The 57,369-nt window shown below is 71.6% G+C and carries 48 protein-coding genes and 1 tRNA gene (2 of these 49 only partly in view); 28 read left to right on the top strand and 21 right to left on the bottom strand.

Annotation, left to right across the window (positions count from 1 at the left end):
* The 5 genes from AB0927_RS01260 to AB0927_RS01240 form a co-directional block, all read left to right on the top strand.
* Window positions 1-163, top strand: the 3' portion of a protein-coding gene (locus AB0927_RS01260; RefSeq protein WP_366665370.1) for a DUF397 domain-containing protein. 62 nt of this gene lie to the left of the window's left edge; only the last 163 of its 225 coding nucleotides appear in the window; its start codon lies beyond the left edge, outside the window; its stop codon occupies window positions 161-163.
* Window positions 156-368, top strand: coding sequence for a DUF397 domain-containing protein (locus AB0927_RS01255; RefSeq protein WP_366665369.1), 213 nt, complete (start codon window positions 156-158; stop codon window positions 366-368). Before AB0927_RS01260 ends, AB0927_RS01255 begins: the two co-directional genes overlap by 8 nt.
* A 105-nt stretch (window positions 369-473) precedes the next feature.
* The gene (locus tag AB0927_RS01250; RefSeq protein ID WP_366665368.1) at window positions 474-1,226 is read left to right on the top strand and encodes an MBL fold metallo-hydrolase; all 753 of its coding nucleotides are present in this window, start codon (window positions 474-476) and stop codon (window positions 1,224-1,226) included.
* A gap of 135 nt (window positions 1,227-1,361) precedes the next feature.
* Window positions 1,362-2,408: a LacI family DNA-binding transcriptional regulator gene (locus tag AB0927_RS01245; protein WP_366665367.1), complete on the top strand. Its 1,047-nt coding sequence runs from the start codon at window positions 1,362-1,364 to the stop codon at window positions 2,406-2,408.
* Window positions 2,409-2,436: 28 nt separating this feature from the next.
* Window positions 2,437-3,246, top strand: a complete 810-nt coding sequence (locus tag AB0927_RS01240; RefSeq protein ID WP_366665366.1) for a sugar phosphate isomerase/epimerase family protein — start codon at window positions 2,437-2,439, stop codon at window positions 3,244-3,246.
* A 28-nt stretch (window positions 3,247-3,274) separates the two neighbouring features.
* On the opposite strand, the gene AB0927_RS01235 is transcribed toward AB0927_RS01240, so the two are convergent.
* The 5 genes from AB0927_RS01235 to AB0927_RS01215 form a co-directional block, all read right to left on the bottom strand.
* Complete coding sequence (locus tag AB0927_RS01235) at window positions 3,275-5,065, bottom strand: glycoside hydrolase family 3 protein (protein ID WP_366665531.1); 1,791 nt, start codon at window positions 5,063-5,065, stop codon at window positions 3,275-3,277.
* Window positions 5,066-5,262: 197 nt separating this feature from the next.
* A complete protein-coding gene (locus tag AB0927_RS01230; protein WP_366665365.1) occupies window positions 5,263-5,658 on the bottom strand; it encodes a hypothetical protein in 396 nt (131 codons plus the stop codon).
* A 124-nt stretch (window positions 5,659-5,782) separates the two neighbouring features.
* The gene (locus AB0927_RS01225) at window positions 5,783-9,502 is read right to left on the bottom strand and encodes an ABC transporter ATP-binding protein (protein WP_366665364.1); all 3,720 of its coding nucleotides are present in this window, start codon (window positions 9,500-9,502) and stop codon (window positions 5,783-5,785) included.
* Between the two features lie 84 nt (window positions 9,503-9,586).
* A complete protein-coding gene (locus tag AB0927_RS01220; RefSeq protein WP_366665363.1) occupies window positions 9,587-10,624 on the bottom strand; it encodes an esterase-like activity of phytase family protein in 1,038 nt (345 codons plus the stop codon).
* 71 nt (window positions 10,625-10,695) lie between these two features.
* Window positions 10,696-11,619 carry a serine hydrolase gene (locus AB0927_RS01215; protein ID WP_366665362.1) on the bottom strand — a complete coding sequence of 308 codons (924 nt, stop codon included), beginning with the start codon at window positions 11,617-11,619 and terminating at the stop codon, window positions 10,696-10,698.
* Window positions 11,620-11,757: 138 nt separating this feature from the next.
* On the opposite strand from AB0927_RS01215, the gene AB0927_RS01210 reads away from it, so the two are divergent.
* Entirely contained in the window at window positions 11,758-12,123 is a 366-nt protein-coding gene (locus tag AB0927_RS01210; protein ID WP_366665361.1) for a hypothetical protein, read from the top strand.
* A 42-nt stretch (window positions 12,124-12,165) separates the two neighbouring features.
* A complete protein-coding gene (locus tag AB0927_RS01205) occupies window positions 12,166-15,228 on the top strand; it encodes an NACHT domain-containing protein (protein WP_366665360.1) in 3,063 nt (1,020 codons plus the stop codon).
* 107 nt (window positions 15,229-15,335) lie between these two features.
* Here AB0927_RS01205 and AB0927_RS01200 read toward each other — a convergent pair whose 3' ends face one another.
* Both AB0927_RS01200 and speB read right to left on the bottom strand, forming a co-directional pair.
* Entirely contained in the window at window positions 15,336-15,752 is a 417-nt protein-coding gene (locus tag AB0927_RS01200; protein WP_366665359.1) for a hypothetical protein, read from the bottom strand.
* A gap of 323 nt (window positions 15,753-16,075) precedes the next feature.
* On the bottom strand, window positions 16,076-17,056 hold the full coding sequence (speB, locus tag AB0927_RS01195) for an agmatinase (RefSeq protein ID WP_366665358.1): 981 nt from the start codon (window positions 17,054-17,056) through the stop codon (window positions 16,076-16,078).
* A gap of 167 nt (window positions 17,057-17,223) precedes the next feature.
* Between speB and AB0927_RS01190 the strand changes: the two genes are divergently transcribed.
* On the top strand, window positions 17,224-18,729 hold the full coding sequence (locus AB0927_RS01190; protein ID WP_366665357.1) for a PucR family transcriptional regulator: 1,506 nt from the start codon (window positions 17,224-17,226) through the stop codon (window positions 18,727-18,729).
* Between the two features lie 77 nt (window positions 18,730-18,806).
* A complete protein-coding gene (locus tag AB0927_RS01185; protein WP_366665356.1) occupies window positions 18,807-19,598 on the top strand; it encodes a phosphatase in 792 nt (263 codons plus the stop codon).
* Window positions 19,599-19,714: 116 nt separating this feature from the next.
* On the opposite strand, the gene AB0927_RS01180 is transcribed toward AB0927_RS01185, so the two are convergent.
* The 4 genes from AB0927_RS01180 to AB0927_RS01165 all read right to left on the bottom strand — a co-directional run bounded on the left by AB0927_RS01180 (window position 19,715) and on the right by AB0927_RS01165 (window position 23,334).
* Window positions 19,715-20,005, bottom strand: coding sequence for a hypothetical protein (locus AB0927_RS01180; RefSeq protein ID WP_366665355.1), 291 nt, complete (start codon window positions 20,003-20,005; stop codon window positions 19,715-19,717).
* A gap of 485 nt (window positions 20,006-20,490) precedes the next feature.
* Window positions 20,491-21,357: an acyl-CoA thioesterase II gene (locus AB0927_RS01175; protein ID WP_366665354.1), complete on the bottom strand. Its 867-nt coding sequence runs from the start codon at window positions 21,355-21,357 to the stop codon at window positions 20,491-20,493.
* Window positions 21,358-21,393: 36 nt separating this feature from the next.
* A complete protein-coding gene (locus tag AB0927_RS01170) occupies window positions 21,394-22,551 on the bottom strand; it encodes an acyl-CoA dehydrogenase family protein (RefSeq protein ID WP_010046948.1) in 1,158 nt (385 codons plus the stop codon).
* A gap of 186 nt (window positions 22,552-22,737) precedes the next feature.
* Window positions 22,738-23,334 (bottom strand): TetR/AcrR family transcriptional regulator, encoded by a 597-nt coding sequence (locus tag AB0927_RS01165; protein ID WP_366665353.1) that lies wholly within the window; start codon window positions 23,332-23,334, stop codon window positions 22,738-22,740.
* A gap of 157 nt (window positions 23,335-23,491) precedes the next feature.
* Between AB0927_RS01165 and AB0927_RS01160 the strand changes: the two genes are divergently transcribed.
* From AB0927_RS01160 to AB0927_RS01145, 4 genes are read left to right on the top strand one after another with little or no spacing between them, the layout of a single operon-like run.
* Entirely contained in the window at window positions 23,492-25,084 is a 1,593-nt protein-coding gene (locus AB0927_RS01160) for a carboxyl transferase domain-containing protein (protein WP_366665352.1), read from the top strand.
* Window positions 25,085-25,095: 11 nt separating this feature from the next.
* The gene (locus AB0927_RS01155; protein ID WP_366665351.1) at window positions 25,096-27,009 is read left to right on the top strand and encodes a biotin carboxylase N-terminal domain-containing protein; all 1,914 of its coding nucleotides are present in this window, start codon (window positions 25,096-25,098) and stop codon (window positions 27,007-27,009) included.
* Complete coding sequence (locus AB0927_RS01150; protein WP_366665350.1) at window positions 27,006-27,950, top strand: hydroxymethylglutaryl-CoA lyase; 945 nt, start codon at window positions 27,006-27,008, stop codon at window positions 27,948-27,950. The genes AB0927_RS01155 and AB0927_RS01150 overlap by 4 nt, the downstream gene beginning before the upstream one ends.
* 5 nt (window positions 27,951-27,955) lie before the next feature.
* Window positions 27,956-29,116 carry an acyl-CoA dehydrogenase family protein gene (locus tag AB0927_RS01145; protein WP_366665349.1) on the top strand — a complete coding sequence of 387 codons (1,161 nt, stop codon included), beginning with the start codon at window positions 27,956-27,958 and terminating at the stop codon, window positions 29,114-29,116.
* A gap of 73 nt (window positions 29,117-29,189) precedes the next feature.
* Here the strand turns inward: AB0927_RS01145 and AB0927_RS01140 are convergent, their stop codons facing one another.
* Together AB0927_RS01140 and AB0927_RS01135 are read right to left on the bottom strand one after the other, a co-directional pair.
* Entirely contained in the window at window positions 29,190-29,633 is a 444-nt protein-coding gene (locus AB0927_RS01140) for an NUDIX domain-containing protein (RefSeq protein ID WP_366665348.1), read from the bottom strand.
* Between the two features lie 40 nt (window positions 29,634-29,673).
* Entirely contained in the window at window positions 29,674-30,960 is a 1,287-nt protein-coding gene (locus AB0927_RS01135; protein WP_366665347.1) for an XRE family transcriptional regulator, read from the bottom strand.
* A 207-nt stretch (window positions 30,961-31,167) separates the two neighbouring features.
* Between AB0927_RS01135 and AB0927_RS01130 the strand changes: the two genes are divergently transcribed.
* The 7 genes from AB0927_RS01130 to AB0927_RS01100 all read left to right on the top strand — a co-directional run bounded on the left by AB0927_RS01130 (window position 31,168) and on the right by AB0927_RS01100 (window position 38,807).
* On the top strand, window positions 31,168-31,614 hold the full coding sequence (locus AB0927_RS01130; RefSeq protein WP_366665346.1) for an ATP-binding protein: 447 nt from the start codon (window positions 31,168-31,170) through the stop codon (window positions 31,612-31,614).
* Window positions 31,615-31,736: 122 nt separating this feature from the next.
* Window positions 31,737-32,786: an ABC transporter substrate-binding protein gene (locus AB0927_RS01125; RefSeq protein WP_366665345.1), complete on the top strand. Its 1,050-nt coding sequence runs from the start codon at window positions 31,737-31,739 to the stop codon at window positions 32,784-32,786.
* A gap of 33 nt (window positions 32,787-32,819) precedes the next feature.
* The gene (locus AB0927_RS01120) at window positions 32,820-33,662 is read left to right on the top strand and encodes a siderophore-interacting protein (RefSeq protein ID WP_366665343.1); all 843 of its coding nucleotides are present in this window, start codon (window positions 32,820-32,822) and stop codon (window positions 33,660-33,662) included.
* 127 nt (window positions 33,663-33,789) lie between these two features.
* Window positions 33,790-35,232: an aspartate aminotransferase family protein gene (locus AB0927_RS01115; RefSeq protein WP_366665342.1), complete on the top strand. Its 1,443-nt coding sequence runs from the start codon at window positions 33,790-33,792 to the stop codon at window positions 35,230-35,232.
* Entirely contained in the window at window positions 35,216-36,511 is a 1,296-nt protein-coding gene (locus AB0927_RS01110) for a lysine N(6)-hydroxylase/L-ornithine N(5)-oxygenase family protein (RefSeq protein ID WP_366665341.1), read from the top strand. Before AB0927_RS01115 ends, AB0927_RS01110 begins: the two co-directional genes overlap by 17 nt.
* A complete protein-coding gene (locus AB0927_RS01105; protein WP_366665340.1) occupies window positions 36,508-37,041 on the top strand; it encodes a GNAT family N-acetyltransferase in 534 nt (177 codons plus the stop codon). The genes AB0927_RS01110 and AB0927_RS01105 overlap by 4 nt, the downstream gene beginning before the upstream one ends.
* Window positions 37,038-38,807 carry an IucA/IucC family siderophore biosynthesis protein gene (locus AB0927_RS01100; RefSeq protein WP_366665339.1) on the top strand — a complete coding sequence of 590 codons (1,770 nt, stop codon included), beginning with the start codon at window positions 37,038-37,040 and terminating at the stop codon, window positions 38,805-38,807. Before AB0927_RS01105 ends, AB0927_RS01100 begins: the two co-directional genes overlap by 4 nt.
* Window positions 38,808-38,856: 49 nt before the next feature.
* Here AB0927_RS01100 and AB0927_RS01095 read toward each other — a convergent pair whose 3' ends face one another.
* The gene (locus AB0927_RS01095; protein ID WP_366665338.1) at window positions 38,857-40,467 is read right to left on the bottom strand and encodes a beta-N-acetylhexosaminidase; all 1,611 of its coding nucleotides are present in this window, start codon (window positions 40,465-40,467) and stop codon (window positions 38,857-38,859) included.
* 233 nt (window positions 40,468-40,700) lie between these two features.
* On the opposite strand from AB0927_RS01095, the gene AB0927_RS01090 reads away from it, so the two are divergent.
* Both AB0927_RS01090 and glmS read left to right on the top strand, forming a co-directional pair.
* Window positions 40,701-40,958, top strand: coding sequence for a hypothetical protein (locus AB0927_RS01090; RefSeq protein WP_366665337.1), 258 nt, complete (start codon window positions 40,701-40,703; stop codon window positions 40,956-40,958).
* Window positions 40,959-40,970: 12 nt separating this feature from the next.
* Entirely contained in the window at window positions 40,971-42,788 is a 1,818-nt protein-coding gene (gene glmS, locus AB0927_RS01085) for a glutamine--fructose-6-phosphate transaminase (isomerizing) (RefSeq protein ID WP_366665336.1), read from the top strand.
* 58 nt (window positions 42,789-42,846) lie between these two features.
* Here glmS and AB0927_RS01080 read toward each other — a convergent pair whose 3' ends face one another.
* Window positions 42,847-43,374 (bottom strand): universal stress protein, encoded by a 528-nt coding sequence (locus AB0927_RS01080; RefSeq protein WP_366665335.1) that lies wholly within the window; start codon window positions 43,372-43,374, stop codon window positions 42,847-42,849.
* Between the two features lie 343 nt (window positions 43,375-43,717).
* On the opposite strand from AB0927_RS01080, the gene AB0927_RS01075 reads away from it, so the two are divergent.
* The 4 genes from AB0927_RS01075 (at window position 43,718) to AB0927_RS01060 (ending at window position 46,622) form a co-directional block, all read left to right on the top strand.
* Window positions 43,718-44,101 carry a hypothetical protein gene (locus AB0927_RS01075; protein WP_366665334.1) on the top strand — a complete coding sequence of 128 codons (384 nt, stop codon included), beginning with the start codon at window positions 43,718-43,720 and terminating at the stop codon, window positions 44,099-44,101.
* 379 nt (window positions 44,102-44,480) lie between these two features.
* Entirely contained in the window at window positions 44,481-45,710 is a 1,230-nt protein-coding gene (locus AB0927_RS01070) for a helix-turn-helix domain-containing protein (RefSeq protein ID WP_366665333.1), read from the top strand.
* A 117-nt stretch (window positions 45,711-45,827) separates the two neighbouring features.
* The gene (gene orn, locus AB0927_RS01065; protein ID WP_366665332.1) at window positions 45,828-46,433 is read left to right on the top strand and encodes an oligoribonuclease; all 606 of its coding nucleotides are present in this window, start codon (window positions 45,828-45,830) and stop codon (window positions 46,431-46,433) included.
* A 116-nt stretch (window positions 46,434-46,549) separates the two neighbouring features.
* Window positions 46,550-46,622, top strand: a tRNA-His gene (locus tag AB0927_RS01060).
* A gap of 88 nt (window positions 46,623-46,710) precedes the next feature.
* On the opposite strand, the gene AB0927_RS01055 is transcribed toward AB0927_RS01060, so the two are convergent.
* The 5 genes from AB0927_RS01055 to AB0927_RS01035 form a co-directional block, all read right to left on the bottom strand.
* Window positions 46,711-47,766: a LacI family DNA-binding transcriptional regulator gene (locus tag AB0927_RS01055; protein WP_366665331.1), complete on the bottom strand. Its 1,056-nt coding sequence runs from the start codon at window positions 47,764-47,766 to the stop codon at window positions 46,711-46,713.
* 132 nt (window positions 47,767-47,898) lie between these two features.
* Window positions 47,899-49,347: a GH1 family beta-glucosidase gene (locus AB0927_RS01050; protein WP_366665330.1), complete on the bottom strand. Its 1,449-nt coding sequence runs from the start codon at window positions 49,345-49,347 to the stop codon at window positions 47,899-47,901.
* 242 nt (window positions 49,348-49,589) lie between these two features.
* Window positions 49,590-50,498, bottom strand: a complete 909-nt coding sequence (locus AB0927_RS01045) for a carbohydrate ABC transporter permease (protein WP_366665329.1) — start codon at window positions 50,496-50,498, stop codon at window positions 49,590-49,592.
* Between the two features lie 14 nt (window positions 50,499-50,512).
* On the bottom strand, window positions 50,513-51,505 hold the full coding sequence (locus tag AB0927_RS01040; protein ID WP_366665328.1) for a sugar ABC transporter permease: 993 nt from the start codon (window positions 51,503-51,505) through the stop codon (window positions 50,513-50,515).
* Between the two features lie 424 nt (window positions 51,506-51,929).
* Complete coding sequence (locus tag AB0927_RS01035; protein ID WP_366665327.1) at window positions 51,930-53,243, bottom strand: ABC transporter substrate-binding protein; 1,314 nt, start codon at window positions 53,241-53,243, stop codon at window positions 51,930-51,932.
* A 494-nt stretch (window positions 53,244-53,737) separates the two neighbouring features.
* Here AB0927_RS01035 and AB0927_RS01030 point away from each other — a divergent pair, with 494 nt between their 5' ends.
* Window positions 53,738-54,787, top strand: a complete 1,050-nt coding sequence (locus AB0927_RS01030; RefSeq protein WP_366665326.1) for a LacI family DNA-binding transcriptional regulator — start codon at window positions 53,738-53,740, stop codon at window positions 54,785-54,787.
* A 146-nt stretch (window positions 54,788-54,933) separates the two neighbouring features.
* Entirely contained in the window at window positions 54,934-56,358 is a 1,425-nt protein-coding gene (locus AB0927_RS01025; RefSeq protein WP_366665325.1) for a GH1 family beta-glucosidase, read from the top strand.
* A gap of 223 nt (window positions 56,359-56,581) precedes the next feature.
* Here the strand turns inward: AB0927_RS01025 and AB0927_RS01020 are convergent, their stop codons facing one another.
* Window positions 56,582-57,369 carry the 3' portion of a fused MFS/spermidine synthase gene (locus AB0927_RS01020; protein ID WP_366665324.1) on the bottom strand. It continues 82 nt past the right edge of the window, so the window shows 788 of its 870 coding nt (coding positions 83-870); its start codon lies beyond the right edge, outside the window — the gene reads right to left on this strand; it ends in the stop codon at window positions 56,582-56,584.

Raw genomic sequence — 57,369 nt, 5'->3', positions numbered from 1 at the left:
CTACAGCGGCGGCAACCACGACAACTGCGTGGAGATCGCCTCCGGCCACGCCCTCGTCCCCGTCCGCGACAGCAAGAACAGCTCCGGCCCGGCACTGCTCTTCTCCGTGAACGGCTGGACCTCCTTCGTCGGCGCCGTCAAGAACGGACACCTCTATGGCTGACCGCTCCGACGCGTCCACCCTCACCGGGTGGTACAAGTCCAGCTACAGCGGCGGCACCAACGACAACTGCGTGGAGATCGCTTCCGGCCACGCCACCGTCCCCGTCCGCGACAGCAAGGACGCCTCCGGCCCGGCGCTGCTCTTCTCCACCGACGGCTGGACCTCCTTCATCGGTGCCGTCAAGGATGGGTACCTCAAGGGCTGACGGCGAGGACACCTCCGGCCCGGCCCTCCTCTTCGTGGACGGCTGGGCCCGCCTCATGCCAGGAGCCGGTGGAATACCCGGGTAACACGGCGAGTTCGGGATCGTATGACGACCATCCGCTACCTCGGTGGCCCCACGGCCCTCATCGAGTTCGGCGTGACCCGCCTGCTCACGGACCCCACCTTCGACGCGCCCGGCGACTACCCCATCGGCACCCGCACCCTGGTGAAGACCGCCGGCCCCTCCCTCGCCGCCGCCGAGGTCGGCGCGGTGGACGCGGTGCTGCTTTCGCACGACCAGCACCCCGACAACCTGGACGCGGCGGGGCGGGCATACGCGCTCGGCGCCCCGCTCGTCCTGTCCACGGCCTCCGCCCGCGAGCGGCTCGGCGATCCGGTTCGGACACTGGCGAACTGGGACTCGTACGACCTCGAAGGCGGCGTGCGCATCACGGGGGTGCCCGCGCAGCACGGTCCCGACGGCAGCGAGCACCTCGTCGGCGAGGTCACCGGCTTCGTCATCGAGGGCGAGGGCCGACCGACCGTCTACGTCAGCGGGGACAACGCCTCACTCGACGTCGTGCGCCGGGTGGCGAACCACTTCGGCCCGGTCGACATCGCCGTCTTGTTCGCAGGCGCGGCCCGAACGCCGTTGGTCGGCGACGCCTACCTCACCCTGACCAGCGACGGCGCGGCCGAGGCGGCCCGGATCCTGGGCGCTCGCCATGTCGTCCCGCTGCACTTCGAGCACTGGGCGCACTTCACACAGGGCCCCGACACGCTCGAAACGGCCTTCGCCCGGGCAGGGCTCACGGACCGGCTGCATCTGCTCAAGCCCGGCGAGCGGGTCGAACTCTAGCCGATCGCCTCTTTTGTGGCGCTGTGCCGCGTTGTCTGTACTGCGACAATGATCATAGCAAGCGCTTTCTGGCGGGGAGGAAGCGGAAGCTACCCTCAGGACGACGACGAGATGCGCGACCTGAGGAGAGACGAGATGACCGTGACCCTGGCGGACGTGGCCGCCCGTGCCCAGGTCTCCCCCGCGACGGTGTCGCGCGTGCTGAACGGCAACTACCCGGTGGCCACGCCGACCCGCGAGCGGGTGCTGCGCGCGGTGGACGAGCTGGACTACGTCCTCAACGGCCCCGCCAGCTCGCTCGCCGCCGCCACCTCCGACCTGGTCGGCATCCTCGTCCACTGCATCGCCGACCCCTTCTTCGGGATCATGGCGAGCGCGATCCAGGCGGAGATCGGGGGCACCGGGGGCCGGGCCGGGGGCGAACGGCTCGCGGTCGTCTGCAACACCGACGGCTCGCCCGAGCAGGAACTGAAGTACCTGACGCTGCTGCAACGGCAGCGCGCCGCGGCCGTCGTGCTGACCGGCGGCGCGGTGGTGGACGCGCCGCACGCGGCGGCCCTCGCGGCGAAGCTGCGCAAGCTCGGGGAGGCCGGGACGCGGGTGGTGCTGTGCGGGCGGCCCCCGGTGCCGGACACCGGAGCGGTCGCGCTCACCTTCGACAACGCCGGCGGGGCGCGTGCCGTGACCGAGCATCTGCTCGGGCTCGGGCACCGGCGGCTCGGCTACCTCGGCGGGCCGGAGGAGCGGACCACGACGCGGCAGCGGCTCGCGGGTCACCGGGCCGCGCTCGCCGCGGCGGGCATCGAGGAGGACCCCCGGTGGACCGTGTGCGGGCGGTTCGACCGGCAGTCCGGGTACGACGGGGCACGGGAACTGCTGCGGCGGGACCCGTCACTGACGGCCCTGGTCGCCGCGAACGACTCCCTCGCCCTGGGGGCGTGCGCGGCGCTGCGCGACGCGGGGCTGCGCATACCGCAGGACGTGTCGGTCGCCGGTTTCGACGACCTCCCCTTCAGCGCGGACGCGGTACCCGCGCTGACCTCTCTCCGACTGCCCCTCGCCGAGGCGGGCGCGCGTGCCGGACGCATCGCCATGGGCCGCGAACAGACGCCGGCCGGGGGCATCGGCGCGGTGCGGGGGGAGTTGGTGGTGCGGGGGTCGACGGGCGTGCCGCGGGTGTAGCCCCCGGAGGGGCGTAAGGTCGTTGTGCATGAAGCTGGCGTTCTCCACTCTCGGTGTCCCCGGCCTGTCCGTCCCGGACGTTCTGGCGCTCGCGTCCGCGCACGGCTATCACGGTGTCGAGCTGCGTGCCCATCCCGAGGAACCGGTGCATCCCGGCCTCTCCCCCGCCGAACGCGCCGAGACCGCCGCGTTGTTCGCGAGCGCCGGTGTCGAGCCGCTGTGTGTCGCCGGGTATGCCCGGGTCGCCGCGCCCGGTGACGACTCGGCCGTACTCGACGAGCTGCGGGGGCTGCTGCGGCTCGCCCACGATCTCGGCGCGCCCTTCGTCCGCGTCTTCCCCGGCGGGGAGACCGGCCGCGGGGAGTCCGCCCGCGCGGAGGCCGACGCGATCGCCGCCCGGCGGCTCGGCACCGCCGCCGAGGACGCGGCCGCGCTCGGGGTGCGGATCCTGCTGGAGACCCACGACTCGCACCGCACCGGCGCCGACGCCATCCGGGTGCTCGGGCCCGTGGGGCATCGCCGGGTCGGGGCGGTGTGGGACGTGATGCACACCTGGCTGGGGGGCGAGCAGCCCGCGCAGAGCTACGCGGCGCTCGCCCCTCACCTGGGATACGTGCAGGTCAAGGACATCGCCTCGGCCGAGGACACCACCCCGCTGCCGCTCGGCGCGGGCGTGCTGCCGCTCACCGAGTGCGTGGACGTGCTGTGCCGGAACGGCTGGGACGGCTGGCTGTGCTGGGAGTACGAGAAGCGGTGGTACGAGCAGGCCGCCCCGCTGCCCGGCCTGCTCGCCGCGGGCCACGACCACCTCGTACGACTGCTCAGCGAGGCGGCGTAGCCCGTACGCCCCGGTGCTCCGGCCGGCCTCAGTACGTCAGGCCGTGGCCGATCGGGTACAGCACCTGCGTCGGGTCGTCGGCCCGCTGCACCGGCACCGGGAGCTTGCCGCGCGGCTTGACCCGGCCCGCGATCACCCGTGCGGCGGCGCGGAGTTCGACGTCGGTCCAGCAGTACGACGCCAGGCAGGCCCGGGCCGAGGGGAGCTGGGCCACGTCGTACGGGTTGCGCACGGCGAGCGCCACCACCGGCTTGCCCGTCGCCGACAGCCTGCTGACCAGGGTGGTCTGGGAGCTGCCCGCCGTCACGTTGTAGGTGGCGACCACCACCGCGTCCGCGTCGCCAGCGGCGGCCACCGCCTGGTCGATGACCGCGGCGGAGGGGCTCGTGCCGGTCGGCAGGGCGGTGGCGGTGAAGCCCAGCTCCGTGAAGGCGGCGGCCAGCACGCCCGTCGGCGGGCCCGTGGTGCCGGACGGGGAGGCCGGGTCGGCGCCGACGACCAGCAGCCGGGGCCGGCTGCGGCGGTCCAGGGGCAGCGTGCCGTCCTCGTTGACCAGCAGGGTGGTGGTGCGTTCGGCGATGCGGTCGGCCGCGGCCAGATGGGCCGGGCTGCCGACCAGGTGGTCCACGGCCGCCCGGCTCACGTGCGTCCGGTCGAACAGGCCGAGCCGGGCCTTCATCCGCAGGATGCGCAGGATCGATTCGTCGAGGCGGGCCTCGGTCAGCTCGCCGTCCTGGACGGCCTTCAGGACCGCGTGCCAGGCCGTGTCGATGGACGGCGGGTTGAGCAACTGATCCACGCCGGCCTTCAGCGCGAGCACCGGCACCCGGTCGTCGCCGTACTTGGTGCGCACGCCCTCCATGCCGAGGGAGTCGGTGATCACCACGCCGTCGTAGCCGAGTTCGCCGCGCAGGATGCCGGTGAGGATGGGCGCGGAGAGGGTGGCCGGGTCACCGGAGTCGTCCAGGGCCGGGAACTGGATGTGCGCGGTCATGATCGAGTCGATGCCCGCCGCGATCGCCGACCGGAACGGCACCGCGTCCAGTCGCTCCCACAGCTCCCGGCTGTGGGTGATGACCGGGAAGCCGTAGTGGCTGTCGACGGCGGTGTCGCCGTGGCCCGGGAAGTGCTTGGCGGTGGCGGCGACGCGGGACGACTGGTAGCCCTTCACCTCGGCGGCGACCAGCTCCGCGACCGCCGCCGGGTCGGCGCCGAAGGAGCGCACGCCGATCACCGGGTTGGCCGGATTGACGTTCACGTCGGCGTCCGGCGAGTAGTCCTGGTTGATGCCGAGGGCGCGCAGTTCGGCGCCGGAGATCCGGCCGACGGTGCGGGCGGCGGTGACGGAGCCGCCCGCGCCGATGGCCATGGCGCCGGGGAGGAGGGTGGCGGGCTTGCCCACCCGGCACACCGCGCCGTGCTCCTGGTCGGTGGCGATCAGCATCGGCAGGCCGCGCGGCTGGTCCAGGGAGGCCTGCTGGATGCCGTTGGACAGGTCCGCGATCTGTCGCGGGTTCTGGGTGTTGTGGGCCCAGGTGAAGTAGATGATCCCGCCGACCCGGTACTTCGCGATCAGCTCGGCCGCGGTGCGCACGCCCAGTTCGCTCAGGTTGGCGTCGATGTCGGCCTGGTCGGGGGCGGTGGCGGAGGCGCCGTAGACCCGCATCACGAAGAGCTGGCCGACCTTCTCCTCCAGCGACATCCCGGAGATCAGGGCCTTGAGGCCGCGGTCGTCGGGGGTGGCGGCGCGGGCGGTGGCCGGTACGGTCAGCGCGGCGGTGAGTCCGGCGCCGGCGGCGAGGACGGTACGACGGGACAGCCGGGCGCCGCCGCCCCCGCCCCCGGTGTTTCCAGTGCCTCTCTTGCTGGCGTCGCTTCCCGTGCTGGTGTCGGGCACGTGCGCTCCTTCCCAGAGGAGAACTGCTGAAGGAAACTTCCAAGGAGTCACCAATATCCGGGAAGTTTCTTTCCGTCAAGGGAACGCACAGGGCGCAGCGTGTCGGTGGGACCCGCGGTTCAGCAGAGGATCCAGCCCGAGCTGACGCTGCTGTGGCCCACCGCGCCGCGGATCAGGACGCAGCGGTGCCCGGCGTGCACGGTCACCGGCCCGGCGTGGTGCACGTAGCGCCCGCTGTCCCGCGCCGGGCGGCTGCCGCGGGCCTGGACGCTGACCGACATCGTGCGGACGGTGCCGGGCCGGCGGGCGAAGGTCATGGCGCAGACGTAGTCGCCGTGCCGGTAGACGCGGGTGACGCCGGAGGCGAAGGAGAGGCTTCTGACCTGGTGGCCCGCGCAGGTGCTCGGCGCGGCCCGGGCGGTGCCGGACGCGAAGGCCAGCAGGCCGGCCACCGCCAGCAGGACCGGCCCGAGTGCGCGGCCCCGGCGTATCGCACTCCTCGCCCCACTGTCCACCTGTTGTCCTCCCCGGAACGCGGCCAGGCCGTCCCCCGGCGGCCGTACGGATGTACGACGCGTCGGGTGTGACGGATGGTTGCACGGCCGCCGGGCCCCCGTCCCGGCGGGGGCCCGGCGGTGTTCAGCGGGCCGCGCCGACCGACTCCTCCGGCTCGGCGCGCCCGGCGAAGGTCCGCCACAGCTCGGCGTACCGGCCGCCCAGCGCGAGGAGTTCCTCGTGGGTGCCGTCCTCGGCGACCCGGCCGTGGTCCATCACCACCACCCGGTCCGCGCGGGCGGCCGTGGTCAGCCGGTGCGCGACCACCAGCGTGGTGCGACGGCCCGCGAGCCGGTCGGTGGCCTGGTTGACCTGGGCCTCCGTGGCCAGGTCGAGGGCGGCCGTGGCCTCGTCCAGGAGCAGCACGTCGGGGTCGACCAGTTCGGCGCGGGCGAGCGCGATGAGCTGGCGCTGGCCCGCGGAGAGGTTGCGGCCGCGCTCGGCGACCTCGTGCAGGTAGCCGCCGTCGAGGGTGGCGATCATCTCGTGCGCGCCGACCGCCCGCGCGGCCGCCTCCACCTCGGCGTCGGTGGCGGCCGGGCGGCCGTAGGCGATGGCGTCGCGGACGGTGCCCGGGAAGAGGTACGCCTCCTGCGGGACGACGCCGAGCCGGTGCCGGTACGCGGTGAGGTCGAGGGCGCGCAGGTCGGTGCCGTCGGCCGTGACCCGCCCGGCGGTGGGGTCGTAGAACCGGGCCACCAGCTTGACCAGCGTGGACTTGCCGGCGCCGGTCTCGCCGACGAAGGCGACCGTCTGGCCCGCGGGGATCGTCAGGTCGATGTCGGCGAGGGCCGCTTCGCCGTCGCCGTACGCGAAGCGCACGCCCTCGAAGGCGATGTCGCCGCGCAGCGACCGCACGTCCCGCGGCTGCTCGGCCGCCTCGGTGGAGGTGGGCTCGCGCAGCAGTTCCTGGATGCGGCCCAGGGAGACGGTGGCCTGCTGGTAGCCGTCGAAGACCTGGGAGAGCTGCTGGACGGGGGCGAAGAAGAGGTCGATGTAGAGGAGGTAGGCGACCAGGGCGCCGGTGGTGAGGGTGGCGGCCTGGACCCGGTGCGCGCCCGCGATCAGCACGGCGGCCGCGGCGACGGAGGACAGTAGCTGCACGAAGGGGAAGTAGACCGATATCAGCCGCTGGCCGCGCAGCCGGGCGGCGCGGTAGCTGTCGCTGCGCTCGGCGAACCGCCGCCCGCCGTCCCGCTCGCGGCGGAAGGCCTGCACGATCCGCAGCCCGGACACCGACTCCTGGAGGTCGGCGTTGACCGCCGAGACGCGCTCGCGGGCGAGCTCGTACGCCTTCACGCTCGCCCGGCGGAAGAAGAAGGTGGCGACGATCAGCGGGGGCAGTGTGGTGAAGACGACGAGGGCGAGCCGGATGTCGATCACCAGCAGGGCGCCCATGATGCCGAAGAAGGTGACGACCGAGACGAACGCGGTGACCAGGCCGGTCTGGAGGAAGGTGCTCAGGGCGTCGACGTCGGTGGTCATCCGGGTCATGATCCGGCCAGTCAGCTCGCGCTCGTAGTGGTCGAGGCCGAGCCGCTGGAGGTGCGCGAAGATCTTCAGCCGGAGCGTGTAGAGGACGCGTTCGCCGGTACGGCCGGTCATCCGGGTCTCGCCGATCTGCGCGGCCCACTGGGCCAGCACCACCAGCAGGGCGAGCAGCGAGGCCGACCAGACGGCGCCGATGGCCAGCTTGGTGACGCCCGCGTCGATGCCGTGCCGGATCAGCACCGGCAGCACCAGGCTCGCGCCCGCGTCCACGGCGACCAGGAGCAGGCTGGCCAGCAGGGGCAGCCCGAAGCCGCGCAGCAGACGGCGCAGGCCGTAGGAGTCCTCCGGCCGCACCGCCTCGTCCTCGTCGATGCCGGGGGTGTCGGTGGCCGGGGGCAGCGCGGCCACCTGGGCGAGGAGCGCGGGGGTGGCCGGGGTGCCGGCCAGCGCCTGGTCCTTGGGGGTGCGGTCGCCGGTCCACAGCCGGGGGGTGAGGCCGCGCTCGGCGTCGTACTCGGCGTCCAGCTCGGCCCGGAGGGTGTCGTCCTCGCGCGGCTCGTCCGGGAGCGTGTGGCCCGGGGAGACGCCGCCCAGCTCGTCCGGGTCGGTCAGCAGCTTGCGGTAGAGGGCGGAGCGCCGCTGGAGCTCCTCGTGGGTGCCGAGGTCGGCGAGCCGGCCGCGGTCGAGCACGGCGATGCGGTCGGCGAGGTTCAGGGTGGAGCGGCGGTGGGCGATCAGCAGCGTCGTACGCCCCCGCATCACGTGCCGGAGGGCCTCGTGGATCTCGTGCTCCACGCGGGCGTCCACGGCGGAGGTGGCGTCGTCCAGGACCAGCAGGCGGGGGTCGGTGAGGATGGCGCGGGCGAGCGCGACGCGCTGGCGCTGGCCGCCGGAGAGGGTGAGGCCGTGCTCGCCGACCGTGGTGTCGTAACCCTCGGGCAGTTCCCGGATGAAACGGTCCGCCTGGGCGGCGCGGGCGGCGGCCTCGATCTCCTCCTGGGTGGCGTCCGGGCGGCCGTAGGCGATGTTGGAGCGGACGGTGTCGGAGAAGAGGAAGGAGTCCTCCGGGACCAGTCCGATCGCGGCGCGCAGCGAGGACTGGGTCAGCTCGCGGACGTCGTGGCCGCCGATCAGGACGGCGCCGTGGGTGACGTCGTAGAAGCGCGGCAGGAGCAGGGAGAGGGTGGACTTGCCGGAGCCGGAGGAGCCGACGACGGCCAACGTCTCGCCCTGGCGGATCTCGAAGCTGAGCCCGTCGAGGACCTTGGCGTCGCTGTCGTAGCCGAAGGACACGTCTTCGAACTCGACGGTCGCGGGCGCGTCCGCGGGCAGCTCCAGGGTGCCGTCCTTCATGGTCGGCTCGGTGTCGATCAGCTCCAGGACGCGCTCGGTGCCGGCGCGGGCCTGCTGGCCGACGGTGAGGACCATGGCGAGCATGCGGACCGGCCCGACCAGCTGGGCGAGGTAGGTGGAGAAGGCGACGAAGGTGCCGAGGGTGATGTGCCCGCGCACCGCGAGCCAGCCGCCGAGGGCGAGCATGGCGACCTGGCCGAGCGCCGGGACGGACTGGAGGGCGGGGGTGTACTTGCTGTTCAGGCGGATGGTGCGCAGCCGGCCCGCGTACAGCTTGCGGCCGACGGCACGCAGCTTGCCGGTCTCCTGCGCCTCCTGCCCGAAGCCCTTCACCACGCGTACGCCGCTCACCGCGCCGTCGACCACGCCCGCGACGGCGGCGGCCTGGGCCTGGGCGTACCAGGTGGCGGGGTGCAGCTTGCTGCGGCTGCGCTTGGCGATCCAGCCGAGCGCGGGGGCGACGGCGAGGGCGACGAGGGTCAGCGGCAGCGACAGCGACGCCATGATCACCAGGGAGACCAGGAAGAGCAGGACGTTCCCGATGGTCATCGGGAGCATGAAGAGCAGGCCCTGGATGAGCTGGAGGTCGCTGGTGGCGCGGCCCACGACCTGCCCGGTCGACAGCTCGTCCTGCTGGCGGCCGTCGAGGCGGGTGATCGTGTCGTACATCTCCGTCCGCAGGTCGTGCTGGACGTCGAGGGCGAGCCGGCCGCCGTAGAAGCGGCGGACGAAGGTGAGGGCGTAGACGAGGACGGCGGCGACGACGAGGGCGGCGGCCCAAGGGGTCATGGAGCGGGTGTGGGCGCCGATCACGTCATCGATGATCACCTTGGTGATCAGGGGGACGACGGCGGTGAGGGCCATGCCGGCGAGCGAGGAGCCGAGGGCCAGGACGACGTCCTTCGGATACCGCCAGGCGTAGCCCGCGAGCCGTCGTGCCCATCCCCGTTGTGGTTCCACGCCGGTGCCTCCCGATCGTCGTACTTATCCGGAAGGCACCAACACGGCGGGAAGCGGATTTCATCCCTCCGCAACAATCGGTCGTCAGACGCGCACCCGCAGGTAGTAGAACCGGGTCGTCTGCACCGGGTTCTGGTTGTCGTCGCTGACCAGGACGACCTTCAGGCGGCCGGTGCGGTCGCGGCCCGTGATGGTCATGCCCTCGATGTTGTCCAGGAGGGGGTTGGGCTGGGGCTGCTTGGCGGTGGCGCCGAGGGAGGGGCAGGCGGCGATGTCGGTGAGCAGGGTCTTCTTGACCAGCCGGACGCCGGACTCGTCGGTGAGGTTCTCGATGCCGCTGGTGTCCGTGGCGTGGCGCGGGTCGGCCAGGTAGAGGCGGACGGTGTTGCCGACGCCCGCGGTGAAGCCGCGCTCCAGGACGAGGAGCCGGCCGTCGGGCGTGGCCTGCACCTCGGGGACGCCGAGCCCGGCGTCGATGCGGTAGGCGTACTGGGCGGCGAGCCGGAAGTGGCCGTCCCCGGTCCGGGTCCAGGTCTGGAAGCGGACGAGGTCGGCGGAGTCGCCCGCGATCGGGTCCTCCATGGACGCGAGGAGGGTGTGCCCGCCGGGCAGCAGGGTCAGGCCCTCGAAGGTCTGGTTGGAGGTGGCGCGGCCGGCCGGGGCGACGAGGAGGGAGGACGGCACGGGGAGCCGGTCGAGGATCTCGCCGGCCGGGGAGTAGCGCCGGATGGAGGGCTCGACCTCGGAGGTGATCAGCCGGGTGCCGTCGCGATCGATGACGAGGCCCTCGGAGTCGAGGTCGCGGCCGTTCTCGTCGGCGAGGTGGACGGCGGACTTCGGCGCGAGGGTCTTCGCGTCCAGGTCGAAGAGGGAGGACCGGTCCGCCAGGGCGGCGAGCGATCCGTCGCGGTCGACGGCGAGGGCGGAGAAGTTGCCGACGAAGGTGCCGTCGTACGTCGTCTTGTCGAGCGCGTCGGAGAAGCGGTCGAGGGAGACGATGCTCGAACAGGCGTGATCCGCCGGGGAGTCGGCGGACCGGGCCACGGCGGGCCCGGCGGCGGTCAGCGTGGTGGCCGCCGCCAGGCCGGCGGTGAGGGTCGCAAGTACGTGTCTGAGTCGCATGGTTGATCACCGTACGGGGCGCCGGTGACGCGCGGGAGACCCCGTGACCTCGTATCGGAACGTCCCCCGGCTCAGCCCTGGGGCGGCGTGGCGACGAACGCCTCGCTCGGCTCGCTGGTCGGGACGTAGCGCGCCGTCTTGGCAGTGGTCGGCACGAGGTCCTTGTGGATGACCCTGGCGACGTTCTGGATGGTCGTGACGCCGTAGTCCATGGTGCTGTCGTCCTGGGTCAGCACGGACATCATGTAGTCGTGGCCGCCGCCGTTGAAGGTGCCGAGGCTGTGCACGCGCCAGCCGTGCGTGGAGCGCTGGAGCCAGCCGTTCTTGACGTGCACGGAGACGGTGGACGGCGCCCCGGCGGGCGTACCCCAGCGCTGCGACGACACGACCTTGCCCATCAACTTCTGGATGTACGCGCGGGAGTTGTCGCTGAGCACGCTGTTCTTGGCGGTGACCAGCTGGAGGAGCTTCTGTTCGTCGGTGACGTTCTCCTGGGTCAGGCCCCAGTAACCGCCCGTGCCGGGCACGGTCCTGGTCATCTTGGCGGCGGCCAGGAAGCCCTTGATCTTCGTCAGGCCGAGCTGCTTCCAGAGCTTGCTGGTGGCGTCGTTGTCCGACCGGGTGATCATGGCCGTGGCGAGCGAGGACTCGGTACCGGTCAGGTACCGGTTGTGCTTCTTGGCGTCCCAGAGCAGCGTGGCGAGCACGGTGACCTTGACGGTGCTGGCCGAGTCGTAGGCGCTGGTGGCCCGCAGGGTGCAGGTGGTCCTGGTGGTGCGGTCGTACAGGCCGACGGCGACGGTGCCCTTGCGGTTCGCGAGCGCCGCGGTGATGTCCTTCGTCAGCTTGGCGGCCAGGCCGGCCTTGCCCGACGTGCAGCTCACGGTGGGCGTGGCCGCGGCGGCCGGGGTGGCCGCCGCGACGGTGGGTATGAGCAGCGCGGCGCCGAGCGCCGCCGACGTCACCTTGGCGCGCCGGCCGATGCGGTGGGTCATGGAAGGGTCCCCCCTGGGAACGGACATGCGGGCGCACCGTCTGCGCCCGTTGCCTTGACGCGTGGCGGTGGCCGGAAGTTGCACGCATGCCCTCGGGGCGGGGGTTCCAACTGGCGGGCGAGCGGCAATGCTTCGCTCATGCCGGATCCGAAGGAAACCCCCTACACCAGGTCGGGCCGCCTCTACGCCGCCCTCGCGGTCCTCCGCCTGACGGCCGGCGCGGACACCCGGCTGCGCACCCCGGACGACCACGCCCCCAAGACCCACCCCCAGGGCCGCATAGACACCCTCCTCAGGCGGGACCTGTACGACCTCCTCGCCAAGTCCCGCACGGGGAACCACTGGCCGGCGGCGGCGGAGGCCTTCCGCCACGTCCCGGACCTGCTGACCGAGGGCCCGATCCCCCAGGGCCCCATGCCGGAACAGGGACTCGCGGAACACAGGGCGGGGTATGACGCGCAACTGGCGGGGTTCCGGGAGAAGTTCCCGGACTTGCCGAGTTGAACGCATCCGTCACCAGCGATCTTGTGTAACCATGAGGCGGTTATGGGGGTACAAGACGATCGCGGTCCGCAGCACTCGCCGGTGACCACACATAATGATGCCAGCGGCATATTTTATGGCCCGGTATTGCAGGCAGGCTCGATCAACGGCGGTGTCGTCTTCACCGACGGTCGCGGCAAATCAGACATCGACGATCGCACTGAGGCCCTGGCCGGAAGCGTGCAGACATTCTGGCAACATGAAATGGCCAATCGCCGGGAGCACGACCCGGTCACGATGCCGGTGCGCTGGCACCTTGCCACTGCCAAGCTATCCGATCAGCCGGCCAATATCCGCCGTGTCCGGGCCGGCGCACCCGCCGAACCTCTGGACCTGGATGGGCGCATCGAGCAAGTGGCGGAGACGTATCAGCGTGTCCCTTCCCGCCGACTGGTCATCCTCGGCCCGGCCGGCGCCGGGAAGACCACGCTGGCCGGCCGCCTGGCCCTGGACCTGCTGGAAGCCCGCCGACCGGGTGAGCGGGTACCGGTCATCGTCAGTGTCGGCTCCTGGAACCCTGAGACCACAGGCCTGAACGTCTGGCTGGCCGAACAACTCATCCGTGACCACCCCGGTCTGGCAGCCCGTGTCCACAAGGGTGGGCCGACCTGGGCCACCGCGCTGATCGAGGGTGGCCGGGTCCTGCCCATTCTGGACGGCTTCGACGAAATCGCTTCCGGCTTCCATCACCGCGCGCTGCGAAAACTCAACAACACGCCCGTTCCCATGGTGATCACCAGCCGGGTGGACGAGTACGACACCGCAGTGCGCGGCGCGGATGTGCTGACCGCTGCCGCCGTCGTAGAACTCGACGACCTGACCTTGAAAGACCTGGAGGACTACCTGCCCCGCACCGCGGCGGGAAGCCTCACCGGGATCTGGGATCCCGTCCTGGAACGAATGCGCACCGAGCCGCACGAGCCGGGGCCGGCCGTGCTGCGCCGGGTTCTGACCAACCCGTTGATGCTGTTCCTGGCCCGCACTATCTATAGTGACGCCCCCGGCCATGACCCCATACGATTACTGGACACCGACCGTTTCCCCACCGAATCGGCCGTTCAGGATCATCTACTGTCCGAGTTCGTGCCCGCCGTTTACCAGGCCGACCGACCAGACCACCCGCGACTCCGGTCCGCCAAGCACGCTCAGCGTCATCTGACCTACCTCGCCGGGCATCTCCAGAGTGCGGGTACGCATGATCTGGCCTGGTGGCAACTCCGCGACACCATTCCCCGATGGCAGCGCGCCCTCGTTTTCGCCGTCGTGGACGGGCTCCTCACCGCGCTCGCGTACGGGCTCACGGCCGGGCCGACGAAAAGGTTCTTCCTGGGTGAGCCACCGTACGGGCTCACGACGCCGAACGCGCCAGCGGTCGGACTCACTGTCGCGCTGGCGAGCGCGCTCACCGTCGCGCTGGCGAGCGGGCTCACGGCCGCGCTCACCAGACGGGTCCGCAGGAGGCGACGGCGTGACAAGTCGCCATTGTTCGCCGGCAGGTTCACCCCCGCGATCGGGGCCGGTCTCGGAACCGGCCTGGTGTGGGGGCTCGCGATCGGTCCTGTGATCGGGCTCAAATACGAGCTCCTGTTGTTCGTGCCCGCGAGCGGGCTCATGTTCATGCTGTTGACCGGGCTCGCACTCATGTCGAGGGTCGCCCTCACCAAATGGGTCCGCAGGAGAAGACGCTCCGGCAAGGCGCATCCGTTTTCCCGCAGACTCACCATCGCACTCGGGACTGGTGCCCTCTACGGAGTCGTGGTCGGGCTCATGGCCGGACTCACATTCGGGTTCACAGTCAGGCCCTCGTACGGGCTCACGTTCGGGCTCGCGCTCGGGGTCGAGTTGATGCTGTTGGCCTGGCTCGCATTCATGTCGAGGGTCGCGCTCACCAGATGGGTCCGCAGGAGAAGACGCCGCGGCAAGGCGCATCCGTTTTCCCGCAGGCTCACCATCGCACTCGGGGCCCGCCTCGTCTGCGGACTCGTGTACGGGCTCGTGTACGGGCTCATCTACGGGCTCGCGAACGGGCTCAAGTACAGACTCGTGTTCTTCGTGCCCCTGACGGGACTCGTGTTCATGCTGGTGTACGGGCTCGCGTTCATTTTGAGGGTTCGGCTTACCCGACGGGTCCGCAGGAATCGCCTGCGTGGTAAGTCACGTTTGTTTTCCGGCGAGTTCATCATTGTCTTCGGGGTTGGTCTCGGAACCGGACTTGCAGTCGGGACCGTCGTCGGGATCGCGGTCTGGCTCGTGTACGGGTCCACGGCCGGGCTCGCAACCGGAGTTGTGCTCGGCCTCGCGGCCGGGCTTGCGGCCGGGCTCATCGGGCCCCGTGGTGCAGGCCCTCAACCAACCCGTACACGCCGTACAGGCCGCGGCGGGAACCGATTCATCGCCGGCAGGTTCGCGGTCGGGGCCAAGGTCGGGTTCACGGCCGGCTTTGTGGTCGGGGTCGTGGTCGGGGTGGTGGCCACGTTCGACAGTGGGTCCCTGTCCGACTTGGTGGCCATGGTCGTGGTCGGGCCCGTGGTCGGGTTGGCGTTCGGGATCGTGCTCGCGCTCGTGACCGGGTTCGCGGCTGTACTCGCGTTCGGGCTTGAAGCGCCCGCGGATACGGCGGATGTCGCCAGAGCCGTGGAATCACGGGCCCTGGACCGGGGAAACACCATCCGCAAGATGTTCATGGTCGGGGTGCCGTTCGGGATCCTGAATGTGCTTGCGGACGCGCTCGGGTATGCGCCCTCGCACGTGCCCGTGGACGTGCTCGAGTATGGCCTCGCAGCCGCGGTCGTCGGGGGATTCGCGAGCATGCGTGCTACCAGTGCGTGGATCTACTGGCTGGTCTTGGTCCGGGGATGGTTGCCGCTCACCGGCCGTCTGCCCTGGCGGGTCCAGGCATTCCTCACCGACGCCCACAAACGAGGTGCGCTGCGACAAACCGGGGCGGTCTACCAATTCCGCCATGCCCGGCTGCAACACCACCTGATCGCCGACTCGTCCACTGCTGCTTCGGTACCCGAAGCGCCGGATTGCCATGACGCCGAACCCGACTCCTCGTCGGCGTAGCAGCCGCCGAAGTCCTGCCTTCCGGAGCTCCAGCCCCGGGGGCTCACGCGCAGGGCTCACCGCGACGCAACTCGTCCCCGCCGGCGAGGACATCGACGGGACACGCGTCAGCCGAAGTGGAGGTCGCCCTTGATGGTGCCGGTCTGAATGACGGGGCCTCGGATGTCGCCTCCGCTGATGGTGTTGTGCACGGTGGTGCCCTCCTCCACGGAGTGCCCTCCCGCCGCCATCAGTGCGCGCAGCTCGCCCTCCGCCGCCGGGTCCTCGCGAAGCAGGAGCAGCAGCCGTGCCCGCCATCGGGACTCGGTCTCGGCGATGGCCGCTCGGTCACCGCCGTTCACGGCGGCAACGAGCGCGGCCCGAGCGGCTTCCAACTCCTCTTCCGCCGCCTCTGTCTCCCCCGGCCGTCCGCGCCCGAACAACGCCGTCGCCCGGCTCTTGACCGCGGCCCATGCGTCGCCCGCCATCAGCTGTACCAGAGACGTCGCCCCGGACACGGCCAACGCGGTCAGTTCAGCATCCACCCGGTGCCCCTCCCCTTCTGCCACTCGCTGCCGTCCCCTCGAACCACCGGCGATGCCAGACTACTTGGAGCACCTTGCGACACAGGGGATGAACAAAGGAAGGAACGCGGACGGCTCGCCCGACTCATGGCGGCCCGCAGCTCCGCCGCGATGCGCTGGTACTTGGGCTGCCGCCCCGTCTCCCGGCTGCTCATCCAGACCCCTCTTCCAGCACGCCCGGAAGCCGCTCGGTCGGCAGATCGGGGTGCGCGTCGCCCGGTACGACGGCCGGCTGCGCGTGGAGGTCGCCGACGCCGGCCGTGCGCGGCCAGCATGACGGTTCGTCACTTCATGGGCGAGGCCTTACGGGCCGCCGCGATCTGCCGGGTCATGATGGTGGTCAGTTCGTAGGCCGTGTGGGAAGCCGCCACGGACGTGATCTCGGCGTGGTCGTAGGCCGGGGCCACCTCGACCACGTCCGCCGAGACCAGGTTGCAGGACGCCAGCCCGCGCAGGATCTCCAGCAGCTCGCGCGACGTCATGCCGCCCGCCTCCGGCGTGCCCGTGCCCGGGGCGTGCGCCGGGTCGAGGCAGTCGATGTCGATGGAGATGTACAGCGGGCGGTCGCCGATGCGCTGGCGGAGCTGGTCGGCCACCTCGTCGGCGCCCCGGCGGTAGACGTCCGCGGAGGTGACGATGCCGAAGCCCATCTTCTCGTCGTCCGTCAGGTCCTGCTTGCCGTACAGCGGGCCGCGCGTGCCCACGTGCGAGAGGGCGGAGGTGTCGAGGATGCCCTCCTCCACCGCGCGCCGGAACGGCGTGCCGTGGGTGTACTCGGCGCCGAAGTACGTGTCCCAGGTGTCCAGGTGGGCGTCGAAGTGCAGCAGCGCGACCGGGCCGTGCTTCTTCGCCACCGAGCGCAGGAGGGGCAGGGCGATCGTGTGGTCGCCGCCCAGGGTCATCAGGCGGGCGCCGGTACCCAGCAGCTCGTCCGCGGCGGCCTCGATCGTCTCGACGGCCTCGTGGATGTCGAACGGGTTCACCGCGATGTCGCCGCCGTCCGCGACCTGCGCGAGCGCGAAGGGGGAGGCGTCCTGCGCCGGGTTGTAGGGGCGCAGCAGCCGGGACGCCTCGCGGATGGCGTTGCCGCCGAAGCGGGCGCCGGGCCGGTACGAGACGCCGGAGTCGAAGGGCACGCCCACCACGGCGACGTCGGTGGTGCCGACCTCGTCCAGGCGGGGCAGCCGGGCGAAGGTCGCGGGGCCGGCGTACCGCGGGACGCGGGAGGAGTCGACGGGGCCGCGGGGCGTCTCGTTGCTGCTCATTGCGTGTGCCTTCTTTCCTGCGTCCTGGCCGCGTCCTGGCGCGCTTTCGTCTCGCCTGCATCGCGCTTCGTCGCGGTTTCCTGGGATCGACATTAGGTGGCCCGGCAGCCGCGCCGAAGTGTACGTTTTATCCATTCAGGAGGTGTGGAATGGAGGAAACGCACATCATGGCGGATTCGAATGCCCAGGTCCCCCCGACCCCGCCCGTCCCCCTCTCCGCCCTCCTCGCCCGCGAGGACCTCGCGCTGCGCCGGCTCGCGGGTCCCGTCGGCCCGGACGTCGTCATCCACTGGGCGCACGCCTCGGAGATGGCCGACCCCTTCCCCTACCTGCTGGGCGGTGAGCTGCTGCTGACCGCGGGGGTGCAGATCCCCGACGCGTCGGCGCCGGACGCCTTCTTCGACGCGTACGTCGCCCGGATCGTCGCGGCGGGCGGCGCCGCCCTCGGCTTCGGGCTCGCCCCGGTGCACGAGACGGTGCCGGCCGCCCTGGTGGCCGCCTGCGACGCCCATGGGCTGCCCCTGCTGGAGGTCCCGCCGGGGACCACCTTCTCGGGCGTGGCGCGCGCGGTGTGGGAGCTGATGGCGCAGGCCAGGCTCGCCGAGCTGCGCCGGGTCACCGAGGCCCAGCAGAGCCTCGCCGCGGCGGCCGCCCGCCCCGACCCGGTCCCCTCCGTGCTGCGCCGGCTCGCCCGGTGGCTGTCCGGCCACGCGGTCCTGTACGGCCCCGACGGCACCCGGATCGCGGCGGCGGGGCGGGAGCCGGCCGCGGCCGTCGCGCAGGCGCTGCGCGACCTGACCGAGGTGGTACGCCCGACCGGCCCGGCCACGCCCGCCTCCGCCGCCGACACCGTCGACGGCATCCATCTGTCCGCCTACGCCCTGGGCTCCGGCGGGGGATTCGTGCTCGGCGTCGCCGCCGGACGGCGTGCGGGCGGGGACCACACCATCGCCTCGGTGGGCGCGGTCCTGCTGTCGCTGCTGACCGGCGAGCACCACAGCGGGGCGGGAGCGGCCCGCTCCTCCGCGCTGGTACGGCTGCTGCTCGGGGCCCCGGCGGACGCGGTCGCGCCGCTGCTCACGGCCGGCGACGGCGACGGCGACGGCGACGGCGACGGCGACGGCGACCGGATCGTCGTACACGCGCGGCCCGAGCGGCAGGCGCCGGACGCCGTGGCCGCCGCCGCCCTCGGCACCGCCCTGGGCTCGCCCCTGGTCGACCTCGGCGACGAGGTCGTACGGGTCCTCGCGCCCGCCGACCGGGAACCCGCCCCGGTGCCCGGCTGGACCCTCGGGGTCAGCGCGCCCGCGGCTCCCGGCGACTGGGCCGCCGCCGACGCCCAGGCGGCCCGCGCGCTGGCCCGCGCCCGCGCCATCCGCGCCCCGCTGGTCCGGCACGGCGCGCGGCCCGGACTGTCCGCCCTGGTGCCCGAGGCGGAGGCGCGGGCTCACGCCCGTGCCCTGCTCGCGCCGCTCGCCGCGCGCCCCGCCCTCGTGGACACCCTGCGCACCTGGCTTTCCCTGCACGGCAGTTGGGACCGCACCGCGGTGGCCCTGGGGGTGCACCGCAACACCGTGCGCCAACGCGTCGCGCGCAGCGCGCTGCTGCTGGACGCCGACCTGGACGACCCGGACGTGCGCATGGAGTTGTGGTTCGCGCTGCGGCACCACTGACCCTCCCGGCGGTGACGCCCGTCCCACCGGGCGAAACCCCGGGGACGCCCGCGCCCGGCTGCCCCACAATGGGTGCCATGCCGATACCCGGGACACCCAGCCGCGCCCAGCTCGTCGACCACCTGGTGAGGACCCGTATCGCGGGGGACGTCGCCACGCCCCGCGAGAACAACCTCTCCCACTACCGACGGCTGGCCAACGGCGACCGCAACTTCTGGTTCGGTCTGGAGCTGGGCGACCGCTGGGCGGACGAGCAGGACGTGCTCGCGGTGATGGCCGAGCGGGTGGGGGTCAACGACGACCCGGAGTACCGGTACGGCCAGGACACCATCGACCCGGAGCTGACCGTGGACGGGCTCGACCGGCTCGCGGCGCGGCTGCGCAAGGCGGCCGAGGGACGCGAGCGGGTGCTGTTCGCGACCGGTCACCCGGGTGGCCTGCTGGATGTGCACCGGGCCACGGCCGCCGCTTTGCGCGCCGCGGGCTGCGAGATCGTCGTCATCCCGGACGGGCTGCGGACGGACGAGGGGTACGTCATGCAGTTCGCGGACGTGGCCGTCCTGGAACACGGGGCCACGCTGTGGCACACCCACTCGGGCGAACCGATGCGGGCCATTCTCACGGGACTTGAGCACGCCGGGCAGCCGCTGCCGGACCTGGTGGTCGCCGACCACGGCTGGGCCGGGTACGCCGCGCAGCACGGCCTGGACTCGGTCGGATACGCCGACTCCAACGACCCCGCGCTGTTCCTCGCCGAGTCGGAGGGCACCCTCCAGGTCGCCGTGCCGCTGGACGACCATGTGGTCAGCCCGCGTTACTACGACCCCATGACCGCGTACCTGCTGGCCGCGGCAGGTCTGGACGGGTAAGGGCAAGCGCGGGGGGCAACCGGCCCTGGTCACAAGGACGTACGGCGACACAGGGATGTGCGGCCCCGCGGGCGGGACCGCACATCGTGTTCCATCGGGCGTCACGACTCAGGGCGTCAGGGCTCAGCGGCCTCCGCCGCCACCACCGTGGCCTCCGCCGCCACCGCCGTGGCCGCCACCACCGTGACCGCCACCACCGTGACCGCCACCACCGTGACCGCCACCACCGTGACCGCCGCCACCGTGGCCTCCGCCACCATGGCCTCCACCGTGGTCGCCGCCACCGCGTCCGCCGTGGTCGCCGCCACCGCGTCCGCCGTGGTCGCCACCGTATCCACCATGGTCGCCGCCACGTCCACCGTGGTCGTAGCCGCCACGTCCACCGTGGTCACCACGTCCGTAGCCACCGCAGTCGTCGTTCCACCAGCCGCCGCAGTAGTCCCTGCTGTAGGAGCTGTGGTCCTGGTGGCTGTACGTCGTCGCCGAGGCGGTGCCCGCGGCGCCGAGGGCGGCTCCACCGGCCAGCATCATGCCGGCGGCGGACAGGGCGAAGAGACGCCTCGTGCGTTGTGCTCGCATAGGAGATACCTTCCGTTCCATCTTCTCTCGCGGCTCCCTTTCGGGAGAACGCGAGGTGGATGGCCGCCGCCGCACGCAAAGTGAGAAGTGCGGCACGGTCTTCGGATGTCACCGCTGGTCATGTGCGGCACGCGGACGCGTCCGACGCCTGCGGTCCACCCGGACGCTGGCGCGCCATCAGGTACCGCGGCTGAGGTCAGGGGGTCTCCCGGGGCCTCGTCGGCCGCGCATGCCGTGCACGTGCGGCTTTCACTCATTGAGCCTAGTACCGCACCCGCCACTTGGCACCTTCAGGAAAGCTGTCCAGGTAGGGCTAGCGCGGGACGCGGACGACGCCCTCCTGGATGACGGTGATGGCGAGCCGCCCGTCCTGGGTGTATATCCGGGCCTGACCGAGGCCGCGGCCGCCGTGCGCGGACGGCGACTCCTGGTCGTAGAGCAGCCATTCGTCGGCGCGGAAGGGGCGGTGGAACCACATCGCGTGGTCCAGGGAGGCGCCCACCACGTCGCCGACCGCCCAGCCGCCGCGGCCGTGCGCGAGCAGCACGGAGTCGAGCAGCGTCATGTCGGAGACGTAGGTGGCGAGGACGACGTGCAGCATCGGGTCGTCGTCCAGCTTGCCGTTGGTGCGGAACCACACCTGGCTGTGCGGCTCGCGCGGCTCGCCGAACCGGCCGTACGGCGGCTCGTCCACGTATCGCAGGTCGACCGCCTCGCGGGCCTCCAGGAAGCGTTCCACCACGTCGGGCGCGAGATGGCCGTAGCCGCCCATCCGCTCCTGGGAGGTCGGCAGGGCCGCCGGGTCGGGCGCGGGCGGCATCGGCGCCTGGTGGTCGAGGCCCTCCTCGTACGTCTGGAAGGACGCCGAGAGGTGGAAGATCGGCTTGCCGTGCTGGACGGCGACCACGCGGCGGGTGGTGAAGGACCGGCCGTCGCGGATGCGGTCGACGGTGTAGACGATCGGCGCGCCGGGGTCGCCGGGGCGCAGGAAGTACGCGTGCAGGGAGTGGGCGGGCCGGTCCGCGGGGACCGTGCGCCCGGCGGCGACCAGCGCCTGCGCCGCGACCTGCCCGCCGAAGACACGGGGTACGACGGCGGAGCGGGACCGGCCGCGGAAGATGTCCTCCTCGATCTGCTCCAGGTCGAGCAGATCGAGGAGTTCCTGGAGTGCCTGGCTCATGACGTGTGGTGGTACCCGCCGGTGATCGCGGGGACCTTACAGGCCCATGTCCTTGGCGATGATCGTCTTCATGATCTCGCTGGTGCCGCCGTAGATGCGGTTGACGCGGTTGTCCGCGTACAGGCGGGCGATCGGGTACTCGTTCATGTACCCGTAGCCACCGTGGAGCTGGAGGCAGCGGTCGATGACGCGGTGGGCGACCTCGGTGCAGAACAGCTTGGCGGAGGCGGCCTCGGCGGGGGTCAGCTCGCCGGCGTCCAGGGCCTCGGTCGCGCGGTCGGCGACGGCCTCGGCGGCGTCCACCTCGGCCTGGCAGGCGGCCAGCTCGAACTTGGTGTTCTGGAAGTGGGCGACCGGCTTGCCGAAGACGGTGCGCTCCTGCACGTACTGCTTGGCGAACCGGACGGCGGCCTTGGCCTGCGCGTAGGCGCCGAAGGCGATGCCCCAGCGCTCGGAGGCCAGGTTGTGGCCGAGGTAGTAGAAGCCCTTGTTCTCCTCGCCCAGCAGGTCCTCGACGGGGACCTTGACGTCCACGAAGGCCAGCTCGGCGGTGTCGGAGGTCTTCAGGCCGAGCTTGTCCAGCTTGCGGCCGACGGAGTAGCCCTCGGACTTGGTGTCCACCGCGAACAGGGAGATGCCGTGGCGGCGGTCCTCGGCGGTGGGCGCGGCGGTGCGGGCGCACACGATCACGCGGTCGGCGTGGACGCCGCCGGTGATGAAGGTCTTGGCGCCGTTGAGGACGTAGTGCGTGCCGTCCTCGCTGAGCTTGGCGGTGGACTTCATGCCCGCGAGGTCGGAACCGGTGCCCGGCTCCGTCATCGCGATGGCCCACATCTCCTCGCCGGTGACGAACTTCGGCAGGTAACGCTTCTTCTGCTCGTCCGTGGCCAGCATCTTGATGTACGGCAGGGCGAGCAGCACGTGCACGCCGGAGCCGCCGAACTGGACGCCCGCGCGGGCGGTCTCCTCGTACAGGACGGCCTCGAACTTGTGGCTGTCCAGGCCCGCGCCGCCGAACTCCTCGGGGACGTTGATACCGAAGATGCCCAGCTCGCCGAGCTTGTAGTAGAAGTCGCGGGGCGCCTGGCCCGCCGCGAACCACTCGTCGTACACCGGTACGACCTCGGCCTCGATGAAGGCGCGCAGGGTCTCCCGGAACGCCTCGTGATCCTCGTTGAACACCGTACGGCGCACGCCGCCACCTCCACTGACCTCGGCATGCCGGAAAAGGACATGTCTAAGCGCTTGCTCATACGAGCGTACCGGCGGGTAGGGAAGGCGTCCAGGGGTGGACGGTCGTAACCCTCGTCACGCCGGGGGCGAGCGGCGCGGAACGGGGCGCGCGGGACCGGCGGTACGGGGCGAGGCGGACGGAACGGGCTATTCGGACCCGGCGGCGGCGAACGCCCCCCGCGCCATCCGGTGCAGCAGCGCCGCCGTGGCCCCCCGGCCCGGCAGGGTGCCCGCGCGGCCCAGGTGGGGGGTGGAGTTGAGCAGGCCGAAGACGGAGTGGACGGCCGAGCGGGCGGTGGGCTCGGTCAGGGCCGGGTAGACCTCGCGGACCACCCCCACCCACAGCTCGACGTACTGCCGCTGGAGCTGGCGCACCAGCTTGCGGTCGCTGTCGCGCAGCCGGTCCAGCTCGCGGTCGTGCAGGGTGATCAGCGGCCGGTCGTCCAGGGCGAAGTCGATGTGGCCCTCGATGAGGGAGTCCAGGACCGCCGTGGCGCGGGCGTCCCCGTCCGCCTCCGCGAGCCGCCGCCTGGCCCCGGTGAGCAGCTGACCGCTGATCCCCACCAGCAGTTCGGCGAGCATCGCGTCCTTGCCCGGGAAGTGCCGGTAGAGGCCGGGGCCGCTGATGCCGACCGCCGCCCCTATCTCGTCCACGCCGACGCCGTGGAAGCCGTGCTCGGCGAAGAGCCGCGCGGCCTCCTTGAGGATCTGCTCGCGGCGGGTCGGGGCGTCGGTTCTGGCCATGAAGACAATTCTAGACAGCGAGGTTAGCGGTCGTTAACCTGAAGGAAATGGTTAACGCTCATTAACCGGTTCGAGCACCGGGTGAGGGGACCGCAGGATGCAGGAGGCACCGGAACTCCGGAGCGGTGGGGGCGCCCCCGCGCAAGTTCTTTCGAGCGTGGGGGAAGATCCCGCGTCGGAGGCCTGGCGGGCCAATGAACAGGCCCATCTCGCGCTCGTCGAGGAGCTGCGCGGCAAGCTGGCCGCGGCGGCGCTCGGCGGTGGGGAGCGGGCGCGGGCCCGGCACACCGCGCGCGGCAAGCTGCTGCCGAGGGACAGGGTCGACACACTCCTCGATCCGGGCTCGCCCTTCCTGGAGCTGGCCCCGCTCGCGGCGGACGGGCTGTACGACGGGCAGGCGCCGGCCGCCGGCGTGATCGCCGGGATCGGCCGGATCAGCGGGCGCGAGTGCGTGATCGTGGCGAACGACGCGACCGTCAAGGGCGGCACGTACTACCCGATGACGGTGAAGAAACACCTGCGCGCCCAGGAGGTGGCCCTCGACAACCGGCTGCCCTGCGTCTACCTGGTCGACTCGGGCGGCGCCTTCCTGCCGATGCAGGACGAGGTGTTCCCCGACCGCGAGCACTTCGGGCGGATCTTCTACAACCAGGCCCGGATGTCCGGCGCGGGCATCCCGCAGATCGCGGCCGTGCTCGGCTCGTGCACCGCGGGCGGCGCGTACGTCCCGGCGATGAGCGACGAGGCCGTCATCGTCCGCAACCAGGGCACCATCTTCCTGGGCGGCCCCCCGCTGGTGAAGGCGGCCACCGGCGAGGTGGTCACGGCGGAGGAGCTGGGCGGCGGCGAGGTCCACTCCCGGATCTCCGGCGTCACCGACCACCTCGCGGAGGACGACGCGCACGCCCTGCGCATCGTCCGCAACATCGTCTCCACCCTGCCGGCCCGGCGGTCCCTGCCCTGGGAGGTCACCCCGGCCGTCGAGCCGAAGGTGGACCCCGCGGGGCTGTACGGCGCGGTGCCGGTCGACTCCCGCACCCCGTACGACGTCCGCGAGATCATCGCGCGCGTGGTCGACGGCTCCCGGTTCGCCGAGTTCAAGAGCGAGTACGGCCAGACGCTGATCACCGGTTTCGCGCGCATCCACGGGCACCCGGTCGGCATCGTGGCCAACAACGGCATCCTCTTCGCCGAGTCCGCCCAGAAGGGCGCGCACTTCATCGAGCTGTGCGACCAGCGCGGCATCCCGCTGGTGTTCCTCCAGAACATCTCCGGCTTCATGGTCGGCAAGGACTACGAGGCGGGCGGCATCGCCAAGCACGGCGCCAAGATGGTGACCGCGGTGGCCTGCACCCGCGTGCCCAAGCTGACCGTCGTCGTCGGCGGCTCGTACGGCGCGGGCAACTACTCGATGTGCGGCCGGGCCTACTCCCCCCGCTTCCTGTGGATGTGGCCCAACGCCAAGATCTCGGTCATGGGCGGCGAGCAGGCCGCCAGCGTCCTCGCCACGGTCAAGCGCGACCAGCTTGAGGGCCGGGGCGAGTCCTGGTCCGCCGAGGACGAGGAGACCTTCAAGGCGCCGATCCGCGCGCAGTACGAGACCCAGGGCAACGCCTACTACGCGACCGCCCGCCTGTGGGACGACGGCGTGATCGACCCGATGGAGACCCGTCAGGTGCTCGGACTCGCCCTGACGGCCTGTGCCAACGCGCCACTGGGAGAGCCCCAGTTCGGCGTCTTCCGGATGTGAGGAGGGGAATCGTGTTCGACACAGTGCTGGTCGCCAACCGGGGCGAGATCGCCGTACGCGTCATCCGTACGCTCCGCCGGCTCGGCGTGCGCTCGGTGGCGGTCTTCTCCGACGCCGACGCGGGAGCGCGGCATGTCCGGGAGGCCGACACGGCGGTACGGATCGGTCCGGCGCCCGCGGCGGAGAGCTACCTGTCGGTGGAGCGGCTGCTGGCCGCCGCCGCCCGCACGGGCGCGCAGGCCGTCCACCCGGGCTACGGCTTCCTCGCCGAGAACGCCGCCTTCGCGCGCGCCTGCGAGGAGGCGGGCCTGGCCTTCATCGGCCCCTCGGCCGACGCCATCGCGCTGATGGGCGACAAGATCCGCGCCAAGGAGACGGTGGCGGCGGCCGGGGTGCCGGTGGTGCCCGGCGGCCGTGACCCGGAGCTGGCCGACGCGGCCCGCGAGCTGGGCCCGCCCGTGCTGCTGAAGCCGTCGGCCGGCGGTGGCGGCAAGGGCATGCGCCTGGTGCGGGACCTCGCGGTCCTGGACGAGGAGATCGCCGCCGCCCGCCGCGAGGCCCGCGCATCCTTCGGCGACGACACCCTGCTGGTGGAGCGGTGGATCGACCGCCCCCGGCACATCGAGATCCAGGTGCTGGCCGACGGCCACGGCAACGTGGTGCACCTCGGCGAGCGCGAGTGCTCGCTCCAGCGGCGCCACCAGAAGATCATCGAGGAGGCGCCGAGCGTCCTCCTCGACGAGGCCACGCGCGCGGCGATGGGCGAGGCGGCCGTGCAGGCGGCGCGCTCGTGCGGGTACCGGGGCGCGGGCACGGTGGAGTTCATCGTGCCGGGCAGCGACCCCTCCCAGTACTACTTCATGGAGATGAACACCCGTCTCCAGGTGGAGCACCCCGTCACCGAGCTGGTGACCGGGCTCGACCTGGTCGAGTGGCAGCTGCGGGTGGCGGCCGGGGAGCCGCTGGGCTTCGCGCAGGACGACGTGCGGCTGACTGGGCACGCGGTCGAGGCCCGCATCTGCGCCGAGGATCCGGCGCGCGGCTTCCTGCCCTCCGGCGGCACCGTCCTGCTGCTGGACGAGCCGGAGGCCGACGGCGTCCGCACCGACTCCGGACTCAGCGAGGGCACCGAGGTCGGCAGCCTGTACGACCCGATGCTGTCCAAGGTGATCGCGTACGGCCCCGACCGCGCGACCGCGCTGCGCAAGCTCCGGGCGGCGCTCGCCGACACGGTCACGCTGGGCGTGCAGACGAACGCGGGCTTCCTGCGCCGGCTGCTCGGCCATCCGGCCGTGGTGGCGGGCGAGCTGGACACGGGCCTGGTGGAGCGGGTCGTGGCCGACCTGGTCACCACGGACGTGCCGGAGGAGGTGTACGAGGCGGCGGCGGCCGTGCGCCTGGAGGAACTGAAGCCCGCCGGCGACGGCTGGACCGACCCCTTCTCGGTGCCGAGCGGCTGGCGCCTGGGCGGTACCCCGAAGCCCCCCGTCTTCCCGCTGCGGGTGCAGGACCCGGTGGCGTACACCCCGCGCGGCACCGCCACCGTCACCGGCGACACCGTGGCCGTCACCCTGGACGGCGTCCGGCACACCTTCCGCCGCGCCGGTGACTGGCTCGGCCGGGACGGCGACGCCTGGCAGGTGCGGGACCACGACCCGGTGGCCGACTCGCTGTCCCAGGCGGCGCACGCGGGTGCCGACTCGCTGACCGCGCCGATGCCCGGCACGGTGACCGTCGTCAAGGTCGCCGTCGGGGACGAGGTCACCGCCGGCCAGAGCCTGCTGGTGGTGGAGGCGATGAAGATGGAGCACGTCATCTCCGCCCCGCACGCGGGCACCGTCGCCGAGCTGGACGTGACGCCCGGCAGCACGGTCGCCATGGACCAGGTGCTGGCCGTCATCGCGCCGAAGGAGGAGGCGGAATGAGCGCCGAGCAACTGCCCATGGTCGTACCGGCCCCCGGTCTGCCCGCCCGGGTGCGGATCCACGAGGTCGGCGCGCGCGACGGGCTGCAGAACGAGAAGAGCGCCGTACCGACCGAGGTGAAGGCGGAGTTCATCCGCCGCCTGGCCGACGCGGGCCTGACGACCGTCGAGGCGACGAGCTTCGTGCACCCCAAGTGGGTGCCCCAACTCGCCGACGCCGAGGAGCTGTTCCCGCAGGTGCGGGATCTCGCCGGGGTCGCGCTGCCGGTGCTGGTGCCCAACCAGCGCGGTCTGGACCGGGCGTTGGCCCTCGGCGCCGACCGGATCGCGGTGTTCGCCAGCGCCACCGAGTCCTTCGCCAAGGCCAACCTCAACCGCACGGTGGACGAGTCCCTCGCGGTGTTCGAGCCGGTGGTGCGCCAGGCCAAGGACGCGGGCGCGCACGTGCGCGGCTATGTCTCCATGTGCTTCGGCGACCCGTGGGAAGGCGGGGTCCCGCCGCACCAGGTGGCCCGTGTCTGCACCGCCCTGCGCGACATGGGCTGCGACGAGCTGAGCCTCGGCGACACGATCGGCGTGGCGACCCCCGGGCATGTCCGGGAACTCCTGAACCTGCTCAACGGGGAGGGCGTGCCGACCGACGAGATCGGCGTGCACTTCCACGACACCTACGGCCAGGCGCTCGCGAACACCTACGCGGCCCTGGAGCACGGCGTGACGACGGTCGACGCGTCCGCCGGCGGGCTCGGCGGCTGCCCCTACGCCAAGTCCGCCACCGGCAACCTCGCCACCGAGGACCTGGTCTGGATGCTGCACGGCCTCGGCATCGAGACCGGGGTCGACCTCGGCCGGCTGACCGCCACCAGCGTGTGGATGGCCGCCCATCTGGACCGGCCCAGCCCCTCCCGTACCGTCCGCGCTCTCTCCCACAAGGACCAGTGATCAGCATGGACCACCGCCTCAGCCCCGAGCTGGAGGAACTCCGCCGTACGGTGGAGGAGTTCGCGCACGACGTCGTGGCGCCGAAGATCGGCGACTTCTACGAGCGGCACGAGTTCCCGTACGAGATCGTCCGCGAGATGGGCCGCATGGGTCTGTTCGGGCTGCCGTTCCCGGAGGAGTACGGCGGCATGGGCGGCGACTACCTGGCGCTCGGCATCGCCCTGGAGGAGCTGGCCCGGGTGGACTCCTCGGTGGCGATCACCCTGGAGGCCGGTGTCTCGCTCGGCGCGATGCCGATCCATCTGTTCGGCACCGAGGAGCAGAAGCGCGAGTGGCTGCCCCGGCTGTGCTCGGGGGAGATGCTCGGCGGCTTCGGCCTGACCGAGCCGGACTGCGGCTCGGACGCGGGCGGCACGCGGACGACGGCCCGGTTGGACCCGGACACCGACGAGTGGGTGATCAACGGCTCCAAGTGCTTCATCACCAACTCGGGCACCGACATCACCGGGCTGGTCACGGTCACCGCGGTCACCGGCCGCAAGCCCGACGGCAGGCCGCTGATCTCGGCGATCATCGTGCCGTCCGGCACCCCGGGCTTCACGGTGGCGGCGCCGTACTCGAAGGTGGGCTGGAACGCCTCCGACACCCGCGAACTCTCCTTCGTGGACGTTCGCGTGCCGGCCGCCAACCTGGTCGGCGAGGAGGGCCGGGGGTACGCCCAGTTCCTGCGCATCCTGGACGAGGGCCGCGTGGCCATCGCCGCCCTCGCGACGGGTCTGGCCCAGGGCTGTGTGGACGAGTCGGTGAAGTACGCCAAGGAGCGGCACGCCTTCGGCCGGCCGATCGGCGCCAACCAGGCGATCCAGTTCAAGATCGCCGACATGGAGATGAAGGCGTACACGGCCCGCCTCGCCTGGCGCGACGCCGCCTACCGCCTGGTCGCCGGCGAGCCCTTCAAGAAGGAGGCGGCCATGGCGAAGCTGTACTCGTCGACGATCGCGGTGGACAACGCCCGCGAGGCCACGCAGATCCACGGCGGCTACGGCTTCATGAACGAGTACCCGGTGGCCCGCATGTGGCGCGACTCCAAGATCCTGGAGATCGGCGAGGGCACGAGCGAGGTCCAGCGGATGCTGATCGCGCGGGAACTGGGCCTGCCGAGCTGACCCCACCGCCCCCGCGAAAGGGCACCCCACCGGACCACCGGCGGGCGTGCCCTTTTCCCTTCCCGGGAGCCCCTTACCGCCAACCGTGCAGCGTCAGGGCACCGGCCCGACCGAGACAGCCACGCAGGCCCGCACCGGGGTACTCGATGATGTCCTCGGGCAGCTCATGGTCGGCGAACCAGCGCAGCGCGAGGCACTTCTCGGGTTCCTTGTTCCGGGGCGTCCCCTCCCACCGCCTGGCCTCGAAGAAGAAGCCGATGCGCTCCGAGCCGTCCTCCTGCCGGTGGTGCACGACGTGCCGAAGCTCCAGGTGCTCGGGATCGGCCTTGACATCGGTCTCCTCGAACAACTCCCGGGCCGCCCCGACGGTGAGGGCTTCCCCCTGGTCGAGCTTGCCGGAGGGCAGATGCCACCGCCCGTATCCGTAGGGCCCCCCTCTCCGTGAAAGAAGAACCTTGTCGCCGTCGCGGAGCAGAACGTGGGTGTCGATGGTGGGCTGTGCCGGGTGTCCGCTCATGTTTCCTGGATTTCCTTGAAGACGAGGGGCCGGACCCTGGTCATGCGCCGACTCCCCAGGCAGCGACATGCTCGTCCCAGGTCCGCACAACGGCGGTGCCCGGCGCGGCAGCGCGCAGCATGGCCCCGAACCTTTGCAGCATCGGCGCCACCCGGGCATGTTGGCCTGCGATGTCGGAGGGGATCCTCCGTGCCGTTGCGACGGCCGGTTCGATATCGCCTTGGCCGAGTTGGGCGGTGGCGAGCCGGGCGGTATTGATGGCACGATCGCGAAGCATCCGGGGATGGAGCAGGGCCAGACCGCGGTGGGCGTGCATCTCGGCCCGCTCGAAGTCGCCAAGGCGAAGATGCGCGGCCACAGCGAGGGTTTCGAACTCGGCTCCGCCGAGGACCGCGGCCATCCACACAGGCCGAGCCAGACTGCGGTCGGCGCGATCCCATGCGTCCTGAGACCGGCCCAGAGCACGCTGGACAGCCGCAGTGTCGCCGGTGAGACCAAGAGTGGCGGCCTGGCGGGCATACCCCAGGCAGGCGAACAAGGGATCGCGGCGCGTGAGGTGCAGGTTGCAGGCGACATCGTTGGCGGCCAGTGCTTCGGCAGGGCGTCCCATGTGCCGGTACAGGCTTCCCGCGTGACTCCAGATGCGGAACTTGATGGCCTGGTCGCCGGACAGTTCGGCGAGGGTCTGGGCCTCGCGCATGTGTGCCTTCGCGTCGTCGTAGCGACGGCCGTCGATGGCCGCCCACATCGCTGAGGAACGGAACGCCGCGGCGGCCGCGTACAGGCCGCTGCGTACGCGCTGGGTCGCGCTGCCCGCGTTCTGCAGGTTGATCGCCGCGTCGGCGAGTGTCACGGCCCGTTGTTCGATGCCGAGTTGGCCCCCATGCAGGTGGTCGCGCGCGACGATCTCGGCGAAGCGCCTGTGCAGGCGGTCGACGTCGCCCATGCCGATGCGTCGCATCGACGCGGTCCCCGGGGTGGCAGCCGCGGCGGCGGCAGCCGCGATGCCGCCGACAAGAGAACGGCGTTTCATGATGTCGAGGTCCTCCTGCGATGAGGCCGGGACGGACGGGGTCCGGCCGCGTGGCACGAACCCCAAGGCGGTGGCGGGCAGACCGGTGACGTCCTCGAGCGCCTTCCTCGTTGCCGCCTTCGGCCATCTGACCCGTCCGGATTTCCAGTCCCGGACCGAGGCCCCGTCGTGACCGCCGGCCCGCCCGGTCAGCCGCTCGACAGCCGAATTCACGGCATCCGCGAGGCTGTTGGAGCTGTGCCCGTGCTCGCTCATCCACGCCTCAAGAGCGGTGTTCCGCATGGCGTCGTTCATGCGCGCACCGTATCGCCACGACTCCGTTCCGTCAGATAAAGGAAACACCAAATCGCCCTAGGGAGCCTCACCGGGCAACCGGTCGATCGCCCTAACTGGACGTCCACCAGCGGGAGTTGTGTGGATTGCGGCCGTCGACCCCCAAGCGGCCGGCCGTCGATCCGCCCCGGCAGGGGGCACACAGGACAACAAACGAAGGCTCCCCCCATGACGACTCCCAGCAAGCCGGTGCGGACCGCCTCCACCGGCCACCCCCTCTACAGCCAGACCTTCCCGTGCGAGCCGGAGACCGCCCGGCGCGGGCGCGGACTCGTCCGTCACGCGCTCGGCGCCTGGCATCTCGACCACCTCTCCGGCACCGCGGAGCTGATCATTTCGGAGTTGGTCGCCAACGCCTTCAGGCACACCCCGGGCCGCTCGATCCGCCTCCGCGTCGGGCGGCCGGGGCCGGTCCGAGTGCACATCGGGGTGGTGGACATGGCACCCGCGCGCCTGCCGGTGCTCGGCCCCGTGGACGCCGACGGCGAGTCCGGTCGCGGCCTGGTCCTGATCGACGCGCTCGCGGACCGCTGGGGCTGCACCCTGCTCGGCAGCCATCCGTTCCGCGGACCCTGGGGCAAGGAGATCTGGGCGGAGCTGGAGGCGGCTCCGTGACGCCCAACGGCTCGGGCGCGGCCGGAAGAGCACCACCCCCTGGACAGCAAGAAAGGTTAGGCTAACCTAAGTTCCGCACTTGTCCGGCGGGCGTCGCGCCCCGTTCGAAAGCGGTTCTGTTCATGTCCCATGCCCCTGCCCTCCATCTCTCCCGCCGCGGCCTGCTCGCCGTCGGTGGTGCCGTAGGACTCGGTGTCGCGCTCACGGCCTGCGGGGACGACACGGGGAAAGCCGGGGCTGTCGGAGGCGGGGCGAAGGCGGGCGGGTCGTCGGGGCGCTGGGACTTCGAGGACGACCGCGGGAAGAGCGTGAAGCTGGACAAGGTGCCCGCGAACATCGTCGCCTTCACCGGCGTCGGCGCCGCGCTCCACGACTACGGCGTCCAGGTCAAGGGCGTCTTCGGCCCCACCACGACCACGGGCGGCAAGCCCGACGTCCAGGCCGGCGACATGGACGTCAGCAAGGTGACCGTCCTCGGCAACGCCTGGGGGCAGTTCAACGTCGAGAAGTACGCCGCGCTCGCCCCGGACGTGCTGATCACCACGATGTTCGACGACGCCGGAACCCTCTGGTACGTGCCCGAGCAGTCCGCGAAGCAGATCGCCGGGCTCGCCCCCAGCGTCGGCATCTCCGTGTACGACCGTCAGCTCACCCGGCCGCTCCAGCGGATGTGGGAGCTCGCCGAGTCGCTCGGCGCGGACATGAAGGCGGCCGGGGTCACCGACGCGAAGAAGCGGTTCGAGGCGGCGGCCGCCCGGCTGCGGGCCGCGGCGAAGGCCAAGCCGCACCTGAAGGTGCTGGTCGGCAGCGCGAGTGAGCAGCTCTTCTATGTCTCGGGGACGCGTCTGTCCATAGACCTGGAGTACTTCAAGGCCCTCGGCGTGAACTTCGTGGAGCCGCCGGAGAGCGCGAAGAAGCAGGGCGGCGGCTGGTACGAGTCGCTGAGCTGGGAGAACGTCGACAAGTACCAGGCCGACATCATCATGATGGACGACCGCTCGTCGGCGCTCCAGCCCGCGGACCTCACCAAGCCGACATGGCGGAAGCTGCCCGCCGTCAAGGCGGGGCAGGTCATCGCGCGGTCACCCGAGCCGATCCTGTCGTACGACAAGTGTGTGCCGTTGCTGACGGGGCTCGCCGAGGCCCTGGAGAAGGCGAAGAAGGTCGGCTGACCGCCCTCCCCCACACTTCCGACAGGAGCCACCATGGCCACGGCCGACGTCGACCCCTTCACGCTCTTCGCCCTCCAGGTCCTGCGCACCGAACGGCTCGGGCCGTCCCTGGTGCGGGTCACCTTCGGCGGCGCCGGACTGCGGGGCTTCCACTCCGACGGGCGCGACCAGTCACTCTCCCTGTTCCTCCCGCACCCCGGGCAGCGGGAGCCGGTCGTACCGCGAGACCTGGGCGACGAGTGGTGGCAGCGGTGGCGGGAACTCCCGGCGGACGTACGGGCCGTGATGCGCTCGTACACCCTGCGAAAGCTGCGGCGCGCGCCGGACGAGATCGACATCGACTTCGCCCTGCACGGCATCGGACCCGCCGCCACTCCCGCGGGGCCCGCCTCCCGGTGGGCCGCGCGGGCCGTTCCCGGCGACCGGGTGCTGGTGCTCGGGCCCGTGCTCGCCGACAACCGGGCCATTCGCTTCCGGCCGCCCGCGGACACCGATCTCGTGGTGATGTGGGGCGACGAGACCGCCGTACCCGCCGCGACCGCGATCCTGGAGTCCCTTCCGGCGAGCACCCGCGTCCGCGCCTGGCTCCAGGTGCCGTACGCCGGTGACGTCCAGGACGTGCGCACGGACGCCGACGTGGACCTCACCTGGCTGGTGCGGGACGAGGACGCCCCCGAGCCGCTCGCCGCCGTGCGGGACGCCCGACTGCCCGGTGCCGCGATCCCCTACGTCTGGATCGCCGGCGAGTCCGGGCACGTGAAGGCGTTGCGCCGGCACTTCGTCCGGGAGCGCGGGATCGACCGGCGCCGGGTGACCTTCGTCGGGTACTGGCGGCGCGGGCTGTCGGAGGAACAGCTCCGGGCGGCCGGCGAATAGGGCTGCCCCGGAAGCCCCCTCCCGAAGAGACCCCGCCCAAAAGCCCAGCCCCGCAACAGTCCCCGGGGCCCCCGCACCCGCCCCCACCCCGCCCCCGCACACACCTTGACTTCCCGGAGGACCCCTCATGCGCTCCCACCTGCTCAACGGCCTCACCGCGGAGCACTACCGCCGCTGTGTGACCGAAGGAGTCGACCGGGTGGCGGCCAGACTCGCGGGCGCCGACCGCCCGTTCACCGGCATCACGGTGGACGACCTCTCCCTCCGCGTCGACGCCATCGACCTCGACCGGCCCCTCGGCGACACCGCCGCCGTGCTGGACGAGCTGGAGGACGTCTACCTGAAGGACGCGGTCTACTTCCACCACCCCCGCTATCTCGCCCACCTCAACTGCCCGGTCGTCATCCCGGCGGTGCTCGGCGAGGCGGTGCTCTCCGCGGTCAACTCCTCGCTCGACACCTGGGACCAGTCGGCCGGCGGCACGCTCATCGAGCGCCGGCTGATCGACTGGACGGCCGGGCGGATCGGCCTCGGCCCGGCCGCGGACGGCGTGTTCACCTCCGGCGGCAGCCAGTCCAACCTCCAGGCGCTGCTGCTGGCCCGGGAGGAGGCCGGGTGCGGGGACCTGGCGAGACTGCGGATCTTCGCCTCCGAGGCCGGCCACTTCAGTGTGCGCAAGTCGGCGAAACTGCTCGGGCTCGGCCCGGACGCCGTCGTCACCGTCGCCGTCGACCGCGACCGTCGGATGCGGACCGTCACCCTGGCGAACGAGTTGGAGCGCTGCCTCGCCGAGGGCCTGGTGCCGATGGCCGTCGTCGGCACCGCCGGGACCACAGACTTCGGCTCCATCGACCCGCTGCCCGAGATCGCCGAACTGTGCGACCGGTACGGCACCTGGCTGCACGTGGACGCGGCCTATGGCTGCGGGCTGCTCGCCTCGCGCAGGTACCGGCACCGCATCGACGGCATCGAGCGCGCCGACTCGGTCACCGTCGACTACCACAAGTCCTTCTTCCAGCCGGTGAGTTCGTCCGCCGTGCTGGTGCGCGACGCGGCCACCCTGCGGCACGCCACCTACCACGCCGACTACCTCAACCCGCGCCGGATGGTGCGCGAGCGCATCCCCAACCAGGTCGACAAGTCCCTCCAGACCACCCGCCGGTTCGACGCCCTCAAGCTGTGGCTGACCCTGCGCACGATGGGCGCCGACGGCATCGGCGAACTCTTCGACCAGGTCTGCGACCTGGCGGCCCAGGGGTGGCGGCTGCTGGCCGCCGACCCGCGGTTCGACGTCGTGGTCGAGCCGTCCCTGTCCACCCTCGTCTTCCGCTACGTCCCGGCCGCCGGCACCGACCCGGCCGATACCGACCGCGCCAACATCCATGCCCGCAAGGCGCTGTTCGCCTCCGGAGACGCCGTGGTCGCGGGCACCACGGTGGACGGCCGCCACCATCTGAAGTTCACCCTGCTCAACCCCGAGACGACGCCGGCCGACATCGCCGCCGTCCTCGACCTGATCGCCGGCCACGCCGAGCAGTACCTGGGAGAGTCCCTTGACCGCGCTTCCTGAAGCCAGCCGCATCCACGACCTCGTGGGGATCGGGCTCGGCCCCTTCAACCTCGGTCTCGCCTGTCTGGCCGAGCCGATCGCCGAACTGGACGCAGTCTTCCTGGAGTCCAAGCCGGACTTCGAGTGGCACGCCGGGATGTTCCTGGACGGCGCCCACCTCCAGACCCCGTTCCTGTCGGACCTGGTCACCCTCGCCGACCCGACCTCGCCGTACTCCTTCCTCAACTACCTGAAGGAGAAGGGCAGGCTGTACTCCTTCTACATCCGCGAGAACTTCTATCCACTGCGGGTGGAGTACGCCGACTACTGCCGCTGGGCCGCGGGCAGGCTGAGCAGCGTCCGGTTCGGCACGACGGTCACCGCGGTGTCGTACGAGGACGGGGGCGAGGGCGAGGTCTACGTCGTGCGGACCGGGGCCGGTGACGTCGTCCGCGCCCGGCATCTCGTCCTCGGCACGGGCACGGTGCCCTACCTCCCCGGGGCCTGCCGGGACCTCGGCGGGGACTTCCTGCACAGCTCCCAGTACATGTACCGCAGGGCGGACCTGCGAAAGAAGAGGTCCCTCACGGTCGTCGGCAGCGGACAGAGCGCGGCCGAGATCTACTACGAGCTGCTCTCCGGGATCGACGTCCACGGCTACCGGCTCGACTGGGTCACCCGCTCCCCCAGGTTCTTCCCGCTGGAGTACACCAAGCTGACCCTGGAGCTGACCTCCCCGGACTACATCGACTACTTCCGCGCGCTGCCCGAGGAGACCCGTTACCGGCTGGAGAAACAGCAGAAGGGACTGTTCAAGGGCATCGACTCGGACCTCGTCGACGCGATCTTCGACCTGCTGTACCAGAAGACCGTCGAGCGCGGGGACCGGCCCCTGCCCACCCGGCTGCTCACCAACTCCTCGCTGAACGAGGCCCGTTACCACGACGGTGGCTACACCCTCGGCTTCCGCCAGGACGAGCAGGGCAAGGACTTCGAGATCCGCACCGAGGGCCTGGTGCTGGCCACCGGCTACCACTACGCGCCCCCGGCCTTCCTCGCCCCGCTCCGTGACCGGCTGCGCTTCGACGGCCACGGCCGCTTCGACGTCGCCCGCAACTACGCCATCGACGTCACCGGGCGCGGCGTCTTCCTCCAGAACGCCGGCGTCCACACCCACAGCGTCACCAGCCCCGACCTGGGCATGGGCCCGTACCGCAACGCCTGCATCATCCGCGAGCTGCTCGGTACCGAGTACTACCCGGTCGAGAAGTCCGTCGCCTTCCAGGAGTTCGCCGCATGACCGACACGACCTTCGCCTTCCGGCCCGTCGACCCGCCCGGCGACGCCCCGCTGCTGCACTCCTGGGTCACCCACCCGAAGGCCGCGTTCTGGATGATGCGCGACGCCGGACCGGCCGACGTCGAACGGGCGTACGCGGAGATCGCGGCCGACCCGTACCATCACGCGCTCCTCGGACTGCGGGACGGCCGGCCCGCCTTCCTCATGGAACGGTACGACCCCGCGCACCGGGAGCTGGCCGGCCTGTACGAGCCGCGGCCCGGTGATGTCGGGATGCACTTCCTGACCCCGGCCACCGACACCCCCGAGCACGGGTTCACCCGCGCCGTCCTCACCGCCGTCATGACCCACCTGTTCGAGGACCCGGCCGTGCGGCGCGTCGTCGTGGAACCGGACGTGCGCAACACCGCGGTGCACGCGCTGAACGCGGCCGTCGGCTTCCTGGCCGAACGCGAGCTGCGGAAACCGGAGAAGACGGCCCTGCTGAGCTTCTGCACGCGCGAGCGGTTCACGACGGCGGTGGCCGCATGACGCCCGAGGAGTCCGTGGCCCATCTCTCGCCCGAGCGCTGGGCGGAGGCCAACCGGCTGCTGATACGCAAGGCCCTCGCCGAGTTCGCCCACGAGCGCCTGCTCACCCCCGAGGAGGACGGCGAGGGGTATGTCGTGCGCAGCGACGACGGACTCGGCGCCTACCGGTTCACCGCCGTCCGCCGCGCCCTGAACCACTGGCAGGTCGACGCGGGCTCGATCACCCGGCACCGCGACGGGCGCGAACTCCCCCTCAACGCACTGGACTTCTTCATCGAGATGAAGGACGCCCTGGGTCTCGGCGACGCCGTCCTGCCCGTCTACCTGGAGGAGATCTCCGCCACCCTCTCCGGAACCTGCTACAAGCTCGCCAAGCACCACGTCACCGCAGCCGAACTGGCGTCGAGCGGCTTCCAGGCGATCGAGGCCGGGATGACCGAGGGCCACCCCTGCTTCGTCGCGAACAACGGGCGGCTCGGGTTCGGGATCCACGAGTACCTGTCGTACGCCCCGGAGACCGCGCACCCCGTCCGGCTGGTCTGGCTGGCCGCGCACCGCTCGCGGGCCGTGTTCACGGCGGGGGCCGGGATCGCGTACGAGGGCTTCGTCCGGGCGGAGCTGGGCGAGGAGACCGTCGAGCGGTTCCGGCGGACGCTGACCGCGCGGGGGCTCGACCCGGCCGACTACCTCCTCATCCCCGTCCACCCCTGGCAGTGGTGGAACAAGCTGTCCGTCACCTTCGCGGCGGAAGTGGCCCGGCGGCACCTGGTCCCGCTCGGCGAGGGCGACGACGAGTACCTCGCCCAGCAGTCCGTCCGGACCTTCTTCAACACCGGCGATCCGCACAAGCACTACGTGAAGACGGCGCTGTCCGTGCTCAACATGGGCTTCATGCGGGGACTTTCGGCCGCCTACATGGAGTCCACGCCGGCCATCAACGACTGGCTCGCCCGGCTGATCGACAGCGACCCGGTGCTGAGGGGCACCGGCCTGACGATCATCCGCGAGCGGGCCGCCGTCGGCTACCGGCACCTGGAGTACGAGCGGGCCACCGACCGCCACTCCCCCTACCGCAAGATGCTGGCCGCGCTGTGGCGGGAGAGCCCGGTGCCCTCGCTCCGGGACGGCGAGACGCTCGCCACCATGGCCGCGCTGCTGCACGTCGACCACGAGGGCGCGTCCTTCGCGGGCGCCCTGATCGAGCGGTCGGGACTCGCGCCCGCCGAGTGGCTGCGCCGGTATCTGCGGGCGTACTACGTGCCGCTGCTGCACAGCTTCTACGCCTACGGCCTGGTCTTCATGCCGCACGGCGAGAACACCCTGCTGGTGCTGCGGGACGGGATCGTGCGGCGGGCGATCTACAAGGACATCGCCGAGGAGATCGCGGTGACGGACCCGGGCACCGTGCTGCCGCCCGAGGTCGCCCGGATCCGGGCCGAGGTCCCCGAGGACAAGAAGCTGCTGTCGGTCTTCACCGACGTCTTCGACTGCTTCTTCCGCTTCCTCGCGGCGAACCTGGCCGCCGAAGGCATCCTGGCGGAGGACGTCTTCTGGCGGACGGTCGCGGAGATCAGCCGGGAGTACCAGGAGGCGAACCCCCACCTGCGCGAGCGGTTCCGGCGGTACGACCTCTTCGCCCCCGAGTTCGCGCTGTCCTGCCTCAACCGGCTCCAGCTGCGCGACAACCGGCAGATGGTGGACCTCACCGACCCCTCCGGCGCGCTCCAGCTGGTGGGCACCCTGCGGAATCCGCTGGCCGGCCGCTGACCGGCGGGCGCCCCGGGTACGGTCCCCGGGGCGCCCGCCCGGCCCCCTCTCAGCCCGTGGGCCACGGCACCTGCGGCGACCGGTAGTACCGGATGCCGAGGGCGTCCCAGCGCGGGCCCTGGGCGGCCAGCCGTACCCGGTAGGTGCTCCAGTCGTGGGTGGCGGCGGGCGACCAGCCCAGCTCGGCCACGCCCGGCAGCCGCGGGAACGCCATGTACTCGATGTCGGCCGACGTCTTCAGCGTCTCCGACCACAGGGGCGCCTCCACCCCCTTGACCGCCGACGCGGGCGCGCCCGGCAGATACGCGCCGGGGTCCCAGTCGTACGACCGCCGGACCTCGACCAGCCCCGCCCAACTGAGCCCGAGCCCGGTGTCCTTGGTGTACTTCATGTCGAGGTAGACCCGGTCGGCCGGGGACAGGATCAGCCCGGTGCCGTTCCGGGCGGCCCGCGCGACCTGCTCCTTCTCGGCCGCGCCGGTGCCGTCCAGGCCCCAGTACTGGGCGAGCGCGCCCTCGGCGGGGCGGGCGCCGGTGAGCTGGTGCCAGCCGATGACCTTCTTTCCGTACCGGGCGACGATGGGCTGCACGCGGTCCATGAAGGTCACGTAGTCGGCGTGGCTGGTGGAGTGCGCCTCGTCGCCGCCGATGTGCAGGTAGCGGCCGGGGGTGAGCGCGGCCAGTTCCCTGACGACGTCGTCCACGAAGGTGTAGGTGACGTCCTTGGACACGCACAGCGAGCTGAAGCCGACCTCCGTGCCCGTGTAGCGCGGGGGCGCCACCCCGTCGCAGTTGAGCCGGGCGTAGGAGGCGAGGGCCGCGTTGGTGTGGCCGGGCATGTCGATCTCGGGCACGACCTCCACGTAGCGGGAGGCGGCATGGGAGACGATCCGCCGGTAATCGGCCCGGGTGTAGGAGCCGCCCTGGCCGCCGCCGACCTCCGTGCCGCCGCCGTAACCGGCCAGCCTGGGCCAGGAGTCGATGGCGATGCGCCAGCCCTGGTCGTCGCTGAGGTGCAGATGCAGTTCGTTGATCTTGTAGAGGGCGAGCTGGTCGATGTACCGCTCGACCTGGGCGACGGTGAAGAAGTGCCGGGAGACGTCCAGCATGGCGCCGCGGTAGGCGTAGCGGGGGTGGTCCTCGACGGTGCCGCCGGCGATCTGCCAGCTCCCGCGCTGGACCGTCTTCTTCTCGACGGCGGCCGGGAGGAGCTGACGCAGCGTCTGCACTCCGTGGAAGAGGCCCGCGGGGGCGCTCGCGGTGATCACGACACCGGAGGGGCCGCTGCGCAGCCGGTAGCCCTCGGCTCCGTATCCGCCGCCCTCGTCCAGGTGGAGGCGGATGCCGCCGCTGCCGCGGTCGGTGACCGGCAGCGGGTAGCCGGTGGAGGGCCGCAGGACGCCCGCGAGGTAGGCACCGATGCCGCGGACCTCGGCCGAGCCGTCGACCCGCACGGCGGTGGCACGGGTGACGCGGTACGGCACTCCGCCCGGCGTGACGGAGGCGGGGGCCGGGACCACCCGGTCCAGGGGGACGAGGCCGGCCTCGGGCGGGGCGGGGGCGGGGGCGGCTCCGGCGGAGAAGGCGCCGGCCGCCGCGACGAGCAGCAGCGCCCCGAGGACGCGGGCGACTCGGGGAGTCGTACGGTCATTCCATCCCATAGAGGGTCCCTTCGGATCAGATCGGAACCACTCTCCCGCAGATCCGGCGGGACGACCCCCCTCCGACGCGAACCCAAGGCGCTTTCACCGGAGGAGGTTTCACGGGAGCCCGCCGGCCGGCATCCGGCCCGAGGTGACACGGAACACAGCCAGCGAACAAGGGTTCACCCCCTCGCTGCCCGCTATCGGGCAGGAATCTTGCGAAACCGGCGCCCGTAACCGAGGATCTACGGGTGCACGACGAACTCGTAGATCATCTGACGCGGTCCACGCCCCTCCACAGGGGCGAGGCGCTGCGGGTGATCCAGGACGTGCTCGCCTACTTCGACGAGTCGACGGAGGACTTCGTCCGTCGCCGCCACCGCGAGCTCCAGGCCCAGGGCCTGGTGAACGCGGAGATCTTCGAACGGATCGGGGCGGACCTCAGATATCGAGCGGTGGCACCGCCCGAGCTGACGCTCAGGCAGTTGCGCCGCATCGTCTACGGCTAGGAATACCTGCATATGTGCGGAATTGTCGGTTACATCGGGAAGCGTGACGTCGCCCCCCTCCTCCTGGAGGGCCTCCAGCGGCTGGAGTACCGCGGGTACGACTCCGCGGGCATCGTCGTCACCTCCCCGAAGGCGCCCGGCCTGAAGATGGTCAAGGCCAAGGGCCGGGTGCGCGACCTGGAGGCCAAGGTCCCGGCGCGCTTCAAGGGCACCACCGGCATCGCCCACACCCGCTGGGCCACCCACGGCGCCCCCTCCGACGTGAACGCCCACCCGCACATGTCGGCCGACAACAAGGTCGCCGTCGTGCACAACGGCATCATCGACAACGCCGCCGACCTGCGCCGCAAGCTGGAGGCGGACGGCGTCGAGTTCCTCTCCGAGACCGACACCGAGGTGCTCACCCACCTCATCGCCCGCGCCACCGCCGAGAAGCTGGAGGACAAGGTCCGCCAGGCGGTCCGGCTGATCGAGGGCACGTACGGCATCGCGGTGCTGCACGCCGACTTCCCGGACCGGATCGTGGTGGCCCGCAACGGCTCCCCGGTAGTGCTCGGCATCGGCGAGAAGGAGATGTTCGTCGCCTCCGACATCGCCGCGCTGGTCATGCACACCCGTCAGATAGTGACGCTGGACGACGGCGAGATGGCCACCCTCAAGGCCGACGACTTCCGCACCTACACCACCGAGGGCACGCGCACCACCGCCGAGCCCACCACGGTGGAGTGGGAGGCCGAGTCGTACGACATGGGCGGCCACGACACCTACATGCACAAGGAGATCTCGGAGCAGGCCGACGCGGTCGACCGCGTGCTGCGCGGCCGGATCGACGACCGCTTCTCCACCGTGCACCTCGGCGGGCTCAACCTGGACGCCCGCGAGGCCCGGCAGATCCGCCGCGTGAAGATCCTCGGCTGCGGCACCTCGTACCACGCGGGCATGATCGGCGCCCAGATGATCGAGGAGCTGGCCCGCATCCCCGCGGACGCCGAGCCGGCCTCCGAGTTCCGCTACCGCAACGCGGTCGTGGACCCCGACACGCTGTACGTCGCGGTCTCCCAGTCCGGTGAGACGTACGACGTCCTCGCCGCCGTGCAGGAGCTGAAGCGCAAGGGCGCGCGGGTCTTCGGCGTCGTCAACGTGGTGGGCTCCGCGATCGCCCGGGAGGCGGACGCCGGGATCTACGTGCACGCGGGCCCCGAGGTCTGCGTCGTGTCGACCAAGTGCTTCACCAACACCACGGTCGCCTTCGCGCTGCTCGCCCTGCACCTGGGCCGCACCCGCGACCTCTCGGTGCGCGACGGCAAGCGGATCATCGAGGGCCTGCGCAAGCTGCCCGACCAGATCACCGAGATCCTCAAGCAGGAGGAGCAGATCAAGGAGCTGGCCGAGCTGTACGCCGAGGCCCGCTCGATGCTCTTCATCGGCCGGGTCCGCGGCTACCCGGTCGCCCGCGAGGCCTCCCTCAAGCTCAAGGAGGTCTCCTACATCCACGCCGAGGCCTACCCCGCCTCCGAGCTGAAGCACGGCCCGCTGGCCCTGATCGAGCCCGCCCTGCCGACGGTCGCGATCGTCCCCGACGACGACCTGCTGGAGAAGAACCGCGCCGCGCTGGAGGAGATCAAGGCCCGCGAGGGCAAGATCCTCGCCGTGGCCCACCAGCACCAGGAGAAGGCCGACCAGACCATCGTCGTCCCGAAGAACGAGGACGAACTCGACCCGATCCTGATGGGCATCCCGCTCCAGCTCCTCGCCTACCACACGGCGAAGGCGCTGGGCCGGGACATCGACAAGCCGAGGAACCTCGCCAAGTCGGTGACCGTCGAGTAGACGGCCCGGCCAAAGGACGGACGAACCCCCGTGCGGACCGCACGGGGGTTCTCCTGTCTCAGGGGATCACGATCACCGGCCGCCGCGCCCGCCGCGCGAGCCGCCCCGCGACGGAGCCGAAGATCCGGCCCACGATCCCGTGCGTGGAGCCGACGACGATGGCGTCCGCCTCGTACTCCCGCCCCACCTCTTCGAGTTCGTGACAGATGTCCCCGCCACGCTCGACCAGGATCCACGGCACCTCGGACAGGTAGTCCGCACAGGCGAGTTCGAGGCCGAGCACCTCGGTGCGGTGATCCGGCACGTCCACGAAGACGGGTGGCTCACAGCCCGCCCACACCGTGGTGGGCAGCCGGTTGGCGACATGCACGATGATCAGACCGGAGTGGGAACGGTGGGCCATGCCGATCGCGTACGCGAGGGCGCGCTCACTGGAGGTGGAGCCGTCGAAACCGACGACGACTCCATGCCGGAAGGCGGGGTCGCAGGAATGGTGTGACTCTTCCGCCGCCAGGGGATCGGCCGCCGTGGGATCGGCGACCGGCCGCTTGCGGTCCGCGGGTTCGAAGAATTCGTGACCGGCCATGGCTGTCTCGGCGTTGTGATCCTTTATGGATGGGACGACAGTGTGCAGCAGAGCTGTGTCCGGGAAACATCTTCCCCACCCCATACCCCCAAGGGTACGGCGGCACGCCTCCCGAGCCCAGATCCCTTGCACGCTCTGTAAGCGGTCCCCCGGCATCCTCAGGGGTTCACCGGAGCATGCACGAGCGGCGCGCGTAACGCAATGCCCGATGCCCCGTACAGGCGCTTTGCACAGGGTTCGCGGACGCACGGCCGGTGACCGACCGGTCGGACGGGCGTTGAAGGGGATGAGCCACCACCACAGGGAGCCACAAGGCGCCACAGGCCGCCACAGGGAGTACGAGATGCCCGGACCCCGGTCCCGCCACGAGGAGCCCGGCACGCAGGACGGCACGAGCGAGCTGATCCGCTGGGCCGCCTTCAGTTGCGTCCTCGTCCCCGTGGTCCTGCTCTGGTACGGCACCTCGCTCGCCGGCGCCACCGGGACCGCGCTGGGGCTGGCCGCCGTCACCGCCGTCTGCCGGCTTCTGCTACGACGGTCGGAGCGCGGCGCGCGGGGCGGGGCGCGCCGGGGCGCGGGCCGGCGCCGGGGGCGAAGGCGCGGTGCGCGACGCGCCGGAGCGCGGGCTGCCGGCCGGGGCGAGGGGCGCAACGGCGGGCCGGGCGCCGGGCGTTGCGGCATGCAAAGAGGCGGACGTCACACCCGGGAGACGACACCGGTCGACTGACCGGTTTCCACGCTTCCAAGCGCTTCTTTTCAGCCAACTTCTTGATATCGCCGAAGGGTGCCCCCTACCACCCCTCAACCCCCGTTCCACCTGCACGGAAAGGGTCTACGGGCCGCTGTGCACCCTACGCGGTTTGGCCACTGCCCCGAGGCGCACTTCCCTGCACGGCCCGCGAGTGCAACGCTTCGTGATCGAATGCTTCACGCCAAGTTGTCATGTCGACAATGTGCCGCATTTGGAACTGGTCACCGTGCGTCCGCGGGACCCAGTAGATTCGATCTTGACTGTCTTTACGGCGGGGGACTCGTGCAGGACCGAGGGGAAACGTGCAGGAGCGACACAACCGAGGAGCCGCGACCACCGAGGGGGGCTTAGCAGTATGAGCCACGACTCCACCGCCGCGCCGGAAGCCGCTGTCCGGAAACTGTCCGGGCGTCGCCGCAAGGAGATCGTCGCGGTGCTGCTGTTCAGCGGCGGCCCCATCTTCGAGAGTTCCATACCGCTGTCGGTGTTCGGCATCGACCGCCAGGATGCCGGAGTGCCGCGCTACCGACTGCTGGTGTGCGGGGGTGAGGAAGGTCCGCTGCGGACCACGGGCGGTCTCGAACTCACCGCCCCGCACGGGCTGGAGGCGATCTCCCGCGCCGGTACGGTCGTCGTGCCGGCCTGGCGCTCGATCACCGCGCCGCCGCCCGAGGAGGCGCTCGACGCGCTGCGCCGAGCGCACGAGGAGGGCGCCCGCATCGTGGGGCTGTGCACCGGCGCCTTCGTGCTCGCGGCGGCCGGACTGCTCGACGGCCGCCCGGCGACCACGCACTGGATGTACGCGCCGACGCTGGCCAAGCGCTATCCGTCGGTGCACGTCGACCCGCGGGAGCTGTTCGTCGACGACGGCGACGTGCTGACCTCCGCGGGTACGGCGGCCGGAATCGATCTCTGTCTGCACATCGTGCGAACGGACCACGGCAACGAGGCGGCCGGCGCGCTGGCCCGGCGCCTGGTGGTCCCGCCGCGCCGCTCGGGCGGTCAGGAGCGCTATCTCGACAGGTCTTTACCGGAGGAGATCGGCGCCGACCCGCTCGCCGAGGTCGTCGCCTGGGCGCTGGAACACCTCCACGAGCAGTTCGACGTGGAGACACTGGCGGCACGCGCCTACATGAGCCGTCGTACGTTCGACCGCAGGTTCCGTTCGCTCACCGGGAGCGCGCCGCTGCAGTGGCTGATCACCCAGCGGGTGCTCCAGGCGCAGCGGCTGCTGGAGACGTCGGACTACTCGGTGGACGAGGTGGCGGGCCGGTGCGGGTTCCGCTCGCCGGTCGCGCTGCGCGGGCACTTCCGCCGCCAGCTCGGCTCCTCCCCCGCCGCGTACCGGGCCGCATACCGGGCCCGGCGGCCCCAGGGCGACAAGCCGGGCGAGGCCGAGGTCGCGCCGCAGCCGCCGTCCGGGCAGCCGCTGCCGCCCGCGGGGCTGCCGGCGGGTCCGGGGCCGATGGGTGCCATGTCCTCGATGCTGCACGCGGAGCGCGAGAGCGGGGTGCCGATGCAGGGCAGGCGCACGGCGGCGGCCGGGGCGGTGACACTGCTCCCCGGACCGCGTACCGGGAGCTGATCGGGAGCTGACCGGAGGCTGACCGGGAGGCCGGGAAGAAGGGGCGCGGAGTCCGGGCTCCGACTTCCCGGCCGACGCGGGGCATCCAAAAGGCGAGGTCCGTCTTAGGGTGGTCGCATGAACGATCGCATGGTGTGGATCGACTGCGAGATGACCGGCCTCTCGCTGTCCGACGACGCTCTCATCGAGGTGGCCGCCCTCGTCACCGACTCCGAGCTGAACGTACTCGGCGAGGGGGTGGACATCGTCATCCGCCCGCCGGAGCGGGCGCTGGAGACGATGCCGGAGGTGGTGCGTCAGATGCACACCGCGTCCGGGCTGCTCGCGGAGCTCCCGAACGGCACGACGCTCCAGGACGCCGAGGAGCAGGTCCTGGCGTATGTGAAGGAGCACGTGAAGGAGCCCGGCAAGGCCCCGCTGTGCGGGAACTCCGTGGGCACCGACCGCGGCTTCCTGCTGCGGGACATGCCGACGCTGGAGGACTGGCTGCACTACCGGATCGTGGACGTCTCCTCGATCAAGGAGCTGGCCCGCCGCTGGTACCCGCGGGCGTACTTCAACAGCCCGGAGAAGAACGGCAACCACCGCGCGCTCGCCGACATCCGCGAGTCCATCGCCGAGCTGCGCTACTACCGCGAGGCCGTCTTCGTCCCGCAGCCGGGACCCGACTCGGAGACGGCGCGGACCATCGCCGCGAAGCACGTGCTGCCGGCGGCGAAGTAAGCCGTCCGGGGTCCGTTGGGGGGCCGCGCGAAAACGTGTGCGCGAGCACCCCCTCGGACCCTGTAGACTTCTTCTCGGCCGGTCGGGGAAACCACAGTTCCGAACCGCTGGTCATGGTGGGTGTAGCTCAGCTGGTAGAGCACCTGGTTGTGGTCCAGGATGTCGCGGGTTCGAGTCCCGTCACTCACCCTTGTTTCAAAGGCCCCCGATCCGCGGAAACGCGGATCGGGGGCCTTTTGGTGTCACCTGGCTCGGCCGGACAGCGGCCGAACACGTGCTACGACGACGCCCGCGGCACCAGTTCCGTCGGCAGTACCGCGTGCCGCGGCGCCGCCGTGCGGGCGCCCTGGGGGCGGCGGGCGGAGATCTCGGCGAGCAGGAGGTCGATCATGGCGCGGCCCATCCGCTCTATGGGCTGGCGGACGCTGGTGAGGGGCGGGTCCATGTGGCGGGCGATGACGGAGTCGTCGTAGCCGACGAGGGCGACGTCTTCGGGGATGCGCAGGCCCCGCTCGCGCAGCACCTGGCGGGCGCCGGCCGCCGTGACGTCCGAACCGGCGAAGACCGCGTCCAGGTCCGGGCGACGGGCGAGCAGGGCGGACATCGCACGGCGACCGCCCTCCTCGGTGAAGTCGCCGGGCTCCACGAGGAGTTCGTCCTCCTGAAGGCCCGCGGCGCGCAGCGCGTCGCGGTAGCCCTCGACGCGGCGCCGGGCGCCGTAGACGTCCGGGCGGCCGGTGATGTGGGCGATCCTGGTGCGGCCCCGGGCCAGCAGGTGTTCCACGGCCGCGCGGGCGCCTCCGTAGTTGTCCGCGTCCACCGAGGGGAGCGTCTCCGTGTCCGAGCGCGGGCCGCTGACCACCGCGGGGATCTCCAGCTCGGCCAGCAGGTCGGGCAGCGGGTCGTCGGCGTGCACCGAGACCAGGAGGACACCGTCCACCCGGTGGGCCGCCAAGTACTGCGCCAGACGCTGCCGTTCGCGGTCGCTGCCCGCAAAGATGAGGAGCAACTGAAGCTCGGTGTCCGCGAGTTGCGCGCCGACACCGCGCAGCATGTCGGAGAAGTACGGCTCGGTGAAGAAGCGGGTCTCCGGCTCGGGCACGACCAGGGCGATGGCGTCGGTGCGGTTGGCGGCCAGGGCGCGGGCGGCGGTGTTGGGGACGTAACCCAGCTCGGCGACCGCCGCCTCGACGGCGGCGCGGGTGGCGTCGCTGACCCGGGGCGAGCCGTTGATCACGCGCGAGACCGTGCCCCGGCCGACCCCGGCCCGAGCGGCGACCTCCTCCAGGGTCGGCCGCCGGCCGCCCCGGCCCCGCCCGTCGTTGACCGCCATCGTCGCCGCCTCCCGTTCCCAGCACTCAGGCCAGGAATGTAACAGCAGGACCCGCCCGTCCCGAGCGCGAAGGGGCGCGGCCCCGGATGCCGGCCGCGCCCCTCGGACCTGTCGGTCAGTCCGCCGCCGCGCTCACTCGGCGGCCGGGAGGGCGTTGTCGCGGATCACGCCGGCGTACCAGTGGGCGCTCGCCTTGGGGATGCGGCGCTGGGTGGAGTAGTCGACGTAGACGGTGCCGAAGCGCTTCGAATAGCCGTAGGACCACTCGAAGTTGTCCAGCAGCGACCACAGGAAGTAGCCGCGGACGTCCGCGCCGTCGGCGATGGCGCGGCGGACCGCGTCCAGGTGGTCGTGCAGGTAGGCGATCCGCTGCGGGTCGTTGACCAGGCCCTCGGGGGAGATGTAGTCGTCGAACGCGGCGCCGTTCTCGGTGACCAGCAGCGGGAGCTGCGGGTGCGAGGCCGCCAGACCGGTGAGCAGGGTGTGCAGCCCGTCCGCGTCGATGGCCCAGTTCATCGCGGTCAGCTCGTCGTTGGCGAGGTGGAAGGCGACGTCCTCGCTGCCGGTCCACGGGGAGTGGTCGCTCGCGCCGTGGCCGTCGTTCTTGGTGGTGCCGGCGCCCTCGGTGGCCTGGGAGACCACGGTCGGCGAGTAGTAGTTGACGCCGAGCGCGTCGATGGGCCGGGAGATCTCCGCCAGGTCGCCGTCGTGCACCAACTGGCCCCAGTCGACGATGTGCGCCGTGTCGGCGAGCAGGTCTTCGGGGTAGGCGCCGTCCAGCACCGGGCCGGTGAAGATCCGGTTGCCGACCGCGTCGATGCGGCGCGCGGCCTCGGCGTCGGCCGCGCTGTCGGTCAGCGGGCGCACCTGGTGCAGGTTGAGGGTGAGGGAGATCTGCGCGGAGGAGGGCAGGACCGAGCGCAGCGCCCCGACGGCCTGGCCGTGGGCCAGGTTGAGGTGGTGGGCGGCGCGCAGGGTGGCGGCCGGGTCGGTGCGGCCCGGCGCGTGCACACCGGAGCCGTAGCCGAGGAAGGCGCTGCACCAGGGCTCGTTGAGGGTGGTCCACACGCCGACCCGGTCGCCGAGGGCGCGGGCCATGATGTCGGCGTACTCGGCGAAGCGGTGCGCGGTGTCGCGGTGCGGCCAGCCGCCGACGTCCTCCAGCTCCTGGGGCAGGTCCCAGTGGTACAGGGTGGCGACCGGGGTGATGCCCGCTTCGAGCAGCCCGTCGGTGAGCCTGCGGTAGAAGTCCAGGCCGCGCTCGACGGCGGGGCCGCGGCCGGTGGGCTGGACCCGGGACCAGGAGATGGAGAACCGGTACGCCTTGAGGCCGAGGTCCTTCATCAGCACGATGTCGTCGCGGTACCGGTGGTAGTGGTCGGCGGCGATGTCACCGGTGTCACCGTTGCGGACCTTGCCCGGGGTGTGGCTGAAGGTGTCCCAGATGGAAGGGGTGCGGCCGTCCTCGGTGGCGGCGCCCTCCACCTGGTAGGCGGCGGTGGCGGCGCCCCAGATGAAGCCCGGCGGGAAAGAGGTGCCCGCTGCCTGCTGGGCGCGGGCCTCGGGTCGTACGGCGGTCATGGTGAGAACGCTCCCAAGAGGAAGAGGCCGGACGGTGGTCCGGCGGTGGGGGACGGAGGGGGTTCGGGGGTGGGGGCGGGGCGGTGGATGCCCGTCCGGTACGGCCCGCGTGCGAGGCAGGCTGTGGTTGCGGGTCGTACCGGACGGGCCGTTAGGGGGCGTACGCGGCGGGACGTGCCGGGGCGTACGCGGGGCGGGACCGCGGAGGACGGGGCGGGCCGCGGGAGGCCCGCCCGGCGGCCTCAGCCCTTGACGGCGCCCGCCATGATGCCGCCGACGATCTGCTTGCCGAAGACGATGAAGACCACCAGCAGCGGCAGGGTGCTGACCAGCGCTCCCGCCATGACGATGCTCTGGTCGGGGGTGTAGGAGGCGCTGAGCTGGCCGAGCGCCACCTGGATGGTGGGGTTCTCCTGGTTCAGCGCGAGGAAGGGCCAGAAGAAGTCGTTCCACGCCTGCACGAAGGTGAGCATGCCGAGCACCATCATCGCGGGCCGGGCCGCGGGCAGGACCACGTTCCAGACGATGCGGATGTTGCTCGCCCCGTCCACCTTGGCCGCCTCGATCAGCTCGTAGGGCAGGGCCTCCAGCAGGTACTGGCGCATGAAGAAGACACCGAAGGCGCCGACCAGGGTCGGGAAGATCACCGACTCCAGCTTTCCGCCCCATCCGATGTCGGACATCAGCATGAACAGCGGGACCACGCTGAGCTGCGGCGGGATGGTCAGGGTCGCGATGACGGCCGTCATCAGCGCGCCGCGGCCGCGGAAGCGCATCTTGGCGAAGGCGTAGCCGGCGAGGGTGCAGAAGAACAGCGTGGCGACGGTGATGGAGCCGGCCACGATGACGCTGTTGACGATGGCCTTGCCCAGGTTGGCCTGGTCCCAGGCGGCCTGGAGGTTGTGCCACAGTCTGCCGCCCGGCACCAGGGGCGGCGGGCTGTCCAGGACGCGCTGCTGGTCGTGCGAGGCGGCCACCAGGGTCCAGTACAGCGGGAGGATCGAGCCCAGGCCGACGACGACGAGCGCGATGTAGGTGAACGGGCCGCCCTTGAGCTGCTGGCCGGCACCGATCTTGAAGCGCGGTCGGCCCTTGGGGCCGGCGGCGACGAGGTCCGGCACGGCGGTGTTGGTGGGACTGGTCGTGGTCATCGATATCGCTCCCGTCAGGCCGCGCTCTTGCGCACGAGCCGGCCGACGATCCAGTTGATCAAGGCGATGAGCAGCAGCAGGACGAGCATCGCCCAGGCCACGGCCGCGGCCGGGCCCAGGTGGCCGAGCTTCCAGCCGTAGTTGTAGAGGTAGATGCTGAGCGTCTCGTACTGGTGCTCGCTGCCGCCGACGGCGCCGAGCGTGCCGCCCTGGAGCAGCAGCGGCTCACCGAACAGCTGCATGGAGCCGATCGTCGAGATGACGATGGTGAACAGGATCGTCGGCCGCAGCGAGGGGATCGTCACCTTGCGGAACTGCTGCCAGCGCGACGCTCCGTCGATCGAGGCCGCCTCGTACAGGTCGCTGGGCACCGCCTGCATGGCCGCGAGGTAGATCAGGGCGTTGTAGCCGGTCCAGCGCCAGATCACGATGGCCGAGATGGCGAGCTTGGACGTCCACTCCCCGTTGCCCCAGTCGGTGTTGCCCGCGCCGAAGAAGTGCAGCACCCAGTTGAGGATGCCGCCGTCCGCCCGGAAGACCAGGGCGAAGACCAGGGCGGCGGTGGCCACCGAGGTGGCGTACGGGGTGAGGATGACCGTCCGCCAGAACGTGCTGGCGCGCAGCTTGTAGTTGAGCAGGTGGGCCAGGCCCAGCGCCACGATGAGCTGCGGGACGGTGGATATGACGCCGATGATGAAGGTGTTGGCGACGGCCGTCCAGAACTCCGAGTCCTGGAGGATCTTGGAGAAGTTGTCGAAGCCGACCCACTGGGACTGGTTCAGTCCCGTCATCTCCACCCGGTGCAGGGCGATCCAGCCGGTGTAGAGGAGCGGGTAGAGCCCGAAGGCGCCGAAGACGAGGAAGAAGGGGGCGATGTAGGCGTACGGCGATGCCATGTCGTCGAAGCGCCACAGCCGGCTACGCCACTTGCTGCGTCCGTTCGGCGCGGCACCGGAGCCGCCAGGGGGCGGGGTGCTGGCGCCCCGTACGGGGGTTGTCGTTGCCACGAGGGAGTCCTTCCCTGAAGGTCTGGGCCGGGTACGGGGCGAGAGTCGTGTCAGGGGACCGGGCGCCCGTCCCGCCGCTCCCTGTGCGGATGGACTGCAGTGCCGAGCGGCCCGCGCCGCGGCCTGACGTGCGTGCGGGGCCGGTCCCGGCGGCCGGACACCGGGTCCGGTCGGCCGGGCACCGGCCTGGGGCCTGGTGCCTGCCCGTCCGGCGGCTCCCGCCGGGCGTGGCGGGCCTGGCGAGAGTCGCCGGTCGGGTGGTGGTCCTGGAGAGCGTGGCCGTGCCGGTCCGGGTCCCGTTGCTCACGGTCCCGGCTCCGGCCCGCCCCGCTCGACGGCCCCGCGCCCGCGGCCGGAGCCCTCGTGGGCTCCGCTCACGGGCGCGGTGCGGGCGACCGCCGGGGCCGCCCGCACCTGGCGTTCGTCAGCCGATCGCCTTGTCGATGGAGTCGGTCGCGGCCTTCCAGGCCGTGTCGGGCTTGGTGCCCCGCTGCTCCATGTTGTTGATCTGGGTGGAGATCGTGTCCTTGATCACGCCGTCCTTCGCACCGAGCACGGCCTCGGGGATGGAGGTGGCCTCCTCGGAGTAGATCCGGCCGATCGGGGCGTCACTGAAGTAGGGGAGCTTGGCGTCCTTCACGCTGGCGATGTCGTAGGCGCCCTTGTTGGACGGGAAGACACCGGCGGCCTTGAACACCGCGGCCTGCTGCTCGGCGGCGGTCAGCCACTTGACCAGCGCGATGGCCTCCTTGACGTGCTTGCCGCTCTTGGGCACGGCCAGGAAGGAGCCGCCCCAGGCGGACGCCGTGGTGCCGGGAGCGTGGGCGATGTCCCACTTGCCCTTGAAGGAGTCACCGGCGTAGGTCGAGATCTGGGCCGCCATCCAGGCGGGGCAGACCACGGTGGCCACGGTGCCCTTGCGCAGCGCCGCCTGCCACGGGTCCTGGAACTGGGCCAGGCCCGCGCTCATCTTCTTCGACGCGGCCTCGGCGGCCAGGTCCCAGCCCTGCTTGACGGCCGGGTTGTCCTTGTAGATCGGCTTGCCGCTGGCGTCGTAGTACTGCTTGGCGGAGGAGGAGACGACCGCGTTGTACATGGCGCTCGCGGAGTCCATGAACTTGGTGCCGGAGGGCGCCTTCGCCTGGTACTTCTCGCCGAGCTTGATGTAGTCCTCCCAGCCGCCCGAGACCGCCTTCGCCACGTCCTCGCGGTCGGTCGGCAGGCCCGCCTGCTGGAACAGGTCCTTGCGGTAGCACAGGGACATCGGGCCGATGTCGGTGCCGGCGCCGATCACCGTGCCGTCCGCCGCGGTGGCCTGCTTCTCCTTCCAGGACAGCCAGTCGTTCACGTTGATCGACTTGCTCAGGTCGGCGAACTTGCCGGCCTGGGTGTCGACGACCTCCTTGATACGGCCGACCTCGATGCCCGTGATGTCGCCGAGGCCGCTGTTCGAGTTCAGCTGCTGAAGGAACCGCGGGTAGTAGTCCTGCTCGTTCGCGGTGGTCTGTTCCTTGACCGTGATGTTCGGGTGCAGCTTGTGGTACTCGGCGAACAGGTTCGCTTCCTTGTAGCCGAACTGGCCGTAGTCGCTCACCGTGAGGGTGATGTTCCCGTTGGAATCCGAGGCGTTCGAGCCGCCGTTGTCGCTGCTGCAGCCGGTCAGCAGCACGGCGGAAGCCGCCAGGACCGCCGTGGCCACGGCCGCTGCGCTGCGGCCGCCGGTACGGGTGATACGCATTCCACTACTCCTTGTTCCAGTGGGGAACGGGACCTCAGGAATCAGACCGCCGCTGCGCGACGGACCGGACCTGCCCTCTCGGTTCGAGCAGCGGCCAGCCACAGCACTCGGGGAGCGATGAAAAGATGCTGGTCAACGGCGTGTCAATGGGTACAGAGGGAAGGACCTTTGGTGGTTTTCAGCCACCTGGGAGTGAACCCCGGTGAACCGTGGGACCGCTCCCACGCGGCATGCCGGAAGACTCGTTGTTGCCGGGCCACGTGTCAAGACTTGAAAACGGCGTTGTTGCGTAAGCGTGTTCAGCACGTCACGCGAACGTTTCGCGTGACGGGTCGTCAGAGGACGTCGGCCGCTTCCCGGCGCCGCGAGATCCATGCAGGTCACAGGGGGTTCTGACGGCGAGGGCGGGGACCGTGCGCGGCACGCCGGGCCGGTGGTCGGATATTTCTGGGTCAGAATGAAGCGCCCCCGCACCCAGCGCCGGAAGGTGAACGATGAGCTCTGCCGAACTGCCGCAGCCGCACAGGACCGCGGACGTCCGGCGCCCGACTCTGAACGCCGTCGCCGCCCGTGCCGGTGTCGGCCGCGGCACGGTCTCCCGGGTGATCAACGGCTCCCCCAAGGTCAGCGCCCACTCCCGCGCGGTCGTCGAGCAGGCGATCGCCGAACTCGGCTACGTCCCCAACCGCGCCGCCCGCTCCCTGGTCACCCGGCGCACCGACTCGGTGGCCCTGGTCGTGCCCGACGCCGAGACCCGGCTCTTCTCCGAGCCGTACTTCTCGGGGATCATCCGCGGCGTCTCCGCCGGACTCGCCGGCGCCGGGATGCAGTTGCTGCTGGTACTGGCGCGGGACGGGGCCGAGTACGAGCGCCTCGCGGGCTACCTGTCCGCGCAACGGGTGGACGGGGTCCTGCTGATGGCCGTCCACAGCGACGACACCCTGGCCGACCGGCTGGACGAACTCGCCGTGCCGACCGTGCTGGCCGGGCGGCGCAGCGACGCCGAGCGGCTCGGGCACGTCCGCGCGGACAACCTGGGCGGCGCCCGGATCGCGGTCGAGCACCTGCTGGCCGGCGGCCGCCGGGCCATCGGCACCATCGCGGGCCCGATGGACATGGAAGCGGCCAGGGAACGGCTCGACGGCTACCGCGAGGCGCTGACGCGCGCGGGCGTCAGCGTCGACGAGGACCTGGTCGTCTGCGGCGACTTCACGGAGGACGGGGGCCGCGCGGCCATGCGTGAACTCCTGCGCCGGCGCCCCGGACTCGACGCCGTCTTCGCCGCCTCCGACGTGATGGCCTCGGGCGCGGTGCTGGAACTGCGCGCCGCGGGCCTGCGGGTGCCGCAGGACGTGGCCCTCGTCGGTTTCGACGACTCGATCGTGGCCCGGCACATCGATCCCCCGCTGACCAGCGTCCGCCAGCCGCTGGAGGAGATGGGCCGCACCATGGCGAGCCTGCTGCTGGAGGAGATCGCCCACCGCGGCACCGGCCACCGGGCAGTGGTCCTGCCGACGGAACTGGTGGTGCGCGAGTCGGCCTGATCAAACGAGAGGCACTGAGGGCCGGTCGGGCACGCGGTCCCGGGTCCTTCGCGGAGCCCCGCGTCGTGCACCTCCGCGGCCCTACCCGTTCTCTATGGGAGCGCTCCCATGCATAATGGTCCCACTCGACTCGTGGGAGCGATTCCATGCCCGAACCGATGACCGTGTCCTTCCCTCCTGCCTTCCTCTGGGGCTCGGCGACGTCCGCGTACCAGATCGAGGGCGCCGTGCGGGAGGGCGGCCGTACCCCCTCTATCTGGGACACCTTCAGCCACCAGCCCGGCAAGACGGCCGGCGGTGACACCGGTGACAACGCTGTCGACCACTACCACCGGTACCGCGACGACGTGGCGCTGATGGCGCGGCTCGGCCTGAACGCCTACCGCTTCTCGGTCTCCTGGCCGCGCGTACGGCCCACCGGCCGGGGCCCCGCCGCACAGGCCGGCCTGGACTTCTACCGCCGGCTGGTCGACGAGCTGCTGGCCAACGGGATCAAACCGGCGGTCACCCTCTACCACTGGGACCTGCCGCAGGAGCTGGAGGACGCGGGCGGCTGGCCGGAGCGGGACACCGCGCTGCGCTTCGCGGAGTACGCGCAGCTCGTGGGCGAGGCGCTCGGCGACCGGGTGGAGCAGTGGATCACGCTCAACGAGCCGTGGTGCAGCGCCTTCCTGGGCTACGCCTCCGGGGTGCACGCGCCGGGCCGGACCGAGCCGGCGGGCGCGCTGCGGGCGGCCCACCACCTGAACCTGGGGCACGGACTGGCCACCCAGGCGCTGCGCTCGGTGCTGCCCGCCCACGCCTCGGTCGCCGTCAGCCTCAACTCCCAGGTGATCCGGCCGCTGTCGCAGGACCCGGCGGACCTGGCCGCGGCGCGCCGGATCGACGACCTCGCCAACGGGGTCTTCCACGGCCCGATCCTGCACGGGGCGTACCCGGCCACGCTGCTGGAGGCGACCTCGTCGGTCACCGACTGGTCGTTCGTCCGCGACGGGGACCTGGTGGAGATCAGGCAGCCCCTGGACGCGCTGGGCCTCAACTACTACACGCCGGTGCTGGTCTCCTCCGGCGCGAACACGCCGGAGGGGCCGCGCGCGGACCCGCACGGCGCGAGCGCGGACTCGCCGTGGCCGGGCGCGGACGACGTGGCCTTCCACCAGGCGCCGGGCGACCTCACCGAGATGGGCTGGACGGTCGACCCGTCGGGCCTGTACGACCTGATCATGCGGTACTCCCGCGAGGCCCCGGGGCTCGCGCTGTACGTGACGGAGAACGGCGCGGCCTACGACGACAAGCCCGACGCCGACGGCCGGGTGCACGACCCCGAGCGCATCGCCTATCTGCGCGCCCACCTCGCGGAGGTGCGGCACGCCATGACCGACGGGGCCGACGTGCGCGGCTACTACCTGTGGTCCTTCATGGACAACTTCGAGTGGGCGTACGGCTACGAGAAGCGGTTCGGCGCGGTGTACACGGACTACACGACCCTGGAGCGCACTCCGAAGTCGAGCGCCCACTGGTACGGCACGGCGGCCCGGACGGGCGAACTGCCGCCGGTGGACGGCGACTGACGTCACCGGGGCCGGGGCTCCGGTACTGAACAGCCGATGAAGCGGTCCCCCGCCGGGTCACGAGGGGGACGGCGGGTGGCGCCGGGCCCATGGCCTCCCCGTCCTCGGGCGGGCGCTCGCCCGTACGGGGGGCGGTCGGTCCCGGCCGGAGTGGGGTCCGGCCGGGACCGGCCGGCTCGCGTTGGCCGGCCGGTCCCGGAAGACGCGGCCGGGCGGCCCGGGTTCACTGGAAGACCGAGGGCGGCGGTGCCGGGGAGTCCACGGCCGCCGCGTCGGTGACGGGGAGCGCGCCGCCGGTGAAGTCGGTGAGCTGACGGCCGTGTTCGACCCGGGCGGGATGCGGGTCGGAGGCGGCGCGGCGGGTGAGTTCGGGCAGCGGCAGCGGCTGGTCGCAGGCGGCCAGGATCGCGTTGCCGAAGCGCTTGCCGCGCAGCATCGCCGCGTCGGCGATCAGCGCGAGTTCGCCGAACCGGGCGGCCGCGGTGGCGATCTGGCCGCGCAGATGGGCGAGCGGCGGGCCGTCGGCGAGGTTGGCGGCGTAGATCCCGGACGGCTTCAGGGCGCGGCGGACCTCGTCCAGGAACTCCGTCGATGTGAGGTGGGCGGGGGTGCGGGCGCCGCTGAAGACGTCGGCGATGACCAGGTCGGCCCAGCCGTCGGGCACCTTGCCGAGTCCCGCGCGGGCGTCCGTCGACCGCACCCGGATCCGGGCGTTCGCATCCAGCGGCAGCTCCCGCCGCACCAGTCGCACCAGACTCGCGTCCCGCTCCACGACCTGCTGGGTGGACCGGGGCCGGGTGGCGGCGACATAGCGGGCGAGGGTGAGGGCGCCTCCGCCGAGGTGCACGGCGTGCACGGGCTTGCCGGGCGGGGCGGCGAGGTCGATGACATGGCCGAGGCGGCGCTGGTACTCGAAGGAGAGGTACGCGGGGTCGTCCAGGTCGACGTGTGACTGGGGCGCCTCGTCGATCAGCAGCGTCCAGGCCCGGCGCCGGTCCGGGTCGGGCACGA

Source organism: Streptomyces sp. NPDC048106 (genome assembly GCF_040706415.1).
Taxonomy (GTDB): Bacteria; Actinomycetota; Actinomycetes; order Streptomycetales; family Streptomycetaceae; genus Streptomyces.
Note: the sequence above shows the minus strand (reverse complement) of the source record. Positions and strands in the feature narration are given on the sequence as shown.

Bases quoted from the DNA above. Each gene is read 5' to 3' on its own strand.
- AB0927_RS01255 (WP_366665369.1), top strand. From the start codon at position 156: ATGGCTGACCGCTCCGACGCGTCCACCCTCACCGGGTGGTACAAGTCC.
- AB0927_RS01250 (WP_366665368.1), top strand. From the start codon at position 474: ATGACGACCATCCGCTACCTCGGTGGCCCCACGGCCCTCATCGAGTTC.
- AB0927_RS01245 (WP_366665367.1), top strand. From the start codon at position 1,362: ATGACCGTGACCCTGGCGGACGTGGCCGCCCGTGCCCAGGTCTCCCCC.
- AB0927_RS01240 (WP_366665366.1), top strand. From the start codon at position 2,437: ATGAAGCTGGCGTTCTCCACTCTCGGTGTCCCCGGCCTGTCCGTCCCG.
- AB0927_RS01220 (WP_366665363.1), bottom strand. From the start codon at position 10,624: ATGCGACTCAGACACGTACTTGCGACCCTCACCGCCGGCCTGGCGGCG.
- AB0927_RS01215 (WP_366665362.1), bottom strand. From the start codon at position 11,619: ATGACCCACCGCATCGGCCGGCGCGCCAAGGTGACGTCGGCGGCGCTC.
- AB0927_RS01210 (WP_366665361.1), top strand. From the start codon at position 11,758: ATGCCGGATCCGAAGGAAACCCCCTACACCAGGTCGGGCCGCCTCTAC.
- AB0927_RS01205 (WP_366665360.1), top strand. From the start codon at position 12,166: ATGGGGGTACAAGACGATCGCGGTCCGCAGCACTCGCCGGTGACCACA.
- speB (WP_366665358.1), bottom strand. From the start codon at position 17,056: ATGAGCAGCAACGAGACGCCCCGCGGCCCCGTCGACTCCTCCCGCGTC.
- AB0927_RS01190 (WP_366665357.1), top strand. From the start codon at position 17,224: ATGGCGGATTCGAATGCCCAGGTCCCCCCGACCCCGCCCGTCCCCCTC.
- AB0927_RS01185 (WP_366665356.1), top strand. From the start codon at position 18,807: ATGCCGATACCCGGGACACCCAGCCGCGCCCAGCTCGTCGACCACCTG.
- AB0927_RS01175 (WP_366665354.1), bottom strand. From the start codon at position 21,357: ATGAGCCAGGCACTCCAGGAACTCCTCGATCTGCTCGACCTGGAGCAG.
- AB0927_RS01165 (WP_366665353.1), bottom strand. From the start codon at position 23,334: ATGGCCAGAACCGACGCCCCGACCCGCCGCGAGCAGATCCTCAAGGAG.
- AB0927_RS01150 (WP_366665350.1), top strand. From the start codon at position 27,006: ATGAGCGCCGAGCAACTGCCCATGGTCGTACCGGCCCCCGGTCTGCCC.
- AB0927_RS01145 (WP_366665349.1), top strand. From the start codon at position 27,956: ATGGACCACCGCCTCAGCCCCGAGCTGGAGGAACTCCGCCGTACGGTG.
- AB0927_RS01140 (WP_366665348.1), bottom strand. From the start codon at position 29,633: ATGAGCGGACACCCGGCACAGCCCACCATCGACACCCACGTTCTGCTC.
- AB0927_RS01135 (WP_366665347.1), bottom strand. From the start codon at position 30,960: ATGAACGACGCCATGCGGAACACCGCTCTTGAGGCGTGGATGAGCGAG.
- AB0927_RS01130 (WP_366665346.1), top strand. From the start codon at position 31,168: ATGACGACTCCCAGCAAGCCGGTGCGGACCGCCTCCACCGGCCACCCC.
- AB0927_RS01125 (WP_366665345.1), top strand. From the start codon at position 31,737: ATGTCCCATGCCCCTGCCCTCCATCTCTCCCGCCGCGGCCTGCTCGCC.
- AB0927_RS01120 (WP_366665343.1), top strand. From the start codon at position 32,820: ATGGCCACGGCCGACGTCGACCCCTTCACGCTCTTCGCCCTCCAGGTC.
- AB0927_RS01115 (WP_366665342.1), top strand. From the start codon at position 33,790: ATGCGCTCCCACCTGCTCAACGGCCTCACCGCGGAGCACTACCGCCGC.
- AB0927_RS01105 (WP_366665340.1), top strand. From the start codon at position 36,508: ATGACCGACACGACCTTCGCCTTCCGGCCCGTCGACCCGCCCGGCGAC.
- AB0927_RS01100 (WP_366665339.1), top strand. From the start codon at position 37,038: ATGACGCCCGAGGAGTCCGTGGCCCATCTCTCGCCCGAGCGCTGGGCG.
- AB0927_RS01095 (WP_366665338.1), bottom strand. From the start codon at position 40,467: ATGGGATGGAATGACCGTACGACTCCCCGAGTCGCCCGCGTCCTCGGG.
- glmS (WP_366665336.1), top strand. From the start codon at position 40,971: ATGTGCGGAATTGTCGGTTACATCGGGAAGCGTGACGTCGCCCCCCTC.
- AB0927_RS01080 (WP_366665335.1), bottom strand. From the start codon at position 43,374: ATGGCCGGTCACGAATTCTTCGAACCCGCGGACCGCAAGCGGCCGGTC.
- AB0927_RS01075 (WP_366665334.1), top strand. From the start codon at position 43,718: ATGCCCGGACCCCGGTCCCGCCACGAGGAGCCCGGCACGCAGGACGGC.
- AB0927_RS01070 (WP_366665333.1), top strand. From the start codon at position 44,481: ATGAGCCACGACTCCACCGCCGCGCCGGAAGCCGCTGTCCGGAAACTG.
- orn (WP_366665332.1), top strand. From the start codon at position 45,828: ATGAACGATCGCATGGTGTGGATCGACTGCGAGATGACCGGCCTCTCG.
- AB0927_RS01055 (WP_366665331.1), bottom strand. From the start codon at position 47,766: ATGGCGGTCAACGACGGGCGGGGCCGGGGCGGCCGGCGGCCGACCCTG.
- AB0927_RS01050 (WP_366665330.1), bottom strand. From the start codon at position 49,347: ATGACCGCCGTACGACCCGAGGCCCGCGCCCAGCAGGCAGCGGGCACC.
- AB0927_RS01045 (WP_366665329.1), bottom strand. From the start codon at position 50,498: ATGACCACGACCAGTCCCACCAACACCGCCGTGCCGGACCTCGTCGCC.
- AB0927_RS01035 (WP_366665327.1), bottom strand. From the start codon at position 53,243: ATGCGTATCACCCGTACCGGCGGCCGCAGCGCAGCGGCCGTGGCCACG.
- AB0927_RS01030 (WP_366665326.1), top strand. From the start codon at position 53,738: ATGAGCTCTGCCGAACTGCCGCAGCCGCACAGGACCGCGGACGTCCGG.
- AB0927_RS01025 (WP_366665325.1), top strand. From the start codon at position 54,934: ATGCCCGAACCGATGACCGTGTCCTTCCCTCCTGCCTTCCTCTGGGGC.